Below are 46115 nucleotides of genomic sequence, written 5' to 3'. Positions count from 1 at the left end.
GAATACTGATGATCTGTTCGTCGGAAAATCGCTTCTTCATGGGGATGTCCTCATGTGGCTTATGAAGACATTACTAACATCGCGGTGTATTAATCAATGGGGAGCAGGTCAGAGGCGGCGGTCATACCCTTGAAAACTGGCAGACGCTTTGCCACGTATGTAATGTAGGAAAACGAAATGCATGTCAGGATTGCACTAGAAGTTGCCATGACTGTGCATGGGCATTCCCTGAGGTTCATGGCATTAGGATTATGACTCCCTTGAGCCCTAATGATATTCAAAAGATTATTGCTCTCGGTGTCCCAAAGCATGACATAGCAGACTGGCTCGTAAAATTAGCCAAACAAGAAATTAACAATAATTAGCTTATAATGTAGCCTTTTTAAAGTATGAATTCAGCTTCCACATTGGAAGTTGAATTCAATAAACAGCAAATAATATAGTGACGATGATCACAACTTTTATAAATACAGAAAAATCCCCTATTCAAATCATCTAAAGTAGCAAACTCAACCGAGCACTCATTAGCATTAGTTATTAATCGTGAGGTTCTTTATGGCTACTTGCCAAGATACACACCGCTACAACTCTCTTTTCAGCGCCCTTCCAGAAGACCAAAGCTATCCTTTTCGCCATAAGTGTGCAGGTTGTGCATATGAGCTAGGGTTTAGTGCTGGCATAACCAACCGATCGCCAAACGAGTCCGCTGCAATTAATTCGATCCTAAAGAGCCAAGCAGCTGAAGTTCGTCATAGAAGCCCAAGAGTTGCTTATTATCAAGGTTTCACTGATGGATTGAATGAGTATTACAACCAAAATCCACGCGGCTAAAACCATGCTGGATAAATATTATAATTATCAGTTATTAAGGAGTTTCGAATGATTGTTTATGCTTCTGAATTCTCTGAAATACCTCAGGCACTTCGCAGTAATCCAGCTATTAAAGAACGTATGTTAGCGCTCATTTCCGGCAACAAAGTTTCAGGCAAAGTTACAGAAGGTGGTGACCGTTTAATGAAGTTGAGACTGACCTTATCTCGACTTACTAATGATCAACTTTCACTCGATGAAGCAATAAGAGAAGTCGAACATCAACTACCACGACACACGTCAATCTATTCAGATAGCAATCAAGTATTCTCTAGTAACTGGGCTGAACGACTAATTAGAACTCAATATAGCCGCTTTTATAATCAAGCTGTACTCGAAGACCAGATAGCTAAAGGTAAGAGCGAGTGCTATGTACCCCCATCCTCACAAGAGGATGCAGTATCTCAATGCTCGCAAACTCTAGCTGGACGTTCTCACGACATAAGCTATTTACTGAAGCTTCTAGTCACTTCTTATGAAGAAGGCAAGTGGGACAAAACCCCTAAAATTCCAGATCACCCTCACTGCACTCACGTTGTTAAGCCTATATCTTGATTAAGAATTTAGAAATGTGCCATACTGCTGTGACAATGATTTCCGCTACATAGCTCAAAGAATCAGTCAGTTAGTATTTGGTGTAGCTCTCAGCCAGCTCCACCAAAATTCTCCATCGGTGATTACCAGAGTCATCCGATGAAGTCCTAAGAGCCCGCACGGCGCAAGCCTCGCGGGTTTTTTTGTGTTTGTAATTTGTCCCGCGAAGTCCGAAGAAAACTAATTAAATCCGAACCTTTTAGGTACCTTGTTAGGCACCTCATAAAGCTTTATTGCTTTTGAGGTGCCTAAAACTATGTAAACCCGGCAATTGCAAGACAAGCCAAACCCCTCTCGGTTAAGGAAATCGAATCTGCCAAACCCAAGGAAGCGGACTATGTGCTCTATGATGGCGATGGCCTTGAGCTACCGATCAAATCCAACGGGAGTAAAATCTGGCAATTTCGCTACATTCGCCCTGTCACCAAGAAGCGAGCGAAAAAGCGCATTGGCCCCTACCCGTCAGTTACGCTTGCCGATGCTCGAAGCTATCGGGCAGAGTCTCGTTCTCTTTTAGCAAAGCAGATCGATCCTCAGGAACATCAGCAAGTATTACTGCGGAGTTCGCTTGAAGCCAAAACCAATACTTTCCAACTCGTGGCTGAACGTTGGTGGAATGTGAAGAAAACCAGTGTGACCGAGGACTATGCAGAGGATATTTGGCGTTCTCTTGAAAGAGATGTCTTTCCGGCGATTGGTGACGTCAGCGTCACAGATATCAAAGCTCATACCCTGGTTCAGGCCGTGCAACCGGTTCAGGCCAGAGGAGCACTGGAAACCGTTCGTCGCCTGTGCCAACGCATTAATGAGGTCATGATCTACGCCCACACAGGGCTGATTGATGCTGTTCCCGGCATTAATATCGGTAAAGCCTTCGAGAAGCCTCAGAAAAAGAACATGCCCAGCATTCGACCGGATTGTAAGTATCCCGCTTAAACGAACCATTCACTTTTAGAGATCTTCCGACATACTGATTATGTCCTGTGAGGAGATCACCATGCGTAAAGCCCGATTCACCGAACACCAGATCATTGCCGTTCTGAAGTCCGTCGAAGCCGGACGTACCGTTTAGGATGTCTGCCGTGAAGCCGGTATCTCTGAAGCCAGCTATTACAACTGGAAAGCGAAGTTTGGCGGTATGGAAGCCTCTGATATAAAAAAGATGAAAGACCTGGAGGATGAAAACCGTCGCCTCAAACAGATGTTTGCCGACCTGAGCCTTGAGAACCGGGCGCTGAAAGACGTTATCGAAAAAAAGCTTTAAAACCAGCGATAAAGCGTGAGCTCGTCGGTTACCTGACTGCGCAATTTACCATGAGCATTCGCCAGGCCTGCAGGACGTTATCGCTGAGCAGGACGGTCTGTTTTTACCAGCCCGATACCCGGCGTGATGAACCGGTGATCCAGGTGCTGACTGAGCTGGCAGAGCGCTACCCGCGATACGGCTTCAAAAAGCTGTTCCAGCTGCTGCGCAGGCAGGGTAACACCTGGAACCATAAACGCGTTCACCGGATTTACTGCCTGCTGAAACTGAATTTTCGTCGCAAGAGAAAACAGCGTTTACCCGCACGTAACCCGGCGCGACTGGCTACGCCGGAAGCGCTTAACCAGAGCTGGTCCATCGATTTTATGCATGATGCGCTGGTCTGCGGCAGACGCTTCCGGACCTTTAATGTGGTTGATGACTTTAACCGCGAGGCCCTCGCCATAGAAATCGATCTGAATATCCCGGCACAGCGGGTGGTCAGGGTGCTGGACAGAATCGTGGCAAACCGGGGTTATCCACTGAAACGGACCAGAACTGGTCTCACTGACGCTGGCACAGTGGGCTGAAGAGCATAGAGTGATGCTGGAATTTATCAAGCCGGGAAAACCAACGCAGAACGCCTTTATCGAACGGTTTAACCGGACGTACCGAACAGAAATACTCGATTTTTATCTGTTCAGAACGCTGAATGAAGTGCGGGAAATCACGGAAAGGTGGGTGTCAGAATATAACTGTGAACGCCCGCATGAATCACTGAACAATATGACGCCGGAGGAATATCGGCAACACAATCATTTGGCCGGGATCTCAAAAAATGCCTGGAACTAAAACGGGTCTATTTACAATCTGCTCCCGGTTGATTATCAGATTCCAATGTTAGTCCTGGACCCTGGTTGTTATGACAATCGCGAACTTCCGCTGTTCGCTCATAGCGGACATCGGTTCGTTCGTGATTCCGGTCTCTATGTCAGAAATGGGAGTTTGAGTTCTAAAATCGCTCTAAAAATTGACGGTTAGTTTTATCAGGATTCTTACATTAGTTGTACGCTTACTGTTTCCCATGGCCTAAATGCTCTAACTCTAGGGAAGTCTTTTTAGACTTTTATATAAGTGTTTGGGTTTATGTTTCAAAAATTTACCGTCAACTCTGTATGGTGAATTGACTCCGGGTTGCCCTTATAACGACTTACTGGTCGTCATGAAGAACACGCTTGCCAGAAGGTTGATGAAGAGAAAATGGCGAGTCATTGATTCAATTTTTCCACAGAGAATATAAAATTATACCTATGGCAAAAACTTCAAGCATCAACATAATGCCCTTAAAATTTAGACGGATAAGCCAGTTATTGGCTCTTTCTCTTTCGTCAGCTTCTCTGATAGCTTTATTCTTGTCTTCATACATATCTCAGTTCTCCGGTAGTCGGTGTTAATCTGTCCATTACTTTAACCTTTTTTTCTGAGCCAAAGCTCAAAGTAGTTATGTATACCCACCCGAAATGTGTCCTCAAGAAAAAAACGAACATTACATTTTTTAGCCTAGCTCAAGTCAATTGGTGGGCTGAAAAAAAAGCTCCTTTTTCCATCTTCAGAATGCGATCTGCAGAAGCAAGTGTTTCTGGCCTGTGAGCAATAAGCAATACAGGAATACCACTATCTCGCAGCATTTGGCTGATAACAATTTCGCTTTCCACATCCAAATGACTTGTCGCTTCATCTAACAATAAAAATCCAGGTTTCTTGTATAAAGCCCGTGCCAGAAGAATTCGTTGCTTTTGCCCTCCAGAAAGACCGCCTCCATTCTCACCAATCAATGTTTGATAACCCATAGGCATAGCCATGATTTCACTGTCGATGAGTGCAAGCTTTGCGCAATGCTTCATGCGTTCCTGATCGCGCTCTTCACTGTAAAAGATAATGTTATCCGATATTGTGCCTTTAAAAAGGGTGTCATCCTGCAGCACAGTTCCAATACGCTGACGTACCTGAAAGTAATCGGGATGATAGTGAGGTATACCGAAAGCCCTTATCACACCGCTGTCTGGTGTATCTATGCCCATTATAAGTTTAACCAGTGTTGATTTGCCACAGCCTGATTTACCCGTTATGGCCACTACTTCTCCTGGATTAAGGGTGAGAGAAAGGTCAGAAACTATTGGAGTATTGCTACCTCTGTAGCTGTAAAAAACGCCTTCCAGTGATAAAAATGAGGAGTCTTCAAACCGATCAAATTTTCCTGCAGTTACTCTGTACTCCTGAGTGCTGTCTTCCTGGGGATTCTGCACATGCCCTTCCGCAGGGCTCATGACGATGTCAGCCAGACGTTCGTTATAAACGCCCAGCATACGCCATGAAAAGAACTTATCAGTCAGATTACTTATACTGGAAGAAAAACTCCCCTGGAAAGACAGATAGGCTATTAACATGCCAACAGTAAATTTTCCGTTCAGCACTTCTTCAGCGCCTTTCCACAGAACAATCGCCGCCACCAGACTCGTCGCCAGGGAATGTGCTATATCATAATACATTCCCTGTCTACTTTGTTTTAGTTGAGTATTACGGCGTGTGACGTTGAGATTTAGCCATGCAGCTTCGCGCTGCTCAATAACCCCGTTGATTTTCAGGCTCAAAATACCATTAAGGGTTTCAAGGAAATGGCTGGACTCGCGTGTGCTGGCATCCCATGTTTCTTCTGCAGACTGTTTCAGGTATGGGTACCACAGCGCCCTGAGCAGAGCATAAAAAACTGATACCACAATGGCAATAAATGTCATTTCCGTACTGTATAGAAGCATCATTCCAAGTGAAGTTACTACAACAAGCACATCCACTAACCCTTCAAGCACCTGTGTAGTCAGAGCTTGCTGTATGGTGTCAATAGCACCGAAGCGGGCACTGATACTCCCTTTACTTCTCGCATCGAACCATGTCAGGGGAAGACGTATCAGGTGGTGAAAAACCCGTGCCGTCCATTGCATATTGAAATTAACAGACAATGTAATGCTTGCCCATTGACGTGCAAGCGATAGCAGTAACTGGGTAAGTGAAAGCAACAGTAAAGCTGTAATGACGACAGTGAGCAGGCCCTGATCAGCCGAAACCAGAACCTCATCAATGACCATTTGGTTAAGAAGCGGGCCACCCAGCGCAAGTGCCTCAAGTGCCAGTGCAAAAACAGTAATTTTAAGCATTGCCGGCAATAAGCCGGGCGTTTTTCCTGTTAAATTACGAAGATGAATTTTTTTCTTTTCATTCTGTGGTGAAAAATTTTCTGCTGGAGATATTTCCAGTGCAATCCCTGTAAAATGTTTTCCCGCTTCAGGGACAGAAATCGTGCGTTTTCCTTTGTCTGGATCGTGAATTACAAGTTTATTCCCTCGAAGATTGTTTAGTACTACAAAGTGATTCATGTCCCAGTGAAGGATACATGGTAATGTGAGTGACTTAAGATCTTCTGGCTCGAGTCTTACTGCACGTGAAGAAAGGTGGATTGCTGAAGCGCATTCCATAAGCCTCTGAAGAGTCATCCCCTTAATGCTGATACTGAAACGTTCGCGTAGCTTAGATAAATCAGTCTGCATACCATACCAGCAAGCCAGCATCGCAAGGCAGGCTAATCCACATTCAGCGGATTCCGTTTGTCTTATAACAGGTAGATGTTTTTTCCCAGTCCATTGAAGCATACTCATTACATTTTCCCTTTAATACTCCAGAGTGGTTCAGTCATCCACTCCCACAAATAACGTGTATCGAGGTTTACGTCAGCCTCAAGGGTCATGCCAGGACGCAGAGGTTCGCTTCGTCCATAAGCCATTATGTAATCGTGTTGGGGCAATACAATTACACGATAATGACCTTCATTTTCCTTCCAGGTAACAGGTGACACGGACAATAGATCGGAGGTGCTCAGCGTCGTTCTGCTGATTTCTCGTATAACGCCATGCTGAACTCCAAATTTTTGATATGGGAAGGCAGAAAATCGCAATGATACGCGCTGCCCTGGCCTAATAAATCCGCTATTTTGGCTGGTTGCATAAAGCTCAATCTGTAGTTGAGCATCATCAGGAACCAGAGTCATAACAGCTTCTGATGCCCTGGCGGATTGACCCTGCTTTATCAGCACCGCTGCTACTGTCCCTGATACAGGTGAAGTGAGAGTGAAACTTTCCTGCGCTGCAAGTTCTGCCTGCTGCTGCTTAATACTCTGAAGCTGTCGCCTGATTTCTGATTGTCGGCTTTCTCCCTGAGCAATGAGATGATTCAAATCCTCCTCAGCTGACTCCAGCGTAGTGTGTAACTGCAGCAGTTGCATGCGCTGACTTTCAACATTTTCCTGAGCAGCGGATACCTCCATCTGCTTCTGCTGATATTCGATATCTGAAACATAATGAGTAGATACGAGTTTTTTATAACGCTGCATTACTGATTCAGCAAGTCGCGCTTTATATTCTGCCAAATTAAAGTGGTCTTCAGCGCTTTTTATCTGCGGTTTCAGGGAGGCAATCCGCTGCCGGGATGAGTTCTGTTGTTGCTGATTATCGTGTTGTTCCATTATTTGCTGAGAAACAAGCATCGAGTATTGTGTTTTAAGTGACGTACTGATGGCTGCGAGAGTACCCGCTCCCTGCCCATCGTAGCGTTCGCCACTTATATGGTACAGGGGGGTGCCAGCAGAGACATGCTGGCCTTCTGAAACCATCAGTCCAGTAACATATCCAGCATAATGAGGAGTTATTTTTATAAGTCCAGTTGAGGGCATCACTATGCCTGAAAGATGTGCTTTACGCGTATAATGGCCAAAATAAAGTAAAGATATAATCAGAGTAACCAGTAGAAGAGTTGCACCTGCACTGAAGGATATACCTAATGATGCCGGGATAACGATATCACCATATGCTGAGTCATTCTGTCTATCAAGCGCTTCTTTTCTGAATAAGTCCATTTTCTTCTTCGCTTAGAATTCTTGCTACTTGCTTTTATATTTACCGTCAGTAAATAACCAAATAACTCCTTTCCAGACTTTATCTAAAGAAAAAAACACTCCGATAAAGAAGAACGATCCTGTCAAAAAAATGTGGAGATGTTCCCTTATTGGTAATAAATCATTCGGCCAGGCAACCACGACATACATGGCATAAAGAGAAATCAACAAAAAAATAACGTTTTTTGTTTTCATGTATTCACCTTATAAGGTCACCGAAATAATCAAAGATAAGACAGCAAAAGCATTTAGGGCAGCGTGTGCTAAAACGGGAAATATAAGAGATTTCGTATTAATTCTTATCGCAGTAAGGATAACAGAAAAAACGAATTCAGTAATATACGCAGATATGGAATCATATTGAGCGTGCATGACACTGAATATCAGAGAGGTCATCAACAATGCAACTATTATTCCGCCACTGAAGGACTTACAGAGGCAGCATAATGAACCGAACAAGCACCCTCTGAAAGCAACTTCCTCAACAAATGGGCCAATAAAAATCATAATGAAAAAATAAATTATGTTTTCCTGATTCAACAATGATGACAATGTCAAATCAGCGCCTGATGAAGGAGGACTTAAAGACTGAACAAATAAAAGAGATAGCGTGAGAGGGATGAATTTACTAAGTGACTTTATCTTTTCACATTTAAAAAATAGAGTGAAATATGTCAAAATTGTAATAACAAGCCCAAGAATGTAGGATGAAAAATATGCTTTAACAGGACTAACATACTTAGCAACTACATCGGGCGTTCTGTTCAAAACAGTTAGAGTAATAATGAAAATGATGATATATAAAATAGCAGTCTTTGCAGAAGGAGAAAAGACTGTTTTAACAATCCCTTGGGAATGGGTGTTATCTAATAATTCAATATCAGTATTCATATAGGAAATTTTTACACGAAATAATGTTATCAGTTAGTAGTTAACACCCGTTTTCTTAACGATTACATGTGCCTGATGCGGAGTTGCCAGAGCAATGTGCTGAACCTGCTGACTGACCGCGTCCGGAACTATTTGTATTCAGACATTGCGTCGCCGCTCCAACCATTTTGGCTGAGGCCCTTCCTATATTAGGGAGGCTGGCCAGTGCACCAAATGCTGAGTTTGCACACGCTACAGTACTTGGGTCACTGTATATGTGAGTAGGGGCATTTCGGGATAAGGTGTTTTGCGGACCTGTCTTTGGATTACTTCGGGCGTGAGGACCTTCATAACCACTGTTCGCATTACCACCACTTACCAGTGCAATTTCACTTAAGTTTAACTCTCTGATATTAGACATAAAATCCCTCTAGAATAATCTTGTCAAAAAGTGCATTTCGAATATTGCATATATCAGAATATTCTTGAAAGTAAAAATATGTAAATATTAGTGAATTGCAAAGTATGTACCCAACTTTTGTGTATGACAGCCTGCACGCTTAGAGCGATTTTTTAAAAAATCAGTCTGCAACCTTATGATTTTAATTGTTTTTTATAACCCACCTAAAGCTATAATCATAAATTCGTGCTTTTAAAACACGTTGAAAACGTTGTTATTCATCATGAGCAACACTTACAATGGAAAAAATTGTTAGCTTGCTATTAATATGCTTAAAGCTGAGGATAACTTACTGACCCGCTACATTTGTAATCAAGAATTACCGGCTTCATTCTGGCAACCGGCATATTTTGCGGCAAATCTGAAGGGCGTCATTCAGCCCATTTCAGAATAAAAACAGCATTCGTTGTAACCCTGCTACTACTCATTAATCGTTTTTTTGGAAAGAACAATATCACTGTACCATTTTCCGTTCAGACACTTATATCTAAACCTTCCATTAAAACGCTCAATAAATCAGTTCCGAGTAGGCTTACCTGGCTGGATAAGCCGCAGTTTCATTCCATGTCAAAGGCTCCTTTTTCCAATATATGGCAGGTGAATTCAGGCCCCGGAATGCGGTTCTTGTCATCCCGAATAGTCTTAAAACAGCGCGATACTTTCTAGAATACGCGTCCCCTGTCCGCATTATTAATCACAATACCAGTTATCTAAGGAGATCACAGTCCAGACATACACCTTAAGATAAACTTTAGATGAACAACATCATATTAACCTAAGCATCATTAAATTGTCATGAAAGACATTAAGGATTGTCGAATTTTAAAGGGAGGTTAAAATGGAAATTAATGCTGAAGTAATCATTTTAGGCGCAGGTGCTGCAGGATTGTTCACTGCTCTTGAATACCAGAATCGTGGTTTAGATGTGATTCTAATGAACTACGATGACAATAATACCCAGACTCATTATTCACAGGGGATTATCCACAGCGGTACAAAATATGAGCTCTATAAAAATCGTGGCGACGGAAGATACGATTTTAGGACGGCATCGGATTTGTGGGAGAGTTACCTTTCAGGCCAGGGAACACTTGACCTTTCAGGGGTAAATGTGTTGAGCCAACTTTGTGCTCTATGGCCGCAGGATTATGCCGCTCTGCTGGCTATCAAAGGCGCCAAAAATATATTCAACTCGTTGATACAAAAGTCAAATTCACATACACCCTTCGTAGATTTCTGCGGGAAAGAATACCACTTTAAAGAAAAGATAATTGACGCTGTTTCCTTGATAAACAAGCTAAAAGCTCTGTTCACGGGAAGGTATTTTAATTTAAACTCCGCACCAGTGCTCATAAAAAATGAGTCAAATGCTGTTAGCCATCTGATTGCTGACAATGGAAATAAACCGATATGTTTCACCGCTAATCGTTATGTATTTTGCTGTGGGAAAGGAAACGGTAATTATTGGGATGACTTAGAGAATAAAAAATCTTTACAACTCCGCCCTCTCCATACTGTAACCATTACAGGAAGGTTGCCGTTGCTGAACGGCCACATCGTTTCTCGAAAAGGAATTGTTGCGACAATAACGACAAAGACAGATGTCACAGGAGTCAGAACGTGGAGCGTAGGCGGCAATGTTTCGGAGGCTTCATCTGCAGAGGAAACTCAGAAACGTGTAGAAGACCTAATCTCCCGGCACATCAGACTCGGCAATGGCGAATATATTAACGAGATCCAAATTCAAAAAGTTATTCGTGCAGAGGGTGTTGTGAAGGACGGCATGCTACCCCAAGGTTTCAACATTCACAGCAAGGAGAATTATATATTTTGCTGGCCTGTAAAGCTGGTGCTGGCACCTCTAATGGCGAAAGCTGTGGTTAAACTTGATCATAAGGTTTCCTTTCATGCATAAGGCGCTCACCGGTTACTATTCACCGCTAACAATCAGAGTGTTTTTAAGTTCGTCGAATCACATGCGTCGACATTTTCTGCTACTGTACATATATAAACAGACCGGAAGCATTAGTGCTTCGGCCATGGTCTTTATGCTAGAGTGGCTACCTAAACTGATAGCTTTTGGAGTATTCCCGAGGATCACGTCAACCATTGGTGAAAAAAAACTTTTTGCGGTCAGTTCTCTGGTTTCTTGCATTTGCCTGCTCTCGCTACACTTCATCAATTTCACCTTTGTTTATCTCTTCTCTCTCTGTTTCATCATTTCACTGGTAGCCAGCTTTTCTTCGATTTACATTGACACAGCTTCTGCCATCAGAAAATCAGATGTGAGGTTTCCTCACCTACAAAACCTAATGCAGCAGGCTGAACAGGCCTGTACACTTATAATGCCTGTCGTCTCTTCTTATTTCGTATTCAGCGGTCAAGGGATGACCGACATTGGAGTATATATATTATTCACACTCTATGCTTTATGCACACTCACCGCACTTGCAGATTGTGTTGGCGGCAAATACGTCATTGCGTCCAAAAAGAAAACAAATTCAATTACCGATGGTCTTAAATATCTCAGCAGTGCTCCACTTAGGACTTATGTTGTGTTTTCCTTTTTGTCTCTCGTGTCGTTCAGCGGAATATCGGCGCTGCTTCCAGAGTATCTGAAGAGCATCAATGCCAGTGCTGAATATAATTACAGCCTCGTCGTCTGCTCGGCCTCTTTACTAACCATGCTGGCCTTACCCATTCAGAACATTATTTTGAAGAAATCAGGAAGTAACTTATCACTCAAGTTGCTAATGGTGTTTTATTTCATATCCATACTTTTGTTACTTATTCCTGCCGCACGCTTTTCATCACTCGTTATCGCCTATGCACTAATGAGTATAAGCATTAATGCGTTAGATGTGCTGTTTAAAATCATCCGTGTAAGGTTCATTCATCCTGATGATTTTCGAGCCGCGATGGGCGTGTTTGCCATTTTCATGCTGCTGCCAATCATGTGCGCATCAGTTGCCCTATCTATTTTAGGTGAGGATGTTTCAATGCAGTTATTGATTAAAGGTTTATGTGCTCCTGCCATGATTCTACTTGCCTATCTTCTTATAAGTTCATTTCGAACAAAAAAAACGGCAGTTACTTTCTAGGTTATTTAGACTTGAGGTCGAGACCATGCACGTCGTTATCGCATCCTGACGTGCAAGGTGTTGTAATGCCAGCCTGATCTCTTCTTGGCTTTTTATGAGACCTGAACCGAGCGGCCTTTTAACGAAAACGTCAAGATGCGCAGTACGCTCAATACTCATGTAAGCAGAGAAATTTTGGAAGTTGATATTGTATGGGACGAATACAGCATCAAAATAACGTATTTTTTCAGGTAAATTTATCTCTTGAGTGAGTGACACTCCTATTTTACTTACTATCTTTTCTGCCTTCATATCCAAAAGACATTGAATAACTGTTTCATTGATTAAATTATCATGATGAAGAAAAAGATAATCAAGTTGGCTGGCTTTCAACTTAATGAGACTTTCTTCCAGGCTTTTTCTTATTAACGTTGTATCAGATGAATAGAAAAGTGAATTTCCATTTTGGAACTCACCAACTTTGGAAGATAGATAAAACTGACGAGCCAATCCTGTCCTCTGCATGGCTTCGCCTATTCGTTGTTCTGACAGCCCATAGCTTGGTGCAGTATCGAGTATATTAATACCTAGTTGGTGTGCCTTGATCAGCAATGCATCAATCTCTTCAGGTGTGGGTAATGCAGCGCCTTCACCACCTGGATATTTTACCTTAAAATTACGGCCGAATTTCAATGTGCCCAGCCCTAGCTTACTCACCGGTCCTTTATCAAACATCTCTTTTCCTCATTCATTCGGCAGTCCATTATTCATATACTTTATGACATTTTAGTTAAAGGCATACATGGTCAGTTAAAAGGTACATGACAGACTGTGACATAGCCCCCGAACACAGACATAAAATATTATAAGGAATGTCCGCAGATCGCTCATAGCGGACTGAAATCAACCCCATTGATTTACGACGTGCTCGCATTTTGCTGTAAGCATAATAAGAGCTATTTTCTGATGCGTCGATTATAGTTCGGGATGCAGACCAACCTAGAGCTGAAGGCCGTAAGCAGCGCCGACTGTCTGTCGAAGTGCGACGATTCGAATCCAGCATGACAACCTGAACCGGCGAAAGCCGGCTTTATTAAGTCCATCATTCACCCGTGGTGAAGGATATGCGTCACCCTCCACCCATCCATCACCCGTTAAGCATATGAAATAAATAGACAATATAAAAAGGTGAACAGTGTGAAGGATTATTTATAAAATCTTTTTTCGTAGAATCTCGCTTTCTGGCCGCGCAACTGTTTTGATAAATTCTGAACGCCTAAAAAGGAGCAATAAATGAACACCTTTTTTGAATGCACTGGACACTAAAAATCGTGAACAATTTGACGCAGCGATTAATGAGTTGCAGGGAGATGTTTCTGCTGCCGCTCGACTATCCATAGCTCCCCGCTTGCGCCTTGAGTATTCGAGGCGTATCAAAGAGATGGCTGACGATTTACGATCCCGAGTTAATGCTGGATTGCTGACATGGGAACAGGCTGCGAAAGAAGCTCAGGAAACGCGAAATCTCATCATGGAAATGATCTGGACTCGCAGTACGCCACTTGGACGTTCAATGGCGGAAAGGATGAAGTCATCGGGTAAGACGCTTAATGAGCTAGTCGCAAAGAAAGCGACCTCACTTTTTGGGCCTAAAACAAACTTTGCCAGTCTTTCTGAAGTGCAAAAAGATCAGGTGTATGCCAGCATTGTGGAATCTGCGGGTAAATCTAATCCCAGCGTTAACCTGAAGATGTTGCAGCTCTCACGAGCAGGAAAAGGGCTTATCGTCCTCTCTTTGGCCATCTCTGCATATGAAAGTTATACCGCTGAAAACAAGGTTGCTGAAACCGGTAAACAAATAGCGATTAACGGTGCAGGCATAGCAGGTGGTTCAGCGGGAGGGGCTCTAGCAGGTTTGGTATGTGGCCCCGGCGCACCCGTTTGTGTTTTGATTGGTTGATTTGTTGGTGGTGCACTTGCCGCCTTTGAAATGGGACGTTTTTGGGGATAGTCATGGAACAAACTCTCTCGGTAAAGCTTGTTGAGAAAAGTAAAGCGACTGATTTTCAGCAGGCCGTTTCTGAAGTAGTGATCGATAACAAATCGACGGGTATCACTATAAAAGGACAGGTACTCGACGCCTCAGTTAAGGTCGACGATGACAGGTATATTCTTTTCACAACGGATGATGTGATCTTTGAGGAGTTTCTTACTGTTACTCTCATCAGCCTGAGTCAGGGGATTGTTGAAAGTTTGCAGGTTGGCAACGAGTATTCGTCAGGCTCTTTCGAGGCACTGTCTGTCAATCACAAAACCATTGAATTCAATTTCATTGGCGGGTCTGTCTGGACAATCACAGTGAACGACATCCCAAAGCTCCGTGTTCCATTCTTTTCCGATCCGCGTGGCGTAAAACGCTCTTCAGGTTTAAAAGCGTATCTGACTATAGATGCAAAGCCATCACCCTCGCCGACATAAAAAAACCATTTAACAACAGCAATTGGTATACGTTTAGGTATACCAATTATTTTTTAATGTAATATTTATATTTAATTTCATAGAGATAGATTGTTCATTCAGATTCCTCCACCCCATCGAAGATTACAAGCGTCATCCGATGAAGTCCTAAGAGCCCGCACGGCGCAAGCCCTGCAGGCTTTTTTGTACCTGCAATTTGTCTTGGGTCAGTCTGAAGAAAACTAATTAAATCCGAACCTTTTAGGCATCTCATAACGCTTTATTGTTTGTGAAGTGCCTAAAACTATGGAAACCAGGCAATGGCAAGACAAGCCAAACCTCTCTCCGTTAAGGAAATCGAATCTGCCAAACCCAGGGAAGCGGACTAAGTGCTCAATGATGGCAATGGCCTTAAGCTACTCATCAAATCCAGCGGCAGTGGACATGGATAACTAAATATACAAAACTGTCCAGAGATAGCGGGTCAAGATCAAGCAAGCTTTTTTGTGTCCTGAAGTCAATCAACTTCAATCTGCATCAAGTTATATTTGGGGATACTGAGGGGGGACCGATAACTATGGCAAAGGTATTCCTGAAATTATGAGTATTGCTCAATCAGAAAGCAGGCCAACGATTTATTGTGAAATAGATTGGGAAGCCCCAAACAATGCTGTTGTCCGGGAGATAAAGTCATGTGCATACTTTGATAAAAAACTTTTTTTATGATAGATGATATTCAATGGGCTAAAAACATAACCATCTCGTAAAAGGACAGGTAAAAAAACATTATCTGGATATCTCTCTTGTAAGGTTGGCACTCTTATTTCAGTCAGAAAAAAAACGCCAAGATCATAATCAAATAAAGAAAGCATAAGTTCTATAGAATCAACCTCTAATATTTTTCTTGGTTTAAACCCAGCCTCTTGAAAGCATACATTTACAATTTCATGAAGACGATAGTTTGATTTAAGTAAAATAAATGGGAAATTTTTGAATTTATCAAGCGTAGTACCATTTTTACATTCTAAAATAACATTGTCTGCATCCCTTCCAAAATATTCAACAAGCAGTTTTCTGGTGACTGCCAGATATAGCCTGTCGTTCATCAATGGAATTGCCTCTAATAATGAATCACTTTCTTTTTTTATGCCTACAAAAAAGTCAAGCTCTCCGGAGATAACCATTTGCTCCATTCTGGCTGAGGTTTCAGTTGTAATATTTATTGTAACATTAGGCCATTTTATAAAAAATCCCGGTAAAAGCATGGGGAGCCAATAACTACCTCTATACGGAGTTACGCCAATATTTAATGTACCTATATTATTCTGTTTTATATCATTTATTCGAGATGATACATTATTACTTTCCATGAGTATTTTTATTGAAGAGTCATAAAGCACTATTCCCGCCTGAGTTAATTTAAGCTGCGGTTTTCTATGAAATAGATCTGTGCCGTAATAATCTTCTAATTTTTTAATATGTATGCTGAGATTTTGCTGTGAGGTGGAGAGTTTTTGGGCAGTTTTGGTAAAGTTTAAATTTTTTGCCAACTCGACAAAATAGCTCAAACTAATGAAATTCATAACAACCTCAATATAACTATATAATAACCACCAATAATTACTCGCTTGTTTATCGTAATCACTGCATGTTAAATCGTTAAGATATGCAATGAATTGTTATTTTTTTGATAAAAATAGACAGCGATTGTATAATAATAAGAAAATTAGATTCGTTGAATTAACCAACTCACGAACATATGATTCAATAATAACTTATAGAAATAGGTGTTACAACTATTTTCCATTTCTAAAATAGCGCTGTTTACCTTAATTAAGGCATAATCTCTGAAGTATATAAATCGACCACTGATAATGCACTGTGGTCGATCACATCAGATATAAATACAATTAATAATCAAACATTCCAACAGGAGTTTTATTACTTTCTTTTGTATCTATGTAAGTCACAGCGTTATTATAATCAATTAATGGTATTGGCCATGTTGGAACCTTACCCTCATACATCTCGGCAACGCCCATAGCAGCCATGTAAGAAGCACGAATTGCAGCTTCAACAGTATTTCCACCAATATGAGGAGTGATTAAAATATTATTCAGTTTATACAATGGGTTATTCGGCAGCATTGGCTCATGAGCAATTACATCCAGTCCAGCTCCAGCGATCACGCCATTTTTACATGCTTCTAAGAGATCATTTTCATTTACCAATCCACCTCGAGCTGTATTGATCAGAAAAGCGCTCGATTTCATCATGGCTAACTTTTCTTTGTTGATCATCTTATGAGTCACAGATGTATTCGGTGCATGAAGTGATATATAGTCACTTTCTATAAAAATTCTGTCGAGATCTCTTACAACCTCGACACCATCAGGGAAATCTTTAGCAGGCTTATATGGATCATAGCACAGAACGTTCATTTCCATAGCAAGGCACCGTTTGGCTGTGCGGCTTCCAATATTCCCACATCCAATGATCCCTACTGTTTTTCCGTTTAATGTTGTCATATGAGTTTTTAATTTTGCCGCATAGTAATCTATTGGCAACATTGTACGAAGAGTGGTCACATTACGGCTCATGTATAGCATTAGCATCAACGCTGTTTCGGCAACTGATGTACTATTAGCTACTGGCGCATACAAACATTTGACCCCAAAGTCGCTAGCAGCATCTAGATCCACAGCATCAAATCCAGCGCCATGTCGGACAAGAACCTTTAAATTTGGCGCTGCCGCCTCAAATACTTCACGAGACATTTTTGTCACACGAACAATAATCGCATCAGGCCGATGTAACTTCATATCTGCAATTACATCCTCTGTTTCAAAGCCTCGACCATCAATTAACGTATGCCCTTGACTTTCAAGCAGATGACGGCCATCTTGTTTCAACTCTTGTGGTAACAGAATTTTCCAACCCATGTTAAAAACCTCATTATTAATATATTACAATATACCAATCAAATTCCAATATGGTAGACCGACAGCAAAGAGCACTGCAACAATAAGGGCAAGTACTATCGTGCCTTTTGTATACCAATCTTTTTGGCTAACATAGCCGTTTCCAAATAAATAAATACTTGCACCGTTTCCGTAGTTACAAAGCAAAGCGCCGTATGCACCCAAGAGAGCTAGCATCAATGACAAAGCCATCATATCTACCTGAGTTGCTTTTGCTAAGGTAAGAATGACCGGGTAAATTGATACAATATAAGCAGCGTTCGAAACGAAAAAATACTTAACTACTAAACTAAGTAATACCAGTATGACTAAAACAAGGGAGCCGCTTATCACAGATAGATCAATGTAGTACTGAAATTGTGACGCAAGCCATGTATAGAATCCACCTTGATTCAGAGCAACGGTTATACTGAAAAATGCACCATACCAGAGGAACATGTTCCAGGCCCCTTTTTCAGCCATTAGGTCATTCCAATCTAATAACCCAAAAATCAACTGCAGGGCTAACCAGATAAAGGCAACGATATATAAACCCATTCCGATTTTATAGCCTATGCTCCATCCCAAAATAGCTAAGATAAAAAGAACTAACATGATCTTTTCGTCTCGTTTCATGGGACCCATTTCAGCAAGCTTTTGCGTAACGATTGGTTTTATATTGCCTAAATCACGTATTTCTGGTGGAAATAACTTATAGACAACAAGAGGGCTTATAAAAAGAATAAGTAACCCCGGGACTAGCGCTGCTTTAAACCATAAACCCCACGATAACTCTATACCTACCAGTTGATTTACAGTCGATGCGATCACTGCATTGGATGCCATCCCGGTTAAAAAAAGTGCCGCTGTTGACATTGCAATTACATGCTCTAATAACTCAAGGTAAGCACCTAACTTTTTGGGATCCTTGTCTGGATGAGAACCGAGAGATTCCGCTATCCCTCGAAATATCGGGAAAACAATTGCGGATCGGGATGTATTAGAGCCCGTTGCTGGACTTAATATCAAATCACAGAGCAGCATAACATATCCCAAACCAAGTGAGGAACGGCCAAAGGAGGTATTCCCAAACTTGGATAGTAAAATGTATGCCATACGTTTACCCAGACCATTTTTTCTGAATGAACTACAAGCTAGTAGCACGGCCAGCAAAAACCAAACGCTCTGATTCCCCCAACCTTGAAAAAGCAAATTGGGATCTTTTAAAAAAAATGATCCAATACCTACGATAATCAGGCTAATAATTGGTTCGGAAAAAGGTTTTATGATTAATCCACACATTAGAGAAAGGCACAAACCAACCATATGCCATGTCTCAATATCCAGTCCACTAGGGGACGGAAGTATCCAGATTAGTACAGGGAAAATTACAACTGGAATAAGCTTTGCTATTTTGTACTTCATATTTCGCCTTTCCTGCTTTAATATTATTATTCATATGGCTTTTCAATTATCTCTACATCTTTTTTTTCCAATAAATCGTCTACCCATTGTCGATTGACAGTACCCGCTGCAGAGTTTGCTGCTTTATTTTTATCTTTTTCAGATAATACTATCGCTTTTTCCAGAATAGAATGAGCGTCACCTTTGGGTATTACAATTACGCCATCTCTGTCTCCAAGAATGATATCTCCTGGATTTACAATAATACCACCACATGAAACAGGAACATTAACTTCCCCAGGTCCTTCTTTATATGGGCCAGATGGAGTTGTTCCAGTTGCATAAAGAGGTAATGTTCCTTTTGAAAGGACATCGATATCTCTGACCGGGCCATCAATTACAATCCCTTCTATTTTTTTGAAGCCTTGTAAATAATTAAACATTATTTCACCCATAACAGCCCTACTTCGTTCCTCCTCGTTTGAGATAACAATTACATCGCCTGGTTGTGAAATATTCATGGCTTTATGAAGCATCATATTATCGCCGGCTCTGGCTTTAACTGTTAATGCAACACCACACATAATTCTACCGGACGGATTCGACATAAGTTTTATTTGTGGGTTCATTCCACACAATCGCCCCATGCAATCCGCCACATTTGCCGCTGCTATTTTACTGAATGCTTTAACCACTTCTGGATCTGGCAATGTTCTTTTTGTAAAAACTCTATTACCTACTGACATAGTATGTTCCTTATTAATTCTATTAATTTAGGTATTATTTCCCATGGAGACAAAGTTCTGTTCCAACATGAACAAAGTGGACATCTGCATCCATCATGTCTGCATAGAATAAAATCATCCCCTCTTTACCTTGTGGGATAACTCTCGACTGCCCTGAATGTGCAACAACTAATGCAGTAATCTCTTCAGGTAGTCCGTATTTATGGCAATAATATCCACTTAAAAAACCATGTTGATAGAGTTTACCTGTTAGACTTTTTTTACTAGTTCCAGGTCCACCAACATCCATTTCCATTTCTTCCAATTTACATACATCATGTAAAACTGCTGAAATAATTAAAGTATCTGTATTTATGTCATATCCAAATTTTCTTATCATGTTCCTGGCTATGACCAGAACATTTTCCGTAACACTCTCTGTATGCTTAATCAATCCAACGTTTGGTGCTCTGGTCGCAAATTGCGCTTCCTCTATATTTTTCCAGGTACTATTATTTAATGCCTCGATCCATATTTTGCATGTAGCATCTACAAGTGTTTTATCTTTTACTTCTGAGAGTTGCGGGAAGTATTCTTTAATTTTTTCAATGTATATTTCGCTCATTTTACCCCTCACGAGTCAACGTTATTTAATAAGCCATATCGTGTTCATATGTACTATATTGTTTGAAACCAAAAAATGGAAACAACAATTTATTTATTATTGACAACAAAATGTTGTTGGTGCGCCACTAAAATATTAACGCATTTCCTTATAATATCTTGAGGCATGAAGTGGATATGCAAAAATAGTCAATTAAAACACTTCGCATATGAGCGTCACATCACAAAAAAAAGTATTCATCAATATAATTGTAAATAAAGTAACTTTAATAAAGTTGGCGTGAATAACATTTGATACGTGAAATTTGATGATGGCTCTAGATTGACACTATAGATCTGCTGCCGGCCTGATTAAGTCTTAACACTCATCAAGTCTCTTCTGCTTTGTGCCTGAACCCGAGATCAGAATCTACAGTGTCACCCCCTCCCTCTTCCTCCCCTTGACAGCCTCCCCCTCCATGCTCTAAAAAGGAAACGATCACTTCCTAATTGGAGATTAGCTATGAAATCCCCTTCCCACACCGGCAATGCGCAATCCTCTGCGGGCCGACCGCGTGCTTTTAACGAAGCGCAATTTCTGGATGGGGCCATCAGGCTATTTCGCGATCGTGGTTTTAGTGACGTCAGCATCAGCGACATCACCGCAGCGACCAACCTCAGTACCGGTAGCGTTTACAAGGCTTATAAAGACAAACAGGGCGTTTTTGCTAGGGCGCTTGAACGGTATGTGTTTCTTCGTGAAGAGCACATAAAAACCCGGCTGGAAAAGGCCACGACCAGCAAAGACAAGCTTGCTGAACTGCTGCGGGATTACGTTGAGCTCAGTCAGGGAAAAGAGGGCAAGCTGGGCTGCATGGTGGTGGCTGGTATTACTAACGTCGACCAGCTTGGCGCTGCAGCCACCAGCCTCGAAAAACAGCTGGCAACGCGGCGCAGCAACATTGCGGAATTGATCAAAAGCGGAAAGCAAGATGGTTCCATTGCCGCGACCACCAACGAAGCCGCCGCTGCCGAGGTGATTCTGGCGTTGCTTCAGGGAATGCGCGTCATCGGTAAAGCCTCAACCCTCACCGACGATGCTGAGCGTTTTGTGGCTCAGGCATTGAAGGTTCTGGCGTAACGCATGATTGTTGAGGCCGCGCTCGCCGGGGCGATATTGCCGTTGCAGCGGTCTTCATGACTCATCTGGGCCATGCACCTGGTTCACCATTTTAAGCGGCGGATGATTACAACGCGCCATGGCGGCTGTAAGCCGGTAGTGTACTTTTACTTTAGGAAAACCCTATGTCTGCTCTCATGCTCCCTTCTGCACCCGATGGTTTTAGTCACCATTTTTCCCGGATAGAAGGTCTGCGCTTTCATTATGTCACGGGCGGTCGTGAGGATGGCTTTCCGCTGGTGTTGCTGGCCGGCTTTCCTGAAAGCTGGTTTGCATGGCGACATGTCATGCTGCCTCTGGCTGATCAATACCGAATTATCGCCGTTGATTTGCCGGGCCAGGGTGACACAGATAAGCCGCTTTCCGGCTACGACACTCAAACGGTTGCCACGCGGCTGCATGCCTTTATCGATTCACTCAGTTTAGGATCGTACTTTCTTGCCGCACACGACGTCGGTGCCTGGGTAGCCTTTACCTATGCAATGTTATATGGCGAGGAAATACGGGCGCTGACGTTGATGGATGCCGGTATTCCGGGCATATCATTACCGGATAAACTGCCGTCGGCTTCTGACAAATCCTGGAAAACATGGCACTTTGCCTTCCATGCCGTAGCGGATCTTCCTGAAGCCTTGCTGGCAGGCCGTGAGCGCATTTATCTGGAATGGTTTTTTCGCGAGAAAGCCGCTAACCACAGCTGTTATGGCGAGACTGAACTGAGCGAATATGAGCGCTTGCTTAAAACGCCGGGGGGCTTACGCGCGGGGCTGGCGTTTTACAGAGCGCTGTCTCAGTCGGCCGCGCAAAATGCGGAGCTGGTCAGGCAGGGGCGACTGGTCATGCCGGTACTGGGGCTGTCCGCCGATCAAGGCTCGATTGCAGATATGGCGGCGACGCTGAAAGCCTACGGCGATGATATACACGGCCAGCACATCGCTAATTGCGGGCACTTCCAGCCGGAGGAACAGCCCGAAGCCACTGCCAACGCACTGGCCGCGTTTTTTGGCCAGTACAGGCATTAGACCAGTCTCTGTCCATGGATAACAAAACCATCGGCACAGCTTTGCTGGCCGTTCGGTGTGGACAATAAAGGTGAATGCGCTATCCGAACGCCGCGTCCCTTTCCTCTGAGAGCCGCGGAGTATCAAAGGCGCGCTGACGTCAAAAACGTGTCTGAGGATTGAGCATCCCCGGAACACGTTTTAGCGGATGCGCCCGCAATCCACTGCAATATCCCCACCGCCTCTGAATACGATATTCATCATTATTCTGAATAAAAGATTCGCCTGATTTTCCAGTTCCCCGCAGATTACGCGTTACCAGCACCGCAATTCCGGCCCGATCAGCGTTAAAATATAAATAAAACGCTTATTGAAAGTTAATAACCAAGCCAGAAATTGTTAACTGCCTGTATATGTCCTCTGAGACAAAGAAGAGAATATCTAATATTTAAGCGTGACTTATAGACAACTCATTATTCAAGCCAGTGTTAATGAAAATATAAATTTAGCCAAAGATAATCCCAAAACTGTGCAGTCTTAATCAGTTAGCTTAGGCGCATTTGTGGCACCCTGGTATTCTTACGACGCTTTCTGGCAATTTAATTCTTTAAAAAAACCACTCAGTTTCATGACGGATTTATTTTTCCGGCAATTGATAATGATTATTGAGTTGATTCCTATTTGCATATGGAATTATGATTTCTTTCGCTCAGGGATATATCAACTGGATGACAATCGTTAAGGGATTAATCGTTATGATGCCGTTGAAAAAAATCACTCGCCATATTACCACGAGTTTATTGGTTCCCGCTGTTGGCATGATCTCCCCCGCTCTGGCTGAGTCTGACAGGAATGAAGACAGTGAAGATGTCATGGTGGTAACGGCATCGGCGATTGAACAGCGACTGAAAGATGCCCCTGCATCAATCTCTGTTATCACGGCAGAACAGCTGGAAAGAGACATTGGTAAATCCGCCACGGACCTGGCCGATATTCTTGAACGTGTCGCAGGCGTGACCAAAGCCATTGGCACAGACGTCAGTTCCGGTATTCAACTGCGCGGTATGCCCGCGGCTTATACGCTGTTATTGGTTGACGGCAAACGCATCGGCTCAAGTAACGGTATTAAAAGCACCCAGCAAAACTATTTCGACGATATTAACTGGATCCCCGTTGATGCGATTGAACGCATTGAAGTGGTCAGAGGGCCCATGTCCGCGCTCTATGGTTCGGATGCAATGGGCGGAGTCGTGAATATTATCACAAAGAAAAATAGCGATACCTGGCACGGCGCATTAACGGCAGGCACCCGACGGCCGCAGGATGGCAACCGGGGCAATACCCAGACCTGGACAGGCAGCATCGGTGGTCCGCTGGGCCATGGATTTGATTTGCGTGTTAATGGTTCATGGAACAAGCGCGAAGCGGATAAAAGCGAAACCGACGCATTGCGTTGGGGAAGCGGCCAGGAAGGCCGCAAAAATGAAAATTACGGCGCTGAACTCGGCTGGGATATCACCCCTCATCAGCGCATCGCCGTTTCCACTCAGCAGGGAACCGAGCGAGGTATTCCCGGTGAATCCATGGATGGCAGTGAAATTGCGCTGCGCGGTGTAGATAAACTTGAACGTGAAAATTATGCGCTCGATTATCGCGGTATTTTTGATTTCGGCACGGCAAAGCTGAACGTTTATCAAAATAAATTTAAAAACTGGGTAACCGATATTCCAGTAATTTCTGGCGGTACGGTGACGGGCAGTCAGGATGTGGCGCTGTGGAATCAAGAACGCATTGTTGAAGGCGATATTAACCTGCCATTTGAATTCGGGTTACCACATAACCTGACTGTCGGCGCACAGTGGAAAAAAGAAGAGCTGAACAACCCTCGCTCTGTTGGCGTGGTGGCGGACGCCTCCAGCAGCTATGGCAAACATCACGCTCAGGCCAAAAGTACCGGCCTGTTTGTCGAAGATCAAATCGACCTGCTGGATACTGTTTCACTGACGCTGGGCCTGCGCAAAGATAATACCGATTACGGTAACAGGACAACGCCACGCGCCTATCTGGTTTGGCAGGCCACGGATACGCTGACGTTAAAAGGGGGATATTCAGAAGGTTTTAAAGCACCCAGCGTGCGCCAGGCAAGCAAAGGCTTTATTGAATCCTCCAAAGGCGCTGGATGTAACGGCTATGCCGATTACCACGGCGGCGGCTGTTACACGATGGGCAGCGATAAACTCAAGCCTGAAACGTCACAAAACTGGGAAGTGGGCGCGATCTTCGATTATGAAGGATGGAGCGCGGGGCTGACGTTCTTCGACAGCCGCTTCAAAGACAAAATCGCCTCTGCGCCTGTTGGCTATTTACCCGGTGATACCTCAGGCCGCTACTGGCTTGAACGCATCAATCTCGATAGGGCGCGAACCCAGGGCCTGGAAGGCAATGTGACCCTTCCCCTGATTTCAGAAGAAATGGGCCCCTGGATGAAGCGCCTGTCGCTGAGTAATACGTTCACGCGAATGCTCAAAGCCGAAGATTCTCTGGGCGTGATGCTCGTGACAACGCCAACGCTCGCCACGTGGTCCTCCCTTGACTGGCAGGTCAATGACGACATCAGCCTTTCATTTACCGCAAAATACTACGGAAAGATGCTGGGGCTGAACAGCAGCGCAGACCAGGCGGCGAGAGGCAATACCGCGACGGCACGTATCCGCAATGCCTACATGATTTATGGCCTGTCTGGCCAGTACCGGGCAACGAAAAACCTTAAGTTTAATGCCGGGCTGGACAATCTTTTTGATAAAAACCCTGTCTCTGACCATCCGTCCTCCAGCGGGGTTTCAGGCAACAACTACGCGGTTTCCGGCCGCACGATGTATGCCTCAATAACGGCGTCATTCTGATCGCCCCACTAATGCTCTCACGCCGCCCCGTCAAGGCGCCGTCACAGGATGATTGATCTCAGCGAGCGTGGGATGGACAGAGAGCAGCCTGAACAGTAACTGGCCCGGCATCACGTTTTATGCATTGCGGCCGCTGCGTGATACAGGCGCGTAAAGCAGGTAATCAGAACTGCGTATAAACCAAAACCCATGACCTTATACGGACCCTAACCACGCGCAAGGAGAACACATGCGTTTCCCGTTTCTGTCGATTTTATTGCCCCTGGCCTGGGTACTGACGGTTTTGCCTCCGGCATCTGCTGGTGAAGCACCAACGGTCAGGGTAGCGCATCTGCAGGGAACCACGACGCTGCCGCAGCACCCTCAACGCGTGGTGATCCTCAATCCGTCCACGCTGGATATTGCCGATGCATTAGGCATTACACCGGCGGGCGTCCCGCAAGCCGGTTTCACCTATCCGGCGCATCTGGCTAAATATAATGGTCAGGGCTATTTCAATGCCGGAACGCTGTTTGAGCCTGCCTATGAAGCCTTAAGCGCCGCCGCACCGGAGGCGATCTTTGCCGGTGGCAGATCCCTGGCGGCCTACAACAAACTCAGCGGTATCGCGCCCACCGTTTCTCTGGATATTGACCCGCATGATTTCATGCAAAGCCTGACGCAGCGCACGACGCAACTGGGGGAGATCTTTGGCAAACAGGCGCAGGCAACAGCCGTTTTAACCGCATTTAACGCGCAGATTGCAGACCTTCGCCCCCTCGCCACCCGGTCGGGAAGCGCCATGATGTTGATGGTTAACGGCGGCAAACTCAGCGCCTATACGCCGCACTCCCGCTTTGGTTTTGTTTTTGATGTGCTGCAGTTCAAGCCTGCACTCTCTCTGCCCAACGCCAGCAAACATGGCAATGCCATTTCACCCGAGTTGATCATGCAGGCGAATCCCGACTGGCTGTTCGTTCTGGACCGTGACAGCGCCATCGGCAGTAAAGAAGGCCTGTCGGCCCGTCAGGTTTTGGATAATCCGCTGGTGCGCCGCACCACCGCATGGAAAAAGCAGCAGATTATCTGGCTGGATTCCGCCTCGCTGTATATTGCCGGCGGGCTCCAGAGCTACAGCCTCATGATGAGCCAGATCAAACAACAACTGCTCGCTGCCAGAGAGCAGCCTGAATGAAATACGGGGCTTATCTCATCGGCCTGGGGCTGCTGTCTACGCTGGTTATGCTGAGCTTAGTCACGGGCGTAACCCGCATGTCATTAATCGACCTGTGGCACGATGCCGAGATGCGGGAAATTCTGTTTGTCAGCCGCTTTCCACGTACTGTCGCGCTGGTGCTTGCCGGCAGCGCGATGAGCGTGGCAGGCCAGATCATGCAGATGCTGACGCAGAACCGCTTTGTTGAGCCTTCGGTCGTGGGTACAACCCAGTCCGCAAGCCTGGGGCTTCTGCTGGTGATGGTCTGGTATCCGGCGGCGCCCGTTATCGTCAAAATGTGCATCGCTTCCCTGTTTGCGCTGGCCGGTACGGTACTGTTTATGCTGCTCATTCAGCGCATCCGGCAGAAAAGCGCGTTTATTGTGCCGCTGGCTGGCATCATGCTGGGCGCCGTTTTCAGCTCGGTAACGACATTTTTGGGGATGCAGTTTGATATCCTGCAGTCGCTGGGCAGTTGGGAATCCGGCGACTTTTCCAGTGTAATGCAGGGCCGCTATGAGCTGATCTGGATTGTCGGACTGATTACCCTGCTGGCGGCCTTGATTGCCGATCGCTTCACGGTGGCCGGTCTGGGCCAGGACTTCTCGGTTAACGTCGGGCTGAACTATCGCCAGATCCAGTTAACGGGGATGGCGATGATCGCCATTGTCAGCGGCGTGGTGATCGTTGTCGTCGGTGTCCTGCCTTTCCTGGGGTTGGTTGTGCCGAATATTGTCAGCATGATTTTCGGCGATAACCTGCGCCGCACCGTGCCCTGGGTCGCGATGACAGGGGCCATACTGGTTTTGAGCTGCGATATCCTGGGGCGGCTGATTATTTATCCCTTTGAAGTCCCGGTCAGTGCTTTACTCGGCGTACTGGGCGCGGCGGTTTTTCTGGTGCTGATTATCAGAGGAAGGCGCTATGGCAACTGATCTGTCACCGCTGTCCCGATCCCTGAAAAACGTCTCCTCGCCCGTCTGGCGAATCAGCCTGTTAGCCCTGCTTGCGGTCATTGTTTCCCTTGTCTTTATGACCTTGCATCTGCAGGGAAACATCAGCTACGTATTAAAACATCGGGGGCAGATTTTATTCACCATCGTGCTGGTCGCCTTTGCATCCGGCATCAGTACGCTGCTTTTTCAAACCATCACGCAAAATCGCATTTTGTCGCCCTCGGTCATGGGCCTTGAGTCGCTTTTTGTGTTTATCCAAACCCTGCTGGTATTTTTTGTTCAGCTTTCGCAACTGAGCCAGGTGGGAAGTATGGTGCCGTTTCTTGGCGAAACGGCACTGTTGATGATCTTTGCCACGCTGCTCTATCGCTGGCTATTTAACCGCAGTGGGCTGGATCTTCACCGGGTACTGTTAACGGGCCTGGTGTTTGGCACCCTCTTTCGCAGCCTTTCGGGTCTGATGCAACGTTTACTCTCCCCTGGCGAATTCGCCGTGCTGCAAAGCCGTATGTTTGCCACCTTTACCCATGCTGACCCGGCGGTGCTGGCCCTTTCGGCCGTGCTGATTGCCGCAATCACGATTATCGTCTGGCGCATACGGCACCGCCTGGACGTTATTGCGTTAGGGCGCAATAGCGCGACGGCACTTGGTGTCCCTTTTCAGCGTTATGTCACCGGTCTGTTGCTGTTGGTTTCGCTCCTGGTGGCAATTTCAACTGCGCTGGTCGGGCCGATGACATTTCTGGGGCTATTGGTGGTCAACCTTGCCTGGCCCGTGGTGGGATCGTGGCGTCATCGCTACCTGCTACCGGGAACGGTGCTGATTGGCATCATCATGCTGACGGGCGGACAGTTAATCCTGGAGCAGGTGTTTAACATGGCGGGAACGCTGTCCGTCATTATTGAATTTTTAGGCGGTGGACTGTTTATTTACCTGATTCTGAAAAAGGTGGCGACGTGATTGAAGTTGTGAATGTGAATAAGGCATACGGCCCGTTATCTGTCCTTAAAAACATCAACGAAACCCTGCCCTCATCGGGCATTACCTCAATCATCGGGCCCAATGGGGCAGGCAAATCAACCTTGCTGTCGGTGATTAGCCGCTTGTTGAAGCCCGACAGCGGTGAGGTCAGAATCGATTCGCTCATCGTCAATGAAGCACACAGCGAGAAGCTGGCGCGAATTATGTCGGTACTGCGGCAGGAAAATCAGGTCACCAGCCGGCTCTCGGTGTACGATCTGGTGAGTTTTGGTCGCTATCCCTATTCCAAAGGGCGCATCACGGAAAACGATAAGCATCATATCCATCAGGCACTGTATTTTCTGGATTTGCTCCCGCTTGCTGAACGTTATCTTGATGAACTCTCGGGAGGCCAGCGACAGCGCGCTTTTGTCGCGATGGTGCTGTGTCAAAATACAAAATACGTGCTGCTGGATGAGCCGCTGAATAATCTGGATATGAAACACAGCGTGACCATGATGAAGCAGCTACGGCGCGCCGCTGACGAGCTGGGAAAATCCATCATCCTGGTTATCCATGATATTAACTTCGCCTCGACGTATTCAGACCATATTATCGCCATGAAGAACGGTGCGGTTTTTTTCTGCGGCTCGCCGGCTGATATGATGAAACCCGATCTTATTGAGCGCCTTTTTGAAATACCTGTCGTGGTTGAAACCGTGGCGGGACAGCACATTGCGGTCTACTACCGTTAACCTTGCGCCCCGGGCAAAACGCCGATGGTTATGCCATCGGCGCTTTCAGTCAACCTGCGGGCCAACGCGCGCATATAGAGCCTGTGGCTGTATTCATGCACGCGTTCAGCAACAGGTTTTTTACGCGTTGTGTGCGTAAACAACATCACAGAACGCTTTTCTCGCGCCGAGTTGAGCGGAAAGTCTGGCTGCGGACTCTCGCATCAGTTCTCCCAATCCCGCCTCTTTGCGATCCAGCGTTAACCGTGACGATGGGCCGGTTAACGCCAGGGCTGCGGCTAACTTATCCCCTTCGCCAAACACCGGGATGGCAAAGGCGGCAGTATGGGGATCGCGCGCGCCCGAGGTATAGAGCGGTAAATCCGCTGCGTCATCAAACAAGGTTTCGCCCATCCCCCAGTGACGCAGAACCTGACCAATTGCGGAGTTGTCCAGCGGATACAGCGAGCCCGGCAGTCGCGTATGCCGTAAGCCATCTGAGGATTCGGCACGAAAGACACAAAGACGCTGGCCGCTATCAATCACATACCAGCTGGCACTTTCCTTTGTGGCTGAGGCCAGCGTTTGCAGTTCGGGCTGAACCACGCTGGCCAGATGAAACGACTGTTCATAGAGCTTGCCCAGATAAAGCAGCCTTGGCCCCAGGGTGTAAATGCCGTTATCCCTTCTGACCACGTAACTCATACGTTCCAGCGAATTCATCAGTCGATAAACGGTGGTTTTGTGGTAGCCCGAAAGCTGCGACAGCGTCGTCAGGGACAGGCTTTCTTCGCCTGGCTTAAAACAATCCAGCAAGGCCAGCGCCTTCTCTACCGCATTAACGCCTTCGTTTCCCATTTCGCTTCTCCTGATTTTTGCTGGCACCGAGTGTACCCGAAACTGTGAGTCACATCTTGTTTACATCACAAACAAGCTCGCAACACTGGCGCCGTGGTCAGTGTCACCGATATAGTTATTTCATTACGTACAACACAGTTTTACCCTGTAAAACAATCAACCTGTGAGGTGACCCATGTCCGCGAACGAAAAACCGATGATCAACCGAGACGTTACGCGAGTCAGCAGTGATTATGTCAGACGTGCCGCTGAATTTCAGGCCGCGATTATTGCGGATGTCGCGGGCAGACGCGGCACGCTGCATGGCCGTATCAAACCGCTGGGCACACATATGAAAGTGGCCGGGCCGGCGGTGACAGTGGAAGTGCGCCCGGGTGATAACCTGGCGATCCATGCTGCGCTGGCGGTGGCCAAACCCGGCGATGTCATCGTCGTGGATGGCAAGGGCGATATCAGCTGCGCGCTGTTAGGCGAAATCATGGCAACCCAGGCCGAAGCATCCGGCATTGCCGGGATTATCATCGATGGTGCGGTCAGGGATGCGGACGCACTGAGCACGCATACCTATCCCGTTTTCTCGGCCGGGCTCAATCCCTGTGGCCCGACGAAGTTCATTCCTGGTCGCGTGAATTACCCGGTTTCTGTTGCCGGCGCCACGATTAACGCGGGCGATCTGGTGGTGGGTGATATCGATGGCGTGGTGGTGGTGCCACGCGATGAAGTAGAAGTGGTATTGGAGCTCGCGGCGAAAAAACTGGATATGGAAACCCGCCGTATTGCGGCGATCAAAGCCGGTGACAAAAGGCCGGGCTGGTTGAACGGTGCCCTGCGTGCAGCGGGCATGTTAGCGGAAGGGGAGGAACTGTGATGCGTAAAAAGGACACAGTCATCATTACCGGCGCAGACATCGCTCCCGCCGCGCTCGCGATGCTGGAGGATTATGAGGTGGTCTTTGCGGGCACTAAGCCGTCAGAAGACGATCTTGTTGCGCTTTGTGAGCAGCACAATCCGGTCGGGATTGTGGTGCGCTATGGAAAAATTAACGCCCGCATCATGGATGCAGCGCCTGCCCTGCGCGTGATCTCCAAGCATGGCAGCGGCATTGACGTTATCGATCAAACGGCGGCGGCCGAACGAAACATCAGCGTCCAGTCTGCGCCCGGTGCCAATGCGGCAGCGGTGGCAGAACATACCTGGGCCATGATTCTGGCCTGCACCAAATCCCTGATCCCGCTGGATCGCCGGATGCGTGACGGCTACTGGGATAAATCCACCCACAAGTCGCTTGAACTTGAAGGCCGGACGCTTGGGCTGGTTGGGCTGGGGGCGATAGGCGGCCGGGTGGCGGACATTGGTCGGGTGTTTGGCATGCAGGTGATAGCTTACGATCCCTGGGCGAAAACGCTGCCCGCAGGCTGTGAGCAGGTGGACGATTTAGCCACGCTGTATGCGCGCGCAGATATTGTGTCACTGCACTGTCCGCTGACCGCGCAAAACAGCAAGATGATCAATGACCAGGCCCTGGCACAGTTCAAACCCGGCGCCGTGCTGGTGAATACCGCGCGCGGTGGACTGATTGATGATGATGCCCTGATTCGTGCCCTTAACAGCGGCAGACTCAGCGGCGCGGCGCTGGACAGCTTTACCGTTGAGCCGCTGACTGCGCCGCACATCTGGCAGAAGGTGGAAAACGTCATCATTACGCCGCATATCGGCGGTGTGAGTGATAATTCTTACGTGAAAATGGGCACGGCCTCCGTAACCAATCTGCTTAAAGTATTAGCGCAAAAGGAAGCCACCGTATGATGTGCCTGACCACACCGGAGGTCAGGCAGACATCGGTTTTTACCCGGTTGCCCGACCGCTTCCGCGCACCTGACCGTCACAATGCCTGGGCCACCGCGAATCGCGGCGGCCAGCTTACCGACTCTTTTCTTGAAGGGCCGGTCTGGCATCCCTCGGGCTGTCTTTACCTGACCGACATTCCCTATGGCCGGATATTCCGCGTTGATATGGCAGGCAACTGGGACATCATCGTGCAATACGATGGCGAACCCAACGGCATGAAACTTGTCGGTCCGGAGACGCTTCTGATTACGGATTATCGTCACGGGTTAATGAAGCTCTGTCTCAAAACGCAAAAAATCACACCGTGGCTGTCGCGCCGTAACAGCGAGAGTTTTCGCGGCGTGAACGATTTAACGCCCGACAGCCGGGGGAACCTCTATTTCACCGATCAGGGGCAAACCGGGCTGCACGATCCCACAGGACGGGTTTATCGGCTCAGCGAGGACGGAAGGCTGGATATCCTGCTGGATAACTGCCCAAGCCCAAACGGGCTGGTGCTGTCGCCAGACGAAAAAGTGCTGTATGTCGCAATGACGCGCGGCAATGCGATCTGGCGCGTGCCGCTTCAGCGCGATGGTTCAGTCAGCAAGGTCGGTCAGTATTTTACCTCGCACGGTCCCAGCGGTCCCGATGGATTAGCCATGAACGCGCACGGCGAGCTGCTGATTGCCAACCCTGGCCTGGGCCGCGTCTGGCTGCTGAACGATCTGGCTGAGCCCGCAGAAATTCTCACCAGTCCCGCCGGACGCTCCACCACCAATCTCTGTTTTGGTGGCGAAAATTTACAGCAGCTGTTTATTACCGAATCGGTCAGCGGCAGCATTCTTACCTGTTCAATGAAAACACCAGGCCATCCACTGCCCTTCCTGTCCACCGATTTTCTCTGAGAACAACACTGCGTTTTCTGAACGCAGCGGAGGCAACCATGAATCTGCATTCTGTAAGCACTGGCTCACCTGTTGAGCCAGCAGCCGTGTCTGCATCCCATGAAGACATGAATCAAACTGATTTTGAACAAAGCGAACGGGCGGCGGCTAAAGCGTTCCGCCGTATCCTGCCTTTTATTTTCATCTGCTACGTGGTCAGTTATCTGGATCGCACCAATGTCAGCTTCGCCGCACTGGGCATGAACGCCGATCTGGGCATTACGGCTGAGCAGTTCGGGTTTGGTGCCGGGATGTTTTTCATCGGCTATTTTCTGTTTGAGGTGCCCAGTAACCTGATTATGCAAAAAGTGGGGGCTCGTATCTGGATCGCCCGCATCATGATCTCATGGGGCATCATCTCCATGGCGACCGCCTTCGTTACCGGGCCGGTCAGCTTTGCCTTTGCCCGTTTTTGCCTGGGCGTGGCTGAAGCAGGCTTTACACCGGGTATTTATCTGTTCTTCACCTACTGGTTTCCCGGAAGCTGGCGCGCAAAAATCACGGCGGCATTTTTAGTCGGCATCCCCGTGGCCAATATCATCGGCGCGCCCTTATCCGGCATGTTGATGCAAATCACCGGGCATGAACACATTCGTAACTGGCAATGGTTGCTGCTGCTGGAAGGGTTTCCGGCCGTTATCCTCGGCGTCCTGTGCCTGTTCTTCCTCAACGATCGCCCGGCAAAGGCCAACTGGCTGAGCGAGGCGGAAAAAACGTTGCTGAGCCGACGACTGGCAAACGAGCAGCAGCAAATTGAAAGGGCGCACGGTGCCAGCCTGCGTGACGCGCTGCGCAATCCCCTGCTTTACCTGCTGGCTTTCATTAATTTTTGCGGCATTGTCGGTTCTATCGGCGTGGGCCTGTGGATGCCGCAGATCATCAAGCAGATTGGCGTGAGCCATACCGCCACGGGTTTTCTGACCGCGCTACCTTATATTTGTGGTGCCTTCAGCATGCTGTTCTGGGCGCAGCGGGCCAATGCCTCCGGCCACCGCATTCGCTGGATCAGCGCTGCGCTGGTTATCGCCGCCATCGCGCTGGCCTGCAGCGCCGTCGTGAATGAGCCGGTGGTGAAGATGCTTGCGCTCTGTTTTACCGTCAGCGGCATTCTGGCTTTTCAGGCGTCATTCTGGGCACTGCCTTCGGGTTTTCTCACAGGAAGCGCGGCCGCAGGCGGATTAGCCATGATTGTTTCTGTCGGCAATCTGGGGGGATTTGTCGGGCCTTCGCTTATTGGCTATGTGCGTCAGACAAGCGGGGGTTTTATGTGGGCGCTGCTGGCAGTTTCCGCCGTGTTGCTGATTGGCGCGTTTACCGTAGCGTTAATCAAAGATCCTTACCGCAAAGCATAGTCATCCCCTCCCCTGAGGCGCTCCGGCGCCTTTACCTTTTCCTGTTAAGCCTTATTCCGCCATGTCATCGGCTACAAAAAAAGCGCCCGCAGGCGCTTTACTGGTTTTTCAGGTTGAACCCACTATTTGCTTGCCGGTGACAGGCTCTGATCAACCTCGATTTTTGCGGCGCTTTTGCGGCCCATGATCAGCACCGCGATACCGCCCGCCGCGCAGAGTACCGCCAGTGGCACCATCGCCAGCGCATGGCTGCCAGTTTGCTCATTGATAATGCCGTAGACGTTGACCATCAGGCCACCACCAATCAAATTCGCCATTGCGCCGATAGCCGCTAAGCCCGCCGCTGCGGTGGTAGAAGACATCCAGCCGGACGCCAGCGCCCAGAACGGGCCTTTCATGGAATAAGCACCAATCAGAACCAGCGACAGAATCACCACGCTTCCCGCCAGCGACTGCGTAAGGAAGGCAGAGAGCAGCCCACCCGCGATCAGGAAAAGCGTTAACGCGGTATGCCAGCGGCGTTCGCCCGTGCGGTCAGAGCTACGTCCCCAGACAATCATCAACACCGACGCCAGGCCATAAGGAATCGCGTTGACCAGCCCGGTGGTGAAGTTGTCGAGTCCAAACGACTTAAGCAACTGCGGCGACCAGACGCTCAATGTAGAACCGGCAGCCGAAGCCCCTGCGTAAATCAGCGCCATCACCCAGATATGTTTGTGACGCAGGAGCTGCCACAACGAAATATGCCCAATCACTTTACGTTTTGCGTTCTCTTCAGCCAGCGTGGTGCTGAGCCAGTTGCGCTGATCTTCGGTTAACCAGGTCGCATTTTCAGGGCGATTGCTTAACAGGAAAAAGGCGGCGACGCCTAAAAGCACGGCTGGAATGCCTTCTAAAATAAACAGCCAGTGCCAGCCGCGTAACCCGAACCAGCCATCCAGCGAGAGTATTGCGCCCGAGATCGGTGAACCAATGAAGTTTGCCGCCGGAATGGCCACCATAAACGTCGCGATGACGCGGGCGCGGTACTTACCGGGGATCCAGTAGGTCAAATACAGGATAACGCCGGGAAAAAACCCCGCCTCGGCAGCACCCAGCAAGAAGCGCAGGAAATAGAGCATTTCAGCGCTTGAAACAAAGGCGGTGCAGACGGACACGATGCCCCACGTCACCATAATGCGAGATATCCAAATCTTTGCGCCAATCTTTTGCATCGCTAAGTTGCTGGGCACTTCGAACAGAAAATAGCCGACAAAAAATAGACTGCTTGCCAGACCAAATACCGCTTTGGACAGGCCGAGATCCTCGTTCATTTGCAACGCCGCCATCCCGATGTTGCCGCGGTCAATGATAGCGATCAGATAGCAGACGATCAGGAAGGGGAGAATCCGTCTTATCACGCGTTTTACGGTCTGCTGTTCGATATCGGAGGTTAATGCGCCATTCGGCATCTTGTCAGACATGGTGTTCCTCGCAGAATTGTCATGGTTTTACGCCTGGATATATCTCTTGTTTTACTCTGTAAAACCGTGGTGTACAAAGTACACTCATTATCTAGTCAAACTTTTTCCGCCGCAGGTAAATGTTATGAGGTTGTGTTATTTGTCACAAAAAGGTATCAGCATAAGCGGCGATATGTGACGCTGGAGGAGTTTTTACGCTTTTAAACGGGAGCGATGTTGGGGAAATGCGACAGTCAAAATATCAGCAGAGACCGGCAAGGCTGGCGTTAGGCAGAGTCGCCTGATGGATGATGTGGCAGCGTCGGCTGCCGACGAGACAGAGGCCAGCCGCAAAATGGCAGGCAAGCTGAGGCAACAGAATCGCGCAGCCTCAAGCCGCCTGAGGGACGTTATGCTGTTAAGGACGGGCTGTTAACGATGCGCCTTTGGATGCGATCACGTCCTGATACCAGAAGAAGCTTTTCTTGCGACTGCGTGCCAGGGTGCCTGCCCCGGAAGCGAAGACGCGTGGCACAATGCACCAGACTGACGATGTTCTCTTTGCCGCCGACGTGGCTGAGAATATCTCTGGCCAACGGTTGATATTTCATGTTGCTGTCCTCAGAGCGATGCCGGTGGCATCCGTTAAAAATAAAAAAACCTGAGAACGGCCCCCTTGTGTGTCATGGGCCGCGCTCAGGTTTTGCCTGCGCAATGCAGTTACAATCCTGTGTTAATCAGGCTTAATGCGCCTCTTTTCTTACCCGTTCGATATGAATGGCAAGAAACACAATCTCTTCTGTTGTCAGCTCACGCTGATAGTTTTGCTGTAGATACTGTGAAACCTTTTCAGCGCATTTCCAGGCTTTCGCATAGTTGTCTTTTACTGCCGAATGCAGTGAAACATCATCATCTTCCACCACGGTGCGCGTTAACATGCGCTGCGCAAAAAACTTCAGATGCGTCACAAAACGCTGATAGCTGAGCGATTCCTCCTGATACTCCAGCCTCAGTTGATATTTCACCAACTGCAGGATTTCCTGCATAACCCGGGTGACGTGCATCACTTCAGGCATTTCACTGTTAAGTTGCGCCGTGACCAGGTGCAACGCGATAAAACCCGCCTCGTCCTCGTCCAACTCGGTTTGAAGGCGACGGGCAATGATTTGCCTGGCCTCCTGCCCTAGCGCAAACTCTTTGGGATAAAGACGTTTGATATCCCACAGCAGCACATTTTTTATCGCCAGCCCTTTCTTCTGCCGCTCAATCGCAAAGTAGCAGTGATCGGTCAGGGTGATGTACAAACTTTCCTGCAATTTTCCCAGACATTCTGTTGCCCGTTCGATAATGCGATCGCAGGTCGTCATGACCTCCAGCGGGATCTGGTTGAGCAGTTCCCCCAGGCGGTGAACCAGCTCATCGTTTTGCAACGTAAACACCTTTTCGACGCGCTGTTTATCCAGTTCTTCACCGACCCGTTTCTGAAAGGCCAGCCCCCGGCCCATAACAACCTGCTCACGGCCGTGCTCATCCAGAACAACCACCACATTGTTATTAACTATTTTGGCGATTTTCATCAGAACCCCAGAAACAAAAAAACCCGACTTCCGGCACAGGCCAGGAAATCAGGTTTTGCCTGCCGCAGCAGTAACAATTTAAAAAAGGCATCTTATCAGTTTCATTTTGCGCCTCAATACACCGCCACTAAAAACGTGATGTCGCGCGAAGGTCTCTTCATGTTTTCACTGCACGCGAGCGCAGACAGGCGAAAATACACCCAGGATAAGGCGCGAATCGATGACCTGACCGACACTGACAGCGTTTTGTGTTGAGAGCGCCTTCAGTGCACGCGTCGAACGTGCCTGGTCAACGCATTCACGGTCATCCGGCAATCACCCGACAGCTGGATTATCCTCCATGCGCCGCCATTTGCTTTCAGGTGACAGCACTCCGTTCAGAGGCGCAGGTGTTCACTGATAACAGGTTTCGCGATATCCAAAACGGTGTTAAGCATCAGGTATTCCGAGATTCACGCTATTACTATCGCGAGGAAAAAAATTCGCACCCTAACGATTAAAAATGCCTGATAAATAATAATGTGAAATATATTAAAGGGTAACAAAGCCCTGCAAATAACCAATCGGCATTGCATAAAATCCCTGTGGCTGATAAGAAATGAAAAAAAATGGAGGGATGATTCAACAATGAAATATAACGCTTTGATAGCGGCCCTGTTTATTACGATCAGTGCACCCTCTTTGGCTGCTATCAACAGAGTCGTTGACGGCAAACGCCCGCCAAATACGGTTAAATCCGTAAAGGTGTTTTTTACCGGCGTGGTCACGCTTAATAAGGTGATGTCGCTTTCATCCGTGCTCGACGAGATCGGCCAGAATTATAAATCAGCCACGCAGGTGCTGCTCTATATCAGCAGCCCCGGTGGTGACATTGATGCCGGGAAAATTGGTTATCAGATCGTTAAAAACTCCCCCATTCCCGTTACGACCGTGAACGCCTCCTCCGTCGAGTCCTCGGCGACGATGATCTACTGCGGCGCACAAAAGAGGCAGGTTATGGGTGACAGCATTTTCTTATTGCATGCGCCAACCGTTGGAAACGCGCCGCGTAGCAATGTCAGTGAAAATATGCTGGACGAGAAAACCGAATTTACCAGCAGATACCGGAACATGATAAAAACGATTTATCAGTCCTGCACCCACCTCACTGACGAGCAGATTGAAAAGATCACCTACAGTGAAGATAACCATAAGCTGCTGGACAACAAGCAGGCATTAGCCACGGGCATCGCCACAGGCGAAATGACCGATTTTCAGCCTGCTGATGCCGCGTATTATATTCATGATAATGACTAAAGGATGATGAAGAGGGGCAGAGCCTGCAAGTCAGACGAGGTTCGAGCCGTTGGATGATAACACCGCTCACTTACCCGTGCTGTGCAGGGGGTTTTGTTGAAAAGGGTGCACAGCGTATGCACCCTTTTTTGACCGACGACAAGCAGGTTTTCGCCTCTTATGACAAGGCTTACATGCCCACTTTATCTATCTGTCACCACTCAACACAGATTTTGCCCAGATGCGAGCCGCTCTGCTGCCAGGCGAAGGCCTCGGCAATATCGTCATATTTAAACGTCCGGTCAATAACCGGCTTCTGGTTCATGCTTTCCAGCGCCTTCACGTAGTCAATCTGGTCCTGACGACTGGCAACGATCACGCCTTTAATGGTGACCTGCTTCGCCAGAACAGACAGAATGGAGAGCGTTGCTTCATCGCCGGAAATGATACCGATTTGGGTGATGTGCCCACCGATTTTGACCGCTTTCAGTGACTCGCCCAGCGTCGCCGGGCCGCCCACCTCAACAACATGATCCACGCCCACGCCGTTGGTCAGTGCGAGGACGCTATCGCCCCAGTTCGGAGTGGTGCGGTAGTTGATGGTTTCATCGGCACCCAACGCTTTAACGTGCTTAAGCTTTTCATCTGATGAGGATGTGGCGATCACTTTCGCGCCCATCGCTTTGGCGATCTGCAGGGCGGCCATGGACACGCCGCCCGTTCCCTGCACCAGCACCGTGTCGTTGGCCTGCAGTTTGCCTTCAGTGATCAGGGCGCGCCAGGCTGTCAGGCCAGACGTGGTGATCGTGGCCGACTCGGTGTGCGTCCAGCCTTGCGGGGCATGGGTAAAGGCATTCTCCGAACGCACGACATACTCACTGGCCATGCCATCAATGCCGTCGCCCGGCGTATGGGCAAAGCCTCCCACTTCTGCGGAAGGTTTGCCGGACAGCCAGACGGGAAAGAAGGTTGACACAACGCTGTCGCCCACGCGGAAATCCTTAACGCCTTCGCCAACGGCTTCTACCACGCCTGCGCCATCAGACAGCAGGATGCGGCCATCTTCGGTTGGAAACTGCCCGGTAGCGACAATCAGATCGTGAAAATTCAGGGAGCCGGCTTTGATAGCGACCCGAATCTCACCTTTGCCCGGTTGGCCCGGATCGGCGATGTCCGACACATGGATATTGTTGAGTCCGCCTGGTGCTTTAAGGGTAAGTGCTTTCATGCTTTTCTCCGTTAAAAGAGGGATGTCTTAATCAGCAGTTGCTAAACATAGACCATATGTGCATTTTATTAAATACGGTCATTTAGGTGATATAGGTACATTTTGGATACTGTAAAAACCCCAGGATATGAAAATTACGATGCGGTGGCCTGCCCGGTTGAAGCCACGCTGGAACTGATTGGCGGCAAGGGTAAAGGGATGATTCTTTACCACCTGCAAAACGAAACGCTGCGGTTTAATGCGCTAAGAAGACGGCTGGGTGATATCACGCCGCGGGTACTCACGCGGCAACTTCGGGAACTGGAAAACGTCGGGTTAATTCATCGCGAAGTGTATGCTGAAGTTCCGCCGAAGGTGGAGTACAGCATGACCGAAGAAGGCGCTTCGCTTGCGCCCTTGCTTGGGCTGTTAAAGCAGTGGGGAGAGCAACACGCGCTGGCCTTATTAGGCAAAAAAAACCCCGCCGTTGTGCCGGAAACGTCCGAGGCTGAAGCACAATGAATGGCCGTGCGCGGTGCCCCCAAAACCTGTTATGACTGATCCTGGACAGGTTCCTCCGCAGGATATCATGGGGAGGAACCTGAAACGCCGGTGGTGAGGTTCAGTCGTTCAGTACGTTTCCATCTGCCACATCACAAGGTGGCCCGCAGCAACCGATGACCGGTTTTCTGTGCTGTCTCGCCATTACTTATTTCTCAAGCACAGAAGCAACCGACTCACAGTTCACCGGCATCCTGTGCTCTGCCACGGAGACAACACAAAATCCGGCCGCATCTTTGCTGTAATGTGCCGCCACACTGAAACGATTGTGGCGTTTAATCTCCTCAACCGGCGGGATTGAGCCAGGCACACCACCTACTGCGGTTTGCAAGCCTACTGTCCAGGGCTGGGTAAACAGATTGTCGTTAACGCTAACCGGCCCGTCGGTCGGTACACCTCGAATATAAACACTGCCTCGGTTTGACGTCCCGTAGCGGCCATAATCAAACAGATTATTGTTTATGATGATGTTTTTCCCGCCGTGGCCCTGCGCGCCCTTGTGCATATCAAACTGATGGTAAGCGCCCCGTGCTCCGCCATTGAGCACAAGGTTGTTATAAGCGTGATAGCCCTCACCGTCATCGCCTTTTCCGGCAATAGCATGACGATTAGCGTTAAAGGTATTGCAGTAGATATCGGCCTGGGCATGGCCATTTTGTACCACCACACCGTAGCCCAGTTGGGTACGGATATTATCGTGGATAACGTTGTGATGAATTTTATTGTCGACGGACGTTTTTACGCTAATCCCGGCCCACGGCCAGTGATAAATCTCATTGTTGTCGATATCAATATGATCGGTGCCAGGTAAAAACTGGATGCCAATCGTTTTATTCGGCGTGTCCGGTTGTCCAGAGGGGCCTTCAATACGCAGCCCGGTTATCCTTGCTTTAGCCTCAACAACATACACAGGATATTGATTAAGTCCGTCATTGAGCCATGGCGTTTGTAATAAAGCGCCCCGACTGCCTTTTTCACCACGATTGCTAAAAAGCGTCTGCCCGGCTTTAATGCGCAATGCCTGTGGCTGATTCGGCACCGTGATGGTGACATCACCCGGAACATAGATGAAGGGATGATTGCTGTCGACAGCCTGTTTCAACGCATCGAAAGTGCGGACAGTAACATAGTGGGCGACGTTATCCGACGTAAGACGATCCTGATACTGCGCCCCACCTCCAATGACATCGCAACTGCCCACCGCGCTAATGGCAGAGCCGGATATCAGTAACAGGCCCGCTATGGCTATTTTCATTTTGGTCATCTCCTGTCGACGCCCGATACAGGCCAGGCTGTCATGTACGCCGTTTTGCAGGGCAGCGATCGCCCTGCCATGCTTTATTCAATGGTGCTGTCTACGACCGCCTGCGCTTGTGCAAACAGTTGCTCATAATGCGAGTGGCTGTCATCAATCGTCTCCTCAACACCCAAGGTGTTATAGAGGAAATGAACCTCCACGTCACCGATCGCCAGATAGCCCGTAACGCCCATCATGTAATCCGTGATGTTTTTCTCCCAGCCATATTTAATAAAGGTTTGCTGAGAACCGCCGACCAGCGCCAGCCAGCGTACTTTTTTATCTTTTAACGCGCTGTTTTCACCGTAGGCCAGACCATAGTTCCATACGCGTTCCAGATAGCCTTTGAGCATGGCGGGATAGCTGTACCACCACAGTGGAAAGACAAAAATGATCGCATCACGATCGTCAAGCTCACTGAACAGACGATGCACCTCCGGTGAGTAGCGCTTAGCCGGATTTTGCCACTCGGGTTCGTCCTCTTCCCGCATCGCCGGATCAAAGCCACTGCGGTAGAGATCCAGCGTCTTAACATGTGCGCCCCGCTGCTCCGCTCGATGGCGCAGGCTTTCCACCATCTGTGCGGTGAGTGAATCGGCTCGGGGATGTGACCAGACGATATACAGGTTTGTTGATTTCATCTTTCACCTCATCTTGTGTTGAGGCATTCACATTACGCTCGCCACATTAGTGTGTGAAACGTATGATTTGAGATGGGTTAATGAGAGATTTTCACTAATGAAACTGAACGTCTATGACTTTGCGACCTTTATCGCGGTTTCACGGCACAAAAGTTTTCGCGCGGCCGGTGACGAGCTTGGCCTGTCGCCCTCGGCGGTCAGCCACGCAATAAAGCAACTTGAGCAGCGGCTGAAAATCCGGCTGTTCAATCGCACAACGCGTAGCGTTGCCCTGACAGAAGCCGGAGCAAATCTGTATGAGCGTTTGCGCCCGGCCTTTGATGAAATCAATGTGATACTTGATGAGGCTAACTGTTTTCGTCAGACGCCCATGGGCTCGCTAAAAATTAACTCATCGCGTCTTGCCTCGCGCATGGTGTTAATCCCACTGGTGGCAACATTCAGTCGGCTTTATCCGGATATCCGTGTGGAAATCACAACGGAAGACCGGCTGGTCGATATTGTTAAAGAGGGATTTGACGCGGGTATTCGCCTCAGCAGCAGGCTTGAAAAAGATATGATCGCGCTTCCCGTCGGGCCCAAAATCAGGTTGGTTGTGGTGGCAACCCCGGACTATTTCGCCCGCCATGCACCGCCTGAACACCCACGTGACATCATGAATCATCAGTGCGTGATGTTCCGTCACGGCAGCGGTCGCATTTATCAATGGGAATTCAGCGGCCCGGAAGGCAGGCTTGAGATACTTCCGGCCGGTAATATCCTGCTGGACGATATGGACGCTCAACGTGATGCCGTGCTGTGCGGTGCCGGACTGGGCTACCTCTATCACGAACAGGTAAAAGATGAGCTGGCAGCTGGCCGTCTGGTTCCGGTACTGGAAGCGTGGTTACCAGAGCAGCCCAGCCTGCAGTTTTACTATCCTAATCGCCACTATATGTCATCGGCGTTAAGGGCATTTATTGACCACATCAAAGCCGCTTCGCCAGCCGCGGTTAGCCGTTAAGATCGTACTCTTTCAACTTACGCCACAGGGTGGTCGGGCTGATGCCAAGGATGGCTGCCGCCCTGACCTTATCCCCTTGAGTTTGGGTGATGATACGCGTGATGAGGTGTTTTTCCTGCTTTTTAAGCAAATGGGTTTCACTCTCCGCAGGCTCGCAAAGCAGGGATTGCTGGCTGGCAGAGCCAAAATCATCGGCAACCCGCACGGCCCTGAGCAGTTCGTCTTTGTCTACAACATCGCGATCGTGAAACACGGCCAGCCTGTAGATAACCGACTGTAATTCGCGGATGTTACCCGGCCAGCTGTGCCGCCTTAAGACATCCAGCGCATCCGGAGTAAACGCGATCTCTTTTCCCTGCTGATGCAGTAAATGCCGCGCCAGTAATTCAATATCCCCTTCGCGCTCAGCCAGTGCAGGTAGCCTGAGTTCCAGGATATTGATTCGGTAGTAAAGATCCTTGCGAAAAACGCCCGACTGAACCAAAACATGCAGATCTTTATTGCTGGCGGTAATCAGCCGAAAGTCTGCCGCAATGAGCGCCTCTCCCCCCAGACGGACAAACTGCTTTTCCTGCAGGACACGCAGTAATTTAACCTGCACATTGAGCGGCGCTTCGCTGATCTCATCAATAAAAACCGTTCCCTTCATCGCCATTTCGAACACGCCGGGCTTGCCACCTTTCCGCGCATGAGTAAATGCCCCCTCAGCATAGCCAAACAGCTCGCTTTCCAGGAGGTTTTCAGGAATAGCAGCACAGTTGATTGCGATAAAGGGGCCATGTTTTCGGATGCTGTGATGATGAATACTCTGCGCAAAGAGTTCTTTGCCGGTGCCGGTATCACCCAAAATATGAATGGGGGCATCATGACGCGCGCACAGCTTGGCTTTATCAATCGCGATGTTAATGCTGGCTGAATGACCAATAATGTCATCAAAAGCGTAGCGAGTATAAAAGCCTTGCTGTTTTATCTTTTTGTCTGCACTGTTTCGCCACTGGCTCTTCCCCTGAATAAACCCGGTAACGATGGAATAGCCATCCTGGCGCTTGGTGTAATGCTTTATTGAGGTACAGATAAAATCACCGTCGAGTTCTACGATCATTTCCTTTACGTCTGACTCATCGATAATTGAGCGATAAACCTCTTTGAAAGCGTCTTTGCGGTAAATTTTATCGCCAGCATGACACTGAAAAAGGGTTTTCCCTCGGTTGTTAATGCTCACCACCTCCCCCATTTGGTCAATGCACATAATGCCTTCACGAGACTGATTCATCGCGGAATAGCTCATATCCAACTTCAGACTTTCCTGATGGATATATTTCAGCAAACTGAAGGCCTCGTTGATGGCTTGCTCAATTGAATTATTATCCGTGTCCCCCATCACAACATTGAGGTCATATTTCTTCGCCATCTCTGCAACCGTAAGACCGCCTATAACGACTTTGTAGTTATTTTCTGCAAGATTTTTCACAACACTTTCGATGTCATAGTGATTATAGACCTGACAGATTTTTAAATTTTCATTGGTCATGTTTTGGTAATGCTTGAGCGCGTTACAAAATTGGGGAAAACCTACCGCAGCAATTTTTTGCGATTTATTTTTCGCCTGCTTAAGAATACGATAAATGCCATGAAAATCATGCGCTATCTCGATCACCGGAATGGTCACATTGCTGCGAAGAAGCGCGGCAGTCCCGCCACGACTAATAATGATTTTCGTTCCAGACCGAATCATTTCATTTGCTTTATCTAATACTTCTGAATAGCCCGTTTCGTACACTGGCAGTTCAAGCTGCTTTTCAATAAGAACATTTAAAATGCGTTGGGTGATGGTTTTTGAAACGGAGAAAATGACGATTTCATTAGACTTCATTGAAGATTCGCTTTTGTCGCTCGCTATTTCATCGAGTATAAGGATAACGATGAATGAGATATTGACAGGCGTCATTCCAGCTTGAGTAAAAAAGCCTTGTTATATTCAGGTCACAAGGCTTGAGAGGCGAGGTAGTTAAAAATTAGCCATGCAGGCGCCGATAGCAGATCTGACCATTACTGATCGTGACGCAGTTATCAATATAGCGTTCGCCTTGCAGTCTGGCTCCCTGAGTATCTTCGAAAACAATTTTTTCATTGCGCAGTTTTACCACCGAAATATCGGCAAATGCCTTCGGCTCCAGCGTACCTATCTGCCCTTGCATTTTCATGAGTCGTGCCGGCGTGCTCGTGACCGCCCTGATAACCTCAAACAAAGACATGCCCATATTGAGATATTTAGACATAACATGTAGCAGACTGTAGACCTTATCGGTACGCAGACTGTTGCGCTGCGTTAAGTCGGTGCTAATGATATCCGGGTAGAACCCCTGATCCATCGCGTTGCGGGCGACGTTAAAATCGAAATGCGCCACACCATTTGAACAGTCAAAGACTACGCCTCTTTGCTGTGCCGCCAGAACAGACGGGTACACCTCGCCCCGACCGTTGAGAATGGTATGGCCTGTGCCGTGGAAACAGTGCGCATAGATATCATCCGCGTTGAAATGCTGAATGAGCTCATTCGCCGGCAGAAAGGAATCGGTGACATGCACACAGAGTGACGTCTCCAGCTCACGCGCCAGCGCAACCGTGGTTAAAAACGGATCGCTGCTATACGACTTGCCTTTGGCAATATCCTGGCTGTAACGCAGTTTCAGCCCAAGAATATTCTCTTTATTTTCGCTTAATACCTGCCTGATTCGTGGCAGGTTATAGTTGGCCGGATTGGTGTTTTCGAGGTATCCCGTTGGCCCGCCACCCAGCGTAGACAAGCCAACATTGACCACATTAAGATAACTTTTTATCTTCACGGTAGCCGTATTAATCACGCTGTTACGGAACAACTTATAGTTTACCCAGCCACTACTGCCAGCATCGACAACGCTGGTTACGCC

General features: G+C 47.7%; 39 protein-coding genes and 5 pseudogenes (1 of these 44 running past the window's edge). 23 read left to right on the top strand and 21 right to left on the bottom strand.

All coding sequences use genetic code 11. From position 1 onward, the window contains the following. Positions 1 to 92: 92 nt before the first annotated feature. The 4 genes and pseudogenes from ACPXSQ_RS22570 (at position 93) to ACPXSQ_RS22555 (ending at position 3559) form a co-directional block, all read left to right on the top strand. On the top strand, positions 93 to 365 hold the full coding sequence (locus ACPXSQ_RS22570) for an HNH endonuclease (protein WP_426144422.1): 273 nt from the start codon (positions 93 to 95) through the stop codon (positions 363 to 365). 514 nt (positions 366 to 879) lie between these two features. Beyond that, positions 880 to 1425, top strand: a complete 546-nt coding sequence (locus ACPXSQ_RS22565; protein ID WP_426144421.1) for a hypothetical protein — start codon at positions 880 to 882, stop codon at positions 1423 to 1425. A gap of 309 nt (positions 1426 to 1734) precedes the next feature. Continuing rightward, positions 1735 to 2382 (top strand): annotated as a pseudogene (locus tag ACPXSQ_RS22560) (integrase domain-containing protein); the annotation flags it as partial. Between the two features lie 79 nt (positions 2383 to 2461). After that, positions 2462 to 3559 (top strand): annotated as a pseudogene (locus ACPXSQ_RS22555) (IS3 family transposase). Positions 3560 to 3983: 424 nt separating this feature from the next. Here ACPXSQ_RS22555 and ACPXSQ_RS22550 read toward each other — a convergent pair. The 6 genes and pseudogenes from ACPXSQ_RS22550 to ACPXSQ_RS22525 form a co-directional block, all read right to left on the bottom strand. After that, positions 3984 to 4133, bottom strand: coding sequence for a hypothetical protein (locus tag ACPXSQ_RS22550; protein ID WP_279752590.1), 150 nt, complete (start codon positions 4131 to 4133; stop codon positions 3984 to 3986). A gap of 139 nt (positions 4134 to 4272) precedes the next feature. Further along, complete coding sequence (locus tag ACPXSQ_RS22545) at positions 4273 to 6417, bottom strand: peptidase domain-containing ABC transporter (protein ID WP_279752591.1); 2145 nt, start codon at positions 6415 to 6417, stop codon at positions 4273 to 4275. Further along, positions 6417 to 7670: an HlyD family secretion protein gene (locus ACPXSQ_RS22540; protein WP_279752592.1), complete on the bottom strand. Its 1254-nt coding sequence runs from the start codon at positions 7668 to 7670 to the stop codon at positions 6417 to 6419. Before ACPXSQ_RS22540 ends, ACPXSQ_RS22545 begins: the two co-directional genes overlap by 1 nt. Before the next feature lie 24 nt (positions 7671 to 7694). Then, positions 7695 to 7904, bottom strand: a complete 210-nt coding sequence (locus ACPXSQ_RS22535) for a hypothetical protein (RefSeq protein ID WP_279752593.1) — start codon at positions 7902 to 7904, stop codon at positions 7695 to 7697. Positions 7905 to 7913: 9 nt separating this feature from the next. Beyond that, a complete protein-coding gene (locus ACPXSQ_RS22530) occupies positions 7914 to 8600 on the bottom strand; it encodes a CPBP family intramembrane glutamic endopeptidase (protein ID WP_426144420.1) in 687 nt (228 codons plus the stop codon). 862 nt (positions 8601 to 9462) lie between these two features. Then, positions 9463 to 9720: pseudogene (locus ACPXSQ_RS22525) on the bottom strand (integrase core domain-containing protein); the annotation flags it as partial. A 157-nt stretch (positions 9721 to 9877) separates the two neighbouring features. Here ACPXSQ_RS22525 and ACPXSQ_RS22520 point away from each other — a divergent pair. Together ACPXSQ_RS22520 and ACPXSQ_RS22515 are read left to right on the top strand one after the other, a co-directional pair. Then, the gene (locus tag ACPXSQ_RS22520; protein WP_279752595.1) at positions 9878 to 10954 is read left to right on the top strand and encodes an FAD-dependent oxidoreductase; all 1077 of its coding nucleotides are present in this window, start codon (positions 9878 to 9880) and stop codon (positions 10952 to 10954) included. Beyond that, the gene (locus ACPXSQ_RS22515; protein WP_426144419.1) at positions 10947 to 12140 is read left to right on the top strand and encodes a hypothetical protein; all 1194 of its coding nucleotides are present in this window, start codon (positions 10947 to 10949) and stop codon (positions 12138 to 12140) included. The genes ACPXSQ_RS22520 and ACPXSQ_RS22515 overlap by 8 nt, the downstream gene beginning before the upstream one ends. On the opposite strand, the gene ACPXSQ_RS22510 is transcribed toward ACPXSQ_RS22515, so the two are convergent. Further along, positions 12105 to 12854 carry an aldo/keto reductase gene (locus ACPXSQ_RS22510; RefSeq protein ID WP_426144418.1) on the bottom strand — a complete coding sequence of 250 codons (750 nt, stop codon included), beginning with the start codon at positions 12852 to 12854 and terminating at the stop codon, positions 12105 to 12107. The genes ACPXSQ_RS22515 and ACPXSQ_RS22510 overlap by 36 nt on opposite strands. Before the next feature lie 571 nt (positions 12855 to 13425). On the opposite strand from ACPXSQ_RS22510, the gene ACPXSQ_RS22505 reads away from it, so the two are divergent. From ACPXSQ_RS22505 to ACPXSQ_RS22495, 3 genes and pseudogenes are all read left to right on the top strand, one after another. After that, on the top strand, positions 13426 to 14079 hold the full coding sequence (locus ACPXSQ_RS22505) for a hypothetical protein (protein ID WP_426144417.1): 654 nt from the start codon (positions 13426 to 13428) through the stop codon (positions 14077 to 14079). A gap of 53 nt (positions 14080 to 14132) precedes the next feature. Further along, positions 14133 to 14597, top strand: a complete 465-nt coding sequence (locus ACPXSQ_RS22500) for a hypothetical protein (RefSeq protein ID WP_133345116.1) — start codon at positions 14133 to 14135, stop codon at positions 14595 to 14597. 299 nt (positions 14598 to 14896) lie between these two features. Continuing rightward, positions 14897 to 14962: pseudogene (locus ACPXSQ_RS22495) on the top strand (integrase arm-type DNA-binding domain-containing protein); the annotation flags it as partial. A 249-nt stretch (positions 14963 to 15211) separates the two neighbouring features. On the opposite strand, the gene ACPXSQ_RS22490 reads toward ACPXSQ_RS22495, so the two are convergent. The 5 genes from ACPXSQ_RS22490 to ACPXSQ_RS22470 all read right to left on the bottom strand — a co-directional run bounded on the left by ACPXSQ_RS22490 (position 15212) and on the right by ACPXSQ_RS22470 (position 20290). Then, positions 15212 to 16159, bottom strand: coding sequence for a LysR family transcriptional regulator (locus ACPXSQ_RS22490; protein ID WP_028715533.1), 948 nt, complete (start codon positions 16157 to 16159; stop codon positions 15212 to 15214). Between the two features lie 327 nt (positions 16160 to 16486). Further along, complete coding sequence (locus ACPXSQ_RS22485) at positions 16487 to 17518, bottom strand: hydroxyacid dehydrogenase (protein WP_029570511.1); 1032 nt, start codon at positions 17516 to 17518, stop codon at positions 16487 to 16489. Between the two features lie 24 nt (positions 17519 to 17542). Next, the gene (locus ACPXSQ_RS22480; RefSeq protein WP_128391909.1) at positions 17543 to 18961 is read right to left on the bottom strand and encodes a DASS family sodium-coupled anion symporter; all 1419 of its coding nucleotides are present in this window, start codon (positions 18959 to 18961) and stop codon (positions 17543 to 17545) included. Between the two features lie 26 nt (positions 18962 to 18987). After that, positions 18988 to 19686 carry an RraA family protein gene (locus ACPXSQ_RS22475; RefSeq protein WP_110015927.1) on the bottom strand — a complete coding sequence of 233 codons (699 nt, stop codon included), beginning with the start codon at positions 19684 to 19686 and terminating at the stop codon, positions 18988 to 18990. Between the two features lie 34 nt (positions 19687 to 19720). Continuing rightward, complete coding sequence (locus tag ACPXSQ_RS22470; protein WP_110015929.1) at positions 19721 to 20290, bottom strand: HD domain-containing protein; 570 nt, start codon at positions 20288 to 20290, stop codon at positions 19721 to 19723. 501 nt (positions 20291 to 20791) lie between these two features. Between ACPXSQ_RS22470 and ACPXSQ_RS22465 the strand changes: the two genes are divergently transcribed. The 7 genes from ACPXSQ_RS22465 (at position 20792) to ACPXSQ_RS22435 (ending at position 29219) form a co-directional block, all read left to right on the top strand. Beyond that, positions 20792 to 21409 (top strand): TetR/AcrR family transcriptional regulator, encoded by a 618-nt coding sequence (locus ACPXSQ_RS22465; RefSeq protein WP_426144416.1) that lies wholly within the window; start codon positions 20792 to 20794, stop codon positions 21407 to 21409. A 164-nt stretch (positions 21410 to 21573) separates the two neighbouring features. After that, the gene (locus ACPXSQ_RS22460) at positions 21574 to 22470 is read left to right on the top strand and encodes an alpha/beta fold hydrolase (RefSeq protein ID WP_426144415.1); all 897 of its coding nucleotides are present in this window, start codon (positions 21574 to 21576) and stop codon (positions 22468 to 22470) included. A 674-nt stretch (positions 22471 to 23144) separates the two neighbouring features. After that, positions 23145 to 25352 (top strand): TonB-dependent receptor domain-containing protein, encoded by a 2208-nt coding sequence (locus ACPXSQ_RS22455; RefSeq protein ID WP_426144414.1) that lies wholly within the window; start codon positions 23145 to 23147, stop codon positions 25350 to 25352. 229 nt (positions 25353 to 25581) lie between these two features. Next, positions 25582 to 26526, top strand: a complete 945-nt coding sequence (locus ACPXSQ_RS22450; protein ID WP_426144413.1) for a siderophore ABC transporter substrate-binding protein — start codon at positions 25582 to 25584, stop codon at positions 26524 to 26526. Beyond that, entirely contained in the window at positions 26523 to 27482 is a 960-nt protein-coding gene (locus tag ACPXSQ_RS22445) for an ABC transporter permease (protein WP_072138235.1), read from the top strand. The genes ACPXSQ_RS22450 and ACPXSQ_RS22445 overlap by 4 nt, the downstream gene beginning before the upstream one ends. Continuing rightward, on the top strand, positions 27472 to 28464 hold the full coding sequence (locus ACPXSQ_RS22440) for an iron chelate uptake ABC transporter family permease subunit (protein ID WP_126843427.1): 993 nt from the start codon (positions 27472 to 27474) through the stop codon (positions 28462 to 28464). Before ACPXSQ_RS22445 ends, ACPXSQ_RS22440 begins: the two co-directional genes overlap by 11 nt. Beyond that, positions 28461 to 29219 carry an ABC transporter ATP-binding protein gene (locus ACPXSQ_RS22435; RefSeq protein WP_014605233.1) on the top strand — a complete coding sequence of 253 codons (759 nt, stop codon included), beginning with the start codon at positions 28461 to 28463 and terminating at the stop codon, positions 29217 to 29219. The genes ACPXSQ_RS22440 and ACPXSQ_RS22435 overlap by 4 nt, the downstream gene beginning before the upstream one ends. A 120-nt stretch (positions 29220 to 29339) precedes the next feature. Here the strand turns inward: ACPXSQ_RS22435 and ACPXSQ_RS22430 are convergent, their stop codons facing one another. After that, entirely contained in the window at positions 29340 to 30056 is a 717-nt protein-coding gene (locus ACPXSQ_RS22430; RefSeq protein ID WP_014605232.1) for an IclR family transcriptional regulator, read from the bottom strand. Positions 30057 to 30231: 175 nt separating this feature from the next. Here ACPXSQ_RS22430 and ACPXSQ_RS22425 point away from each other — a divergent pair, with 175 nt between their 5' ends. Genes ACPXSQ_RS22425 through ACPXSQ_RS22410 form a run of 4 tightly spaced genes read left to right on the top strand, consistent with a single transcriptional unit; the run spans position 30232 to position 34182 of the window. Continuing rightward, the gene (locus tag ACPXSQ_RS22425; protein ID WP_014605231.1) at positions 30232 to 30924 is read left to right on the top strand and encodes a diguanylate cyclase; all 693 of its coding nucleotides are present in this window, start codon (positions 30232 to 30234) and stop codon (positions 30922 to 30924) included. Further along, positions 30924 to 31862, top strand: coding sequence for a hydroxyacid dehydrogenase (locus tag ACPXSQ_RS22420; RefSeq protein WP_015699684.1), 939 nt, complete (start codon positions 30924 to 30926; stop codon positions 31860 to 31862). The genes ACPXSQ_RS22425 and ACPXSQ_RS22420 overlap by 1 nt, the downstream gene beginning before the upstream one ends. Beyond that, positions 31859 to 32791, top strand: a complete 933-nt coding sequence (locus ACPXSQ_RS22415; RefSeq protein WP_028715542.1) for an SMP-30/gluconolactonase/LRE family protein — start codon at positions 31859 to 31861, stop codon at positions 32789 to 32791. Before ACPXSQ_RS22420 ends, ACPXSQ_RS22415 begins: the two co-directional genes overlap by 4 nt. A gap of 38 nt (positions 32792 to 32829) precedes the next feature. Next, on the top strand, positions 32830 to 34182 hold the full coding sequence (locus ACPXSQ_RS22410; RefSeq protein WP_022623545.1) for an MFS transporter: 1353 nt from the start codon (positions 32830 to 32832) through the stop codon (positions 34180 to 34182). 122 nt (positions 34183 to 34304) lie between these two features. Here the strand turns inward: ACPXSQ_RS22410 and ACPXSQ_RS22405 are convergent, their stop codons facing one another. The 3 genes and pseudogenes from ACPXSQ_RS22405 to licT form a co-directional block, all read right to left on the bottom strand. Beyond that, positions 34305 to 35645: an MFS transporter gene (locus tag ACPXSQ_RS22405; protein WP_013026827.1), complete on the bottom strand. Its 1341-nt coding sequence runs from the start codon at positions 35643 to 35645 to the stop codon at positions 34305 to 34307. A gap of 491 nt (positions 35646 to 36136) precedes the next feature. Beyond that, positions 36137 to 36277, bottom strand: a pseudogene (locus tag ACPXSQ_RS22400) (PTS transporter subunit EIIB); the annotation flags it as partial. 90 nt (positions 36278 to 36367) lie between these two features. Next, positions 36368 to 37201, bottom strand: a complete 834-nt coding sequence (gene licT / locus ACPXSQ_RS22395; protein ID WP_426144412.1) for a BglG family transcription antiterminator LicT — start codon at positions 37199 to 37201, stop codon at positions 36368 to 36370. Positions 37202 to 37828: 627 nt separating this feature from the next. Between licT and ACPXSQ_RS22390 the strand changes: the two genes are divergently transcribed. Beyond that, entirely contained in the window at positions 37829 to 38497 is a 669-nt protein-coding gene (locus ACPXSQ_RS22390) for an ATP-dependent Clp protease proteolytic subunit (protein WP_426144411.1), read from the top strand. Between the two features lie 193 nt (positions 38498 to 38690). Here the strand turns inward: ACPXSQ_RS22390 and ACPXSQ_RS22385 are convergent, their stop codons facing one another. Next, the gene (locus ACPXSQ_RS22385; RefSeq protein WP_105077896.1) at positions 38691 to 39704 is read right to left on the bottom strand and encodes a zinc-dependent alcohol dehydrogenase family protein; all 1014 of its coding nucleotides are present in this window, start codon (positions 39702 to 39704) and stop codon (positions 38691 to 38693) included. A 102-nt stretch (positions 39705 to 39806) separates the two neighbouring features. Between ACPXSQ_RS22385 and ACPXSQ_RS22380 the strand changes: the two genes are divergently transcribed. Continuing rightward, complete coding sequence (locus ACPXSQ_RS22380; protein WP_042676877.1) at positions 39807 to 40205, top strand: winged helix-turn-helix transcriptional regulator; 399 nt, start codon at positions 39807 to 39809, stop codon at positions 40203 to 40205. Positions 40206 to 40392: 187 nt separating this feature from the next. Here ACPXSQ_RS22380 and ACPXSQ_RS22375 read toward each other — a convergent pair whose 3' ends face one another. Then, positions 40393 to 41499 (bottom strand): right-handed parallel beta-helix repeat-containing protein, encoded by a 1107-nt coding sequence (locus ACPXSQ_RS22375; protein ID WP_230957766.1) that lies wholly within the window; start codon positions 41497 to 41499, stop codon positions 40393 to 40395. Between the two features lie 83 nt (positions 41500 to 41582). Then, positions 41583 to 42182: an NAD(P)H oxidoreductase gene (locus ACPXSQ_RS22370; protein WP_015699675.1), complete on the bottom strand. Its 600-nt coding sequence runs from the start codon at positions 42180 to 42182 to the stop codon at positions 41583 to 41585. Positions 42183 to 42279: 97 nt separating this feature from the next. On the opposite strand from ACPXSQ_RS22370, the gene ACPXSQ_RS22365 reads away from it, so the two are divergent. Further along, positions 42280 to 43185: a LysR family transcriptional regulator gene (locus ACPXSQ_RS22365; RefSeq protein ID WP_014605223.1), complete on the top strand. Its 906-nt coding sequence runs from the start codon at positions 42280 to 42282 to the stop codon at positions 43183 to 43185. Here ACPXSQ_RS22365 and ACPXSQ_RS22360 read toward each other — a convergent pair. After that, a complete protein-coding gene (locus ACPXSQ_RS22360) occupies positions 43175 to 45058 on the bottom strand; it encodes a sigma-54-dependent Fis family transcriptional regulator (protein ID WP_024471345.1) in 1884 nt (627 codons plus the stop codon). The genes ACPXSQ_RS22365 and ACPXSQ_RS22360 overlap by 11 nt on opposite strands. A 142-nt stretch (positions 45059 to 45200) precedes the next feature. After that, positions 45201 to 46115, bottom strand: the 3' portion of a protein-coding gene (locus ACPXSQ_RS22355) for a metallo-dependent hydrolase (protein WP_019106125.1). 249 nt of this gene lie beyond the right edge of the window; 915 of the gene's 1164 nt are visible here — the last part of the coding sequence; the start codon falls outside the window, past its right edge; the stop codon is at positions 45201 to 45203.

The sequence above is a fragment of the Pantoea sp. EEL5 genome, from assembly GCF_049892805.1.
GTDB classification, from domain to species: domain Bacteria; phylum Pseudomonadota; class Gammaproteobacteria; order Enterobacterales; family Enterobacteriaceae; genus Pantoea; species Pantoea ananatis.
This window is presented reverse-complemented; position numbering and strand designations above follow the sequence as displayed.

Bases quoted from the DNA above. Each gene is read 5' to 3' on its own strand.
- ACPXSQ_RS22375 (WP_230957766.1), bottom strand. From the start codon at position 41,499: ATGAAAATAGCCATAGCGGGCCTGTTACTGATATCCGGCTCTGCCATT.
- ACPXSQ_RS22385 (WP_105077896.1), bottom strand. From the start codon at position 39,704: ATGAAAGCACTTACCCTTAAAGCACCAGGCGGACTCAACAATATCCAT.
- ACPXSQ_RS22565 (WP_426144421.1), top strand. From the start codon at position 880: ATGATTGTTTATGCTTCTGAATTCTCTGAAATACCTCAGGCACTTCGC.
- ACPXSQ_RS22425 (WP_014605231.1), top strand. From the start codon at position 30,232: ATGTCCGCGAACGAAAAACCGATGATCAACCGAGACGTTACGCGAGTC.
- ACPXSQ_RS22520 (WP_279752595.1), top strand. From the start codon at position 9,878: ATGGAAATTAATGCTGAAGTAATCATTTTAGGCGCAGGTGCTGCAGGA.
- ACPXSQ_RS22445 (WP_072138235.1), top strand. From the start codon at position 26,523: ATGAAATACGGGGCTTATCTCATCGGCCTGGGGCTGCTGTCTACGCTG.
- ACPXSQ_RS22510 (WP_426144418.1), bottom strand. From the start codon at position 12,854: ATGTTTGATAAAGGACCGGTGAGTAAGCTAGGGCTGGGCACATTGAAA.
- ACPXSQ_RS22365 (WP_014605223.1), top strand. From the start codon at position 42,280: ATGAAACTGAACGTCTATGACTTTGCGACCTTTATCGCGGTTTCACGG.
- ACPXSQ_RS22440 (WP_126843427.1), top strand. From the start codon at position 27,472: ATGGCAACTGATCTGTCACCGCTGTCCCGATCCCTGAAAAACGTCTCC.
- ACPXSQ_RS22470 (WP_110015929.1), bottom strand. From the start codon at position 20,290: ATGAGCGAAATATACATTGAAAAAATTAAAGAATACTTCCCGCAACTC.
- ACPXSQ_RS22535 (WP_279752593.1), bottom strand. From the start codon at position 7,904: ATGAAAACAAAAAACGTTATTTTTTTGTTGATTTCTCTTTATGCCATG.
- ACPXSQ_RS22450 (WP_426144413.1), top strand. From the start codon at position 25,582: ATGCGTTTCCCGTTTCTGTCGATTTTATTGCCCCTGGCCTGGGTACTG.
- ACPXSQ_RS22360 (WP_024471345.1), bottom strand. From the start codon at position 45,058: ATGAAGTCTAATGAAATCGTCATTTTCTCCGTTTCAAAAACCATCACC.
- ACPXSQ_RS22370 (WP_015699675.1), bottom strand. From the start codon at position 42,182: ATGAAATCAACAAACCTGTATATCGTCTGGTCACATCCCCGAGCCGAT.
- ACPXSQ_RS22485 (WP_029570511.1), bottom strand. From the start codon at position 17,518: ATGGGTTGGAAAATTCTGTTACCACAAGAGTTGAAACAAGATGGCCGT.
- ACPXSQ_RS22475 (WP_110015927.1), bottom strand. From the start codon at position 19,686: ATGTCAGTAGGTAATAGAGTTTTTACAAAAAGAACATTGCCAGATCCA.
- ACPXSQ_RS22545 (WP_279752591.1), bottom strand. From the start codon at position 6,417: ATGAGTATGCTTCAATGGACTGGGAAAAAACATCTACCTGTTATAAGA.
- ACPXSQ_RS22480 (WP_128391909.1), bottom strand. From the start codon at position 18,961: ATGAAGTACAAAATAGCAAAGCTTATTCCAGTTGTAATTTTCCCTGTA.
- ACPXSQ_RS22430 (WP_014605232.1), bottom strand. From the start codon at position 30,056: ATGGGAAACGAAGGCGTTAATGCGGTAGAGAAGGCGCTGGCCTTGCTG.
- ACPXSQ_RS22490 (WP_028715533.1), bottom strand. From the start codon at position 16,159: ATGAATTTCATTAGTTTGAGCTATTTTGTCGAGTTGGCAAAAAATTTA.
- ACPXSQ_RS22455 (WP_426144414.1), top strand. From the start codon at position 23,145: ATGATTTCTTTCGCTCAGGGATATATCAACTGGATGACAATCGTTAAG.
- ACPXSQ_RS22550 (WP_279752590.1), bottom strand. From the start codon at position 4,133: ATGTATGAAGACAAGAATAAAGCTATCAGAGAAGCTGACGAAAGAGAA.
- ACPXSQ_RS22530 (WP_426144420.1), bottom strand. From the start codon at position 8,600: ATGAATACTGATATTGAATTATTAGATAACACCCATTCCCAAGGGATT.
- ACPXSQ_RS22500 (WP_133345116.1), top strand. From the start codon at position 14,133: ATGGAACAAACTCTCTCGGTAAAGCTTGTTGAGAAAAGTAAAGCGACT.
- ACPXSQ_RS22415 (WP_028715542.1), top strand. From the start codon at position 31,859: ATGATGTGCCTGACCACACCGGAGGTCAGGCAGACATCGGTTTTTACC.
- licT (WP_426144412.1), bottom strand. From the start codon at position 37,201: ATGAAAATCGCCAAAATAGTTAATAACAATGTGGTGGTTGTTCTGGAT.
- ACPXSQ_RS22420 (WP_015699684.1), top strand. From the start codon at position 30,924: ATGCGTAAAAAGGACACAGTCATCATTACCGGCGCAGACATCGCTCCC.
- ACPXSQ_RS22460 (WP_426144415.1), top strand. From the start codon at position 21,574: ATGTCTGCTCTCATGCTCCCTTCTGCACCCGATGGTTTTAGTCACCAT.
- ACPXSQ_RS22515 (WP_426144419.1), top strand. From the start codon at position 10,947: ATGCATAAGGCGCTCACCGGTTACTATTCACCGCTAACAATCAGAGTG.
- ACPXSQ_RS22540 (WP_279752592.1), bottom strand. From the start codon at position 7,670: ATGGACTTATTCAGAAAAGAAGCGCTTGATAGACAGAATGACTCAGCA.
- ACPXSQ_RS22465 (WP_426144416.1), top strand. From the start codon at position 20,792: ATGAAATCCCCTTCCCACACCGGCAATGCGCAATCCTCTGCGGGCCGA.
- ACPXSQ_RS22405 (WP_013026827.1), bottom strand. From the start codon at position 35,645: ATGTCTGACAAGATGCCGAATGGCGCATTAACCTCCGATATCGAACAG.
- ACPXSQ_RS22390 (WP_426144411.1), top strand. From the start codon at position 37,829: ATGAAATATAACGCTTTGATAGCGGCCCTGTTTATTACGATCAGTGCA.
- ACPXSQ_RS22410 (WP_022623545.1), top strand. From the start codon at position 32,830: ATGAATCTGCATTCTGTAAGCACTGGCTCACCTGTTGAGCCAGCAGCC.